This is a genomic window from Streptomyces sp. NPDC026246 (assembly GCF_055567995.1).
The window spans coordinates 396,858-438,137 of the sequence record NZ_JBVHPJ010000005.1; the positions used below are offsets into that span (position 1 = coordinate 396,858).

The following is a 41,280-nucleotide window of genomic DNA, read 5'->3' on the forward strand; positions in this document are numbered from 1 at the left end:
CCCCCGGACGGTCGGGGTGGCTCACGGTTCGATCAGGCCCGCGCGGATGGCGTAACGGGTCAGCTCCAGGCGGTCGCGCAGGCCGAGCTTGTGCAGCAGGTTGGCGCGGTGGCGCTGGACCGTCTTGATGCTGATGTAGAGCAGGTCGGCGATCGACTGCGAGGAGTGGCCCTCGGCCACCAGCTTCAGGACCTCCTCCTCGCGCGGGGTGAGGACCTGGTCGGGGGTCTCCTCGCCGTGCCGGGCCCGGTCGAGGTAGTTGCGGATCAGGGCGGTCACCGCGCCGGGGTACAGGAAGGGCTCGTCGCGCATCGCGGCGCGGCAGGCGGCGACCAGGTCCCGGTCGGCGACGGACTTCAGCACGTACCCGCTGGCGCCTGCCTTGAGGGCCTGGAAGAAGTACTGCTCGTTGTCGTGCATGGTGAGGATCAGGACGCGCAGCCCCGGCTTGAGGCCGGCGAGTTCACGGGCGGCCTGCAGGCCGGTCATGCGGGGCATGGCGATGTCCAGCACGGCCAGGTCGACGTCGTGGCGGCGGGCCTGCTCGACGGCGTCGGCCCCGTCGCCCGCCTCGGCGACCACCTGCAGCTCCGGTTCCTGGTCGAGGATGAGCCGGACGCCGCGGCGCACCAGCGCGTGGTCGTCGGCCAGCAGGATGCGGATGTTCTGCGTCATGAGGAGGGCTGCTTCCCGGGCACGGGCACGGTGAGTCTGACCTGGGTCCCGGCGCGCGGCGCGGGGGTGATGTCCAGGGCGGCGCCGACGAGCAGGGCGCGTTCGCGCATGCCGAGGATGCCGGCGCCTTCCCGCGGGGCCTTGATGCCGCAGCCGTCGTCGGTCACGGCCAGGACCACGCCCGCCCCGCTGGGGTGCAGCGACACGACGGCCCCCCGGGCGTCGGCGTGGCGGGCGACGTTGGTGAGGGACTCCTGGGCGACGCGGTAGAGGACCAGTTCCGTCTCCGGCTCCAGCGGGGGCAGATCGGTGGCGAAGCGGCGGGTGACCTGCAGCCCGGTGTGGGTGGCGAAGTCCTCGGTGAGCGAGGTCAGGGCGCTGACCAGGCCCAGGTCGTCGAGCACGCCGGGGCGCAGGCGGCGCACCAGACGGCGGACCTCGTCCAGGCTCCCCCGGGTGATCTCCTGCACCTCGTGCAGGTCCTTGCGCAGCGGGTCCGGCGCCTCGTCCGCGGCTCGCTTGAGCCCGAGCAGGATCGCGGTCATGCTCTGCCCGACCTCGTCGTGCAGTTCCTGGGCGATGCGGCGGCGTTCGGCCTCCTGAGCGAGCAGGACCCGGCCGCTGCTGGCGGCGCGCTCGTGCTCCAGCCGTTCCAGCATGGCGTTGAAGGTGCGGATCAGCTCGGCGACCTCGCCGCCGCGGTGTGCGGACAGCCGCTGCCCGGGACGCAGCAGGTCCACGGTGGTCATCAGGCCGGTCAGCCGGTCCAGCGGGGCCAGTCCCCAGCGCAGCAGCGCGGCGTTGGCGACCAGCATCACCGCCAGGCCGCCCAGCAGGATGACCGCCTCGGTGAGCAGCACCGGGACCGACACGGTCACCGGCGCCCAGAGCAGCAAGCCCGTGGCGGTGCCCAGGACGACGGCGTTCAGGGCGAAGATCCGCCAGAACAGCGACACCGGTCGTCAACCTCCTTCTGCGCTACGGCGTGCCTCGGCTGCCGGGCGCGCGCCGTACGTGCCGGACCGCTGCCGTGCCTGGCCGTCGGACGGCGTCGGCGTCGGCGTCGGCGTCGGCCAGGCCTCGGAGCCGGGCCCCTGGGTCAGGCCATGAGGCCAGGTCCCGGCCAGGCCGCTGGGTCAGGCCTGTGGGTCAGGCCTTGGGGCCAGCCTGCCCGCTCCCGCCCTCGGGGGGATATGGGGCCCGGCCCCCATTTCCTTGAGCGCGGCGTACCCAGGGCCCCGGGGTCTGCATCCCGCGCGCCGCCGCAAATGGGTTCCGCGCCCGATGGGCATGCGCGCTGCCCCGGACCAGGCTTGGGGCAGGACCGGGCCCCCGGTGCGGTGACCGCCGGACCGGGCACCGCTCGGTGACCGACCGCCCGTCCGCCGCCCGTCCGGGCGCACCGCCGCCCGGCCAACGGAAAGGGAAGAACCCAGTGACCGTCGACTCACCCGCCGCCGACCCCCGCCCCGAGCGCATGACCGCCCACGAGGTGCGCCGGCGCCTGGAACACGCCCGCAGCACCCGGCTGACGCAGTTGCGGGCGCTCGAGGAGACCGGGCACAGCGTGGACGACCATCTGACGTCGATGCAGCGGGACGCCATCCGGCGGGTGCTCGGAGAGATCGACGACGCTTTCGCCCGGGTCGAGGACGGCAGGTACGGCACCTGCCTGGGCTGCGCCGACCCCGTCCCGGCCGAGCGGCTGGAGATCCTCCCCTACACGCCCTACTGCGTCGCCTGCCAGCGCCGCGCCGCCCCCTGACCGGGCGACCGGTCCCCGCCGTTCTTCTCCATCGCTCTGCCCTAGGGGTGTGTGGTGAACCACCAGCTCATCGCCGACCGTACGACGCATCTGACGCCCGAGGAGCTCGCCGCCCTGCGGGAGAACCTCGTGGAGCAGCGCCTGTTCCGCCGGGAGCAGCTGGCGCAGCTCGCCGTCACGGCCCCGTCCCCCGGGGACGGGCCGCGGCCCGGTGCCGCCGCCTCCCAGGTCGAGGTCCACGTCAAGCTCGCCGCCTGCGCCCGCATGGTCCTCACCGACGTCGAGGCCGCCCTGCGGCGCATGGACGAGGGCCGCTACGGCGTCTGCGGGCTGTGCCGAGGCCCCGTCGCGGCCCAGCGGCTGGCGATCGTTCCGCAGGCCCGCTACTGCGGGCGCTGCCAGCAGGTGAGGGAGGCCGGCCGGTGACCGCGCTCCCGGAACGCTCCACCGCCGTGCACCGGTTCGGACGCCACACGGGCATCGCGCTGGAGATGGGCAGCGCCCGCACGCGCGTGTGGGTCCTCGGCCGCGGGCTGATCAGCGATGTCCCGACGGTGACGTTCGGCACCGACACGCGGTGTCCCGTCCAGCGCGGCACGATCATCGACCCCGCGGGCTGCGCGCGGATGCTGCAGCGGCTGCTCGGCCACCGCCTGCCCCGCTTCACCGTCCCGCACATCGTCGTGACCACCCCCGTGCTGGGCGGTCCGGCCTACCGCGACGCGGCCCGCGCCGCGGTGGAGGTGCTGCGGCCGCGCACGGTGCTGACCGTCCCCACCGCCCGGGCCATCGCCCTCGCGGCCGGGGCCGGGCGGACCCGGCCGCTGCTCGTCGTCGACGTCGGCGCCCATCTCAGCGAGGTGGTGCTGCTGGCCGACACGGGCGTCGTCGACGCGCGCCGCACCGCCCTGGGCACGAGCGACCTCGGCACCACCCCGCCGGAGCGGGTCGGCGACGCCGTCGCGGACATGGTGTCCGCGATCCTCCGCCAGGACCGCGGCTCCCTCACCACCGACGCCCTGAGCCGTGGCGTTCTCCTGGCGGGCGGCGGCGCCCTGCGGCCCGACATCACGTACCACCTCACGGCCCGGCTGCAGGCGGCCGTGCGCGTCGTTCCGGCGCCGCACACCGCCGCCGTGCGGGGCGCGGCCCAGCACCTCCTGGCCGCGCGCTCCCGGCAGGCCGCGGCCGACGCCGCCCCTCCCGGCCCCGGCTAGACCGGTCCCGGTCACCCCGGCCCGCCGACCGCCCGTCACCCGTGCCCCACGACGGAGGGACCCCATGGACCGCCCCATACCCCCCGCACAGCCTCCTCCGCGGGACCTGCCCCGGCTGGTGCTGTGGCGCCGGCGGCGCAACCCGCTGCGCCGCCGCACCGATCTGATCCAGGCGTGGATCGGCCTGGGCCTGCTGCTCGCCGTGCTCGCGGCCACCCCCGCGGTGGTGACGCTGGCGGGTGACCTCGCCCACCGCCACTACTCCCGTACCGCGCAGCAGCAGGCCGCCACCCGGCAGGAGACCACCGCGGTGCTCCTCCACGACGCCCCGCGCCATCCCGAGCCGGGCTCGCCCGAGGCGAGGAAGACCCTCTACCCGGTCACCGTCCGCTTCACCGACCCCCTCGGGCGCACCCGCACGGCCGAGACCGACGTCCAGCCGCAGTTGCCCGCGGGCACGGCCCTGCGCGTCTGGACCGGCACCGACGGCCGGATCACGGACCCGCCCCTGACCGCGGGGCAGATCCGCAGCCGCAGCGTCGGCAGCGCGGTCATCGCCACCCTGGCCTTCTACGCGACCGGCACCCTGGCCTACGGCGCGGCCCACCGCACCCTCCAGCGCCGCAACCTCGCCGCCTGGGACACGGCCTGGGCCCGCACCGCACCCCACTGGACGATCTCGCCCTAGCCGACGCGAGTACGGGGCGCTCCACCGCATGCCCGGGTGCGGCGGGCGACTGCCTCGAACACCCCCTCCCCCGGGCCGACTTCTCGGATACGATCACGTCGGCCGTCGACGCGACCGGAGAGGGACCCTCATGTGGCGCAGACTGGTCGGCACCGTGGCCGGTCTGCTCGTGCTGTTCGTCGGCAGTCTGGCCTTCAACGCGGCTTCGGGGCAGAGCCGTTGGCCCGGTCCGCTCGACTTCGTGCGCCTGCACCCCTGGATCGTGCTCCTGCTCCTGGTCCCCCTCGCCTGGGCCGGGCTGCGCCAGGAGCCGCGCGAACAGCCGCCCCCGCCCCGCGCCTCCGCACCCGTGACCTACCGGCTGCCGCCCCGCAACGCCCACTTCACCGGCAGGGACGACGCCCTGCGGGAACTTCGGCGGCGCCTCACCTCGGGGCAGGACGTGGCGACGCAGGTCGTGCACGGACTGGGCGGGGTGGGCAAGACACAGCTGGCGGTCGAGTACGCCTACCGCCACCTGTCGAAGTACCGGTTCGTCGCCTTCGTCGACGCGGAGGACCCTGATCTCATCGCCACCCAGTTCGCGTCACTGGCACGGGAGTTGGGGCTGCGGGAGGTGGGCTCCGAACAGGCCGTGTCCGGCGTGTGGTCCTCGTTGCGCGACCGTCGGCCCTGGCTGGTCGTCTTCGACAACGCCGAGAAGCCCGGCACGCTGCTGCACGCGCTGCCCTCGGGCGACCTGGCGCACAACGGCCACGTCCTCGTCACCACCAGGGTGAGCGGCTGGTCGGCCGCGGCCGGGGTGCTGGACCTGCCGGAGTTCAGCAGGCGGGAGTCCGTGGATCTCCTGGTCCGGCGGGTGCCCGGGACGAGCGCCGCGACCGCGGACCGGATCGCCGAGCAACTCGGCGACCTGCCGCTCGCGTTGGAGCAGGCCGCGGGATACATGGGCTACAACCACACCGCGCCGGAGGAGTACCTGGCCCTGCTCGGTACGCGGCTGGACGAGATGATCGCCCGGGGCGAGCTGGCCGACCGGCCGTCGGTGGTCGTCGCGACGCTGTGGCAGCTGGGCGTGGACCGGCTCCGGCGGGAACAGCCGCACGCCGTACGGCTGCTGGAGCTGTGCGCGCTGCTGGCCCCTGAGCCCATCGCGCTGGACCTGTTCACGGGCGCGCCGGAGCCGCTGGTGCCGTCGGCCGCCGATCCGCTGGCCTGGGACACGACCGTGGGCGCCCTGGCCGGCCTCGGTCTGGCCCGGCGTGAGGGCTCCTCCCTGGTGCTGCACCGGCTGGTCCAGGCGGCCGTCCGCGCCTCCATGACCGGTGACCACCGGGCGGCGTCACGGGCCCAGTTGTGCCGTGCGCTCGTTGCGGCCGTGCCGCACGACGTCCACGGCGATCCCGAGGCCCGGCCGCGCTGGCACCGGCTGCTCCCCCATGTGCTGGCCGTGACCCGCGGCGACCCGCCCGCCGGCGCGGCGGCGGAGACGGCGGTGCTGCTGCGGCTGGCCGCGGAGTTCCTCCTGGCGATCGGTGACCGCACGCTGGCGCTGCCCCTGTGCGAGCGTGCACTCGCGCTCGACGAAACGCTGCCGGGCCGGGACGCGGAGATCGGGTTCGACCTGATCACGCTGGCGCAGATCCACCGGGACCTGGGCGCGCCCCAGACGGCACGGCCCCTCGCCGAGCGGGCGCTGCGGCTGCACGAGGCCGCTCTGCCGGCCGGGGACCCCGCCGTCGCCACCGACCTGGCGACACTGGCGCGCACGCTGTGCATGCTCGGCGAGCACCGGGCGGCGCTGCCGCTGGCCGAGCGGGCGCTGCGCATCGACGAGGCCGCCCACGGACCGGACGACCCGTACGTCAGCTTCGACCTGATCGCCCTCGCGACGGTCCACTTCGACCTGGGCGACCCGGAGGCGGCCCTGCCGCGCATCGAGCGGGCCCTGCGGATCCGCGAGGCCCGCTATCCGTCCGACCACCTCTACATCGGCTACGCCCTGCTGTTCCGGGCGCGCGTGCTGGAGGCGCTGGGCGATCCGTCCTCGGCGGAGTACGCCCGCCGGGGCGCGCGGATCCTGCACTCCCAGCTCGGCGCCGATCACCCCAAGACGGAGGAGGCCCGGGCCCTGGCGGACCGGCTGGCGGCGTAGAGGGTGCCCCACCCGCCGCGCGGACGGGCCCGGAGCCGCCGTGGATGCCGAGCGGGTGAGCACCCCTGGCGGCCTGGTGGGTCGGGGAACCTCGAACCAGGTCGGGCGGCCAGGATTACGGGGCATCCGGGCAGGGAGCATCCGTGCGACAAGGAGAGTCCACACCATGGGAACCGCCGTGCACGTCCCGCAGACCCGGGACATGATCGGAGAAGAGCTCTCCGGTGACGAGGCTTTCGCCGCCCTGCGCCACTACGGCGGCTGGCGGTTCCTGATGGACTCCTTCGCCCGGTTCCGTTACGCGGACGGCTTCACCAACGCCCGGGCGCTGGCCTTCCAGGTGGTGGTCGGGCTGGTGCCGTGCACCGTGGCGCTGGTCGGACTGGCCACGTCGGTGCACACCGAGGCCGTGGGCCGGGTCATCGAGCTGACGCTGGGCCGGATCGTGCCGGGGGCGAGCGCGGAGATCGTGAAGGACGCCTTCGAGGGGACGCGGCGCACCGCCCACGGCGACGTCTGGAGCACGGTGGCCCTCTGGCTCGGTCTGGGCTTCGCGCTGCTGAACCTGTCGTCGGCGATGGGGCAGATCGAGCGCGGCGCCAACCGCATCTACGGGATCGAGCGGGACCGCCCCCTGCCGCGCAAGTACGCCCGGTCGTTCGTGCTCGCCCTGGCCGCCGGCCTGCCCCTGGTCCTGGGGTTCGTGGTCCTGGTGGCGGGCAGGGCGGTGGGGGACGCCGTGGCCGAGACCGCGGGCTGGGAGGGCGGCTTCGGACGGTGGTGGGGCGTGGTCGAGATCCCGCTGGGACTCGTCCTGGCCTGGGTGGCCTCCGCGGTGATCTTCCGCTGGTCCCCGCGGCGCGTGCAGCCCGGCTACACCTGGCTGGCCTTCGGGTCGGCGGTGCATCTGCTGCTGTGGGTGGCGGCCACCTGGCTGCTCGCGCTGTACGTCGAGGAGAGCGGTGCCTTCGGTGCCGTGTACGGACCGCTGACCGCGTTCATCGCCCTGCTGCTGTGGGCCAACCTGACGGCGGTCGCGCTGTTCCTCGGCATCGCGTTCGCCGCCCAGCTGGAAGCGGCCCGGGCCGGGATCGCCTCGGCCGTCGAGCCGGACCCCGGCCCGGGCGCGTGAGACCGGGCGGGCCGGGGGCGGCCGCGGGTCCGGCGGCCGCCCGCCGCGTCGTCAGCTGCTCGCCGCGGCGGTCACCGTGGCGGGGTCCACTCCGGTCAGTTCGACGATGCGGTGGGGTGCCACTCCGGCGGCCAGCGCGCGTCCGATCAGGCCGTCCCGCCCGCCGGAGCAGTCGCGGTAGGCGAGGAGTTCCTCTTCGAGACGGGCGAGGGACTCCGGCGTCATGGTGTGCCGCAGCCGGCTGAGTTCCTCGTCGCCGAGCGGGACCGGAACGCTCTCGGCGTCCGCCGGGATGGCCCCGGTCTCCTCCGGCGGCAGCAGCCGCAGGTACGGGGAGGTGGGCGTGGCGTCGTGGGCGTGCAGCCAGGCGCGTACCGCGGGCGTCTCCATGCAGGCGAGGTCGCCGACGGCGGCCGGGGGGACGCCGAGCGGCGCGGACGGGTCGTCCAGCAGGAACAGGTAGGCGTCGTCGGTCAAGACCGGCTCCTTCTCACAGTGGGGGGCTGTTGGACCTGCCTTTACCCCGCCGCGTCCGGATTAGCGCCACGGGACCACGCCGATGGACCCGTACGGCACAGAGGAGGGCCGTCGTCACCCCGCGGTGTGGGCCGATCGAGCGCCGGCCGGGAGCGCGGGACGTCATGCCGCCGTGACCGGGTGGCCCCCGAAAGGGGCTCCGGCCGGGCGACCGACGGTTCGTCACTCGTGCAGCGCCTGGAGGAAGCCGGTGTTGACCGCGGTGAGGCCGCCGTCGACGACCAGGGCCGTGCCGGTGATCCAGGACGCGTCGCGCGAGGCCAGGAAGGCCACGGCGGCGGCGATGTCCTCGGGCTCCCCCACCCGGCCCAGCGGGTACAGCCGCAGCACGGCTTCGAGGTCCGCGTCGCGGCCCTCCCACGCGCTGGTGCGCACGGTGCCCGGCACCACGAGGTTGACGCGTACGCCGCGCGCGGCCGTGTGCCCCGCGAGCGTGCGGGTCAGGGAGGCCAGACCGGCCTTGGCGGCGCTGTAGGCGTGGTTGCCGAAGTCCTGCAGGCCGTTGACCGAGCCGATGGACACGATCGCACCGCGACCGGAGTCCGCCAGGTGCGGCAGGGCGGCCCGGCAGCAGCGGTACGCGCCGGTCAGCGTGACGTCCAGGTCCCGCGCCCAGGACTCGTCCGGCTGCGCCTCGAAGCGGGGCAGGTCGGGCGAGCAGTGGGCGGCGCAGTTCACCAGGACGTCGAGGGAGCCGAAGGTGTCCGCGGCGTGGGCGACGGCGGCGTCCACCGCCTGCTGGTCGGTCACGTCGCAGGCGCACGCCTCGACCGTGAGCCCCTGCGCCGACAGTTCCCGCGCCGTCCGCTGCGCCGCGTCCGGGTCCTGGTCGGCGACCAGGACCCGGGCCCCCTCCCCTGCGAGCCGGCGGGCGGTGGCGGCGCCGATGCCGCGTCCCCCACCGGTGATGAGAACGCCGTGGCCCGCGAAGCGTGTCGTGTCCGTCATGAGCCGACCGTACTGCCTGTCATGGCCGCGGCGCTCAGCCGTGGACGGGGTGGTCCGCGCCCCTGCGCACCTCCCCGGAGGGAGACCTCCGGGCGGCTCGCCGAGCGGTGACGCGCCGGTCATCCGGGCGGTGGCGCGAGGGTGATGCCCGCCGCGCCGGCCTGGAGTTCCGAGCGGACGAGTTCCAGGAGGCGGCCGGTCCAGTTCCTGCCCGTCCCGCCGTTGTCGCCCCAGTGCCGGCCGAGGCCGACGTCGTCGTAGACGAGGGTGGCGTCCCCCGTGTCGAGGAGGGCCTCGGCGAGGTGCGGGTGCTGGGTGAACTTGGCCCGCAGCAGCATCGTCATCACGGCGGTCCTGGCCTGCTCCCAGCCCTGCCGCCGGGGAGCGGCCGCGGCGGCGGTCCGGGCGGCGAACGTGCCGGGGGCGTCCCTGACGGCGGCCCGGGACCCGGGGTCGGTGGTGGACAGCGCCCAGTACGCGTGAGTCACGGTCGGGTAGGTGACGCCGTCGATCCGGAGGGGTGCGGGGTACTCGTTCCGCAGACCCTTGACGCCGGGGGACGTCGACGGCACGAGGGGGCCGCTCTCGTAGAGGTGGATCGCGGGCGCCACCGGGGTGGCGGGGCCGTCCGGCGGGACACGTGACGGGCGGTCGGCGATCCACCGGGCCCGGTCCTCGAAGTAGGCGAGCGCCTCGGCGTACTCCTCCTGCGTCACCGATGCGCCGGGCGTGTCCTCGAACTCCCCGCCCGGCCCGGTGACCAGCACCTGGAGCGGGCCGTCCTTGCGGTCCATGTCGCCCAGGGCGTAGTGGCGCTGGGTGGCGGGGATGGCGTGGTACGCGTCGCGGGCCGCCGCCCGGTTCTCCTCCGTGCGGTCGGCGAGGAACACGTCGACGGCGGCCAGGCAACGGCCGGTGGAGTCGGGACGTCCGTTGAGCTGGTCGATGGTGTCGCGGATCTCCGCCAGCAGCACCTCCGGGGTGAGCCAGGTGTACGGCTCGCTGAACCTCCAGGAGGCGAGGTCGTGCGCCGAGACGCGGGCGCCCTCGGGGAGTTCGGTGGCGACCCGGCCCGAGCGCAGCTTCCGCTCGAACTCCTCCAAGGTGACCAGACCCCAGCAGTCGATCAGCCCGTCCGCGTAGACGAACAGGTCGGTGAGGTAGTGGTCGCCGTTGCGGATGAAGGCGTGCCGCCAGGTTCCCGGGACGCGTATGCCGTCCGCGGTGCGATAGGTGATTCGGTTGCCGATCATTCGGGCCATTGTGCGGCAACCCCGCGGACCCGCGAGCCGTTGCCGGCCGGCCGGGACGGCCGCGGGGCGTGAGGGCCGTGAGGGCCGCGGCAGGCCGGTTCCCCGCGCCTCGGCTCGGCGCGGGGAACCGGCCTGCCGCCGGCGCGGTGGATCAGGAGGACTGGGCGCTCTGGTACAGGTTCTGCGCGTCCGCGCCGAAGTACGGGCCGTACATGGCGTTGGGCAGGAAGTTGTACTTGAAGCTGTTCACCGACGACTGCAGCCCGGTTCCCGTGGCCTCGTCGAACTGCGTGAACCAGGGCCCGCCGCTGGAGCCCCCGGTCATGTTGCAGGTCAGCCCGTGGTCGCCGGAGAGCAGGAAGTCGCGGAAGGTGGTGCCGCTGCAGTAGATGAACTTCTCGCCGTCGTAGGGGGCAGCGGCCGGGAAGCCGAAGGAGTACATGGCCTTGCTGTAGCCGGTGTTGAAGGCCACGCCCTGGCCGCCGACGGCGTCGGTGAGCCGCGTGCCGTCCAGCGGGGCGACGACGGCGGCGCCGATGTCGTAGTTGATGTCCTCACTGGCCGTCCACTGCGGCGTCGACAGGAGCCTGGCCGCGGTCCAGGTGCCGTACGGGCGCTGACCGTCGTGGTAGCCGGGCACGAAGACCCAGTTGGTGTGCCAGGCGCCCTCCAGCTTCACGCAGTGCCCGGCCGTCAGCACCGTGGACTTGTTGGCGCTGGTGACGGCGTTGCCGGAGCAGGAGGCGGTGCGTCCCTGGTAGGTGAAGAAGACCCGGCCGGCGGTCTTGGTCACCGCTCCCCCGCCGGACCAGGGTCCGCCGCCGTGCGGGAACGCCAGGGGGCCGACGGCCGAGGCGGGCGCGCTGGGCGGCACGACGGCCGCCCTCCCCTTGCGCGGGGCCGCGCCGCGCACGTCGGAGGGGTCGACGCTCAGGACGTCGAGCGGGGTGGCTTCGCGCATCCGCTGCGCAGTCCAGAAGGACAGGGCGTCCTGCTGGGCCGAGGGCGTCCTGAGGCCGGGGTCCGGCGCGGCGCCGGCCGGGGCGGCGGTGACGCCGGCCGCCAGCAGGGCGGCGATGCCGGCGAGCGCGCCGAGCAGGGCGCGGCGGGCGGGAGCGCGGCGAACGGAGGTGCTGCCGCCGGCGGAGCGAGGGCTGCGGGGTCTGCCTATCACGCGGTCTCCTTCTGCTGTGGGGGCCGGGCGGCGGGGTGCCGGTCCGCCCGGTCAGGCAGGGGTCTCACTGCGGACAGTCAGAGGGCAGCGTGCCACCGGACGGCCATGATGGACAGGTGCATGTCATAACGATGGCCGAAACACCCCGCGGCAAGGGCAGCGCCGGTGCACGGCAGGGGTGCGGCAGGGGGGCACGGCAGGACGGCGGCGGCACAGGGAAGGGCCCGGCCTCCGTTGCGGAGACCGGGCCCTGTCGCAGCCGTGGGTGAGTGTCAGAAGGTGGAGCCGGAACCGCCCGTGCCACCCATGCCGCCGCCGGCGCCACCGGTGCCGCTCAGCGGGTCGGTGCCGCCCGTCGGTCCCGTACCGCCCGTCGGTCCGGTGCCGCCGGTGGGTCCGGTGCCGCCCGTGGGGCCGGTGCCGCCGCCCGGCTGGATCCGTCCGCGCCATGCGCCGGACTCGGCGCCGCGCTCCTCGATGTACTCCTTGAAGCGCTTCATGTCGCCCTTGACCCGGCGGTCGATCGTGCCCATCATGTCGGCGACCTTGTCCATCGCCCCGCTGGGCTCGACCTCCATCACCAGCTCCACCCGGGTGTGGGTGTCGTCCACGCGCTCGAAGCGCACGGAGCCCCTCTGGTTGGTGTCGCCGCTGGTCGTGCGCCAGGTGACGCGCTCGTCGGGCAGCTGGTCGACGATCTCCGTGTCGAACTCGCGGCGCACGCCGCCGATCTTCGTCGTCCAGTGGTTGTGGCGGTCGTCCACCTGCCTGACCTCTTCGACGCCCTCCATGAAGTGCGGGAACTCCTCGAACTGCGTCCACTGGTTGTAGGCGGTGTGTACGGGGACGCCGACTTCCACGGTTTCCTTGACGGTGCTCATGCTCATGCCTCCGTATTCACTGATCGACTGCGGGAGGCCCATCGGCCCACTCAGGTCCGGGCCCGTGGTCGTCGGGTACCCGTGCTGCGGCGATTGCCACCTCCCCGTCCACCGGGATCTTGCGCCCCCCTCACCCACAGGGGTGAACATGGATACGATCCCGGCGTGCGCCTTCCCCGATCCGCCCCGGGCTGGACCATGGCCGTCTTCGGCGTACTCGCCGCATCCCTCGGTGCCGTCGGGCTGGTCGCGCCCGGCGCCCAGTTGGCACTGCTGGGGCTGCCCTCCCCGGGCGACCGCGCCGCGGGGGACCTCACCCCCGCGTTCCTGACGGCGTCGTCCATGGCGGCACTGAACATGGGGGTGTACTACGTCCTCGCGGCGCTCGCCGACTGGCGCGCCTTCTTCCGTTGGACGGTGCCCTTCCGGCTGCTCACCTGCGCGGTCTTCACGTGCGCCGCGCTCACCGGTCGGGCACCCGGCGCCTTCGTCGGCGTCGGGCTGTGGGAGGGGGCCGGGGCCCTGGCCACGGCGGTGGCGCTGCGCTACGACCGCCGCGGGGCCGAGGCGGCGGCTCCCGGGACGCGCCCGGCGGGCTGACCGGCTCCCGCGGCACCAGGCGGGGGGCGGGCCACGGTCACGGAGCAGGAACCGGGACTGTGGAAGACAGAAGCCGCGTGGCGGGCGGGCGGCGTTCAGGCCGCGGGAGCGCCGGTCCTCGGCGTCTCCGAGCGGAAGCCATGGCCGAGTTCCGGAGCGAGGCCGTGATAGTGCCGGAAGTTGTACACCAGCGGGCTCCAGACGGCCGGGTCGACGTGGTTCGTGCCGGGGACGACGATGCGTTCGGCGGCGTGCACCCGCAGCACCTCGCACTCCACCGCGAGGAACAGGCCGGCCCCGCCCGGCGTCAGGGCACGGGCCCTCGCCTCCAACTGCAGGGCGCACTCGGCGACTCGCGGCGGCCGCACCAGGTGGGCGGGGGCCGGGGTGAGTCCGGCCGCGGCGAACTTGTCCCGCTCGTGCCGGTACACCGCCCGCTTCGCCTCCGGCACCGGGTCGGCCCCCGTCAGCGGCGCCAGCCGTTCCACGTGCTCCCACAGCTCCGGTCCCGGCACGTTGATCACGAGGTCCGGGCGCTGCTCCAGGTTGCGCACGGTGTGGCTGTCGCGGCCCAGGCCCAGCACCACGTACCGGCCGAGGGCCCATGCGGAGGAGACCGGGGCGAGGTTGGCCGTCCCGTCGGCGTTCTCGGTGCTCAGCAGGACCACGGGCGTGCCGAAGTAGAGGATGCCGGGCCTGATCACGAGATGGCTGTCGTTCGTCATGGCCTCGACGCTAGGAGCGGGACGCTTCGGCCGGCGCCGAAGTGCCACCCTGCGAGGATCAGAAGCGGTGCTGCTGCTGCGGCTGCCCGTACGCCTGGCCGCCGGGGCCGGACGCGTCCTGCGCCTGGAGCTGTTCGGCCTGCTCCCTGGTCAGTTTCTGTTCCGCGCCGCAGAAGGTGCACTGCGTCTGGTACTTCGTCGAGATCGGGAACAGCGGGACGAAGAACAGGGTGAACTTCGTGACGCGCTTGCGGAGCGTGTGCGCGGCGGGGTTGCCGCACCGGCCGCACACCAGCGTCAGTATCGCCAGCTGGTACAGGTAGCCCTTGGTGCCGAAGATGATCACGTGTGGTCCTTCCCGGGTCGGATCTTCCTCCAGTGTCCTGTATCCCGGGTTCGAGGTGCGCACCCCTCGATCGTGTGGAGAGCCCGGCGTCGACTGGTCCAGTCGGGTGACGGCGGGCCGGGCGGGGCCCGGTGCGCCGATACCGTGCCGCGGTGACCTCGATCTCACCCGAAACGCAGTCCGTACCCATCGACGACCTGGGTTCCCTCGTCGTCCAGTCCTGGCGGGGCACGACCCCCGACGGGGACGTCCCCTACCTTCTGGTCTGCTCCCTCGGAGACGGTCAGGGCGGCCCGGAGGCCACCTCGAAGGCCGTCGAGCAGCTGCTGACGAGCGCCGGGCTGCCCCCGGGCGAAGGTCTCGTGCACGCCACCCAGCGGCCCAGCCTGCCGGTGAGCCTGCTCGTCGTGCCCGGGTCGGCCGTCCTGACCGTGCAGCACCTCAAGTCGCAGGTCGTCCCGCCGGAGAGCTGGCTGGAGGCCGTGGCCGAACTCGGCTTCGCCTACCTCATCTTCGCCACCCGCCCCTGGCCGGCCGGTGCCGAGCCCGGTGACGTGGAGACCCTCGCGGCGTTCACCTCGGACGAGGAGGCCATGGCCGCGTCGGCGCACGTCGTCCTGCCCGCCCGCAGCCTGCGCACCTGAGCCACCACCCCGCCCGGACGCGCGGCGGCGGCCGCGCCCGGGACACCGCAGCCCGGGCCGCGTGGAGACGGCCCGGGCTGCGGTGTGCGGTCGCTCAGGCGGACAGGGCGGCCAGCACGACGGCCTTGGCCTCCTCCTGGACCTGTGCCAGGTGGTCGGGGCCGAGGAACGACTCGGCGTAGACCTTGTAGACGTCCTCGGTGCCCGAGGGGCGGGCCGCGAACCAGGCGTTGTCCGTGGTGACCTTGATGCCGCCGATCGCCGCACCGTTCCCGGGCGCCTCGGTCAGCACGGCCGTGACGGCGTCGCCGGCCAGGGTGTCCGCGGTGACCTGCGCCGGGGACAGCTTCGCGAGCAGGGCCTTCTCCTCGCGGGTCGCGGGTGCGTCGATGCGCGCGTAGGCCGGCTCGCCGAAGCGGGCGGTCAGCGCCGCGTAGTGCTCGGACGGGGTCCTGCCCGTGACGGCGGTGATCTCCGAGGCGAGCAGGGCCAGGAGGATGCCGTCCTTGTCGGTCGTCCACACGGAACCGTCCCGCCGCAGGAACGACGCACCGGCCGACTCCTCGCCACCGAAGCCGATGGTGCCGCCGATCAGCCCGTCGACGAACCACTTGAACCCGACCGGGACCTCGACCAGTTCACGGCCCAGGTCGGCGGCGACGCGGTCGATCATCGCGGAGGACACCAGGGTCTTGCCGACGCCGGTGGCGGCCGGCCAGCGGTCGCGGTGGGCGTAGAGGTAGGAGATCGCGACGGCCAGGTAGTGGTTGGGGTTCATCAGGCCCGCGTCCGGCGTGACGATGCCGTGCCGGTCGGCGTCGGCGTCGTTGCCGGTGGCGACCTGGAAGCGGTCCCGCTGCTCGATCAGCGAGGCCATCGCGTACGGGGACGAGCAGTCCATGCGGATCTTGCCGTCCCAGTCCAGCGTCATGAAACGCCAGGTGGGATCGGTGTGCGGATTGACCACGGTCAGGTCGAGGCCGTGCTGCTCGGCGATGCGGCCCCAGTACGCGACCGACGCCCCGCCGAGGGGGTCGGCGCCGATGCGCACTCCGGCCGAGCGGATCGCGTCCAGGTCGAGCACGCCGGGCAGGTCGGCGACGTACGCGTCGAGGAAGTCGTAGCGGCCGGTGCCCGGGGCGGCCAGGGCCCGGGCGTAGGGGATGCGGCGTACGTCCTTCAGGCCGCCGCGGATGATCTCGTTGGCGCGGTCCTGGATCCAGGACGTCGCGTCGGAGGCGGCCGGGCCGCCGCTGGGCGGGTTGTACTTGAAGCCCCCGTCGCCGGGCGGGTTGTGGGAGGGCGTGACGACGACGCCGTCCGCGAGGCCGGTGGTGCGGCCGCGGTTGTGGGTGAGGATGGCGAGCGAGACCGCCGGGGTCGGCGTGTAACCGTCCGCCTGGTCGATCAGCACGGTGACCTCGTTGGCGGCGAACACCTCCAGGGCCGTGACGCGCGCCGGCTCGGACAGGGCGTGGGTGTCGGCGCCCAGGAAGAGGGGGCCGTCGATGCCCTGCTCGGCGCGGTACTCGCAGATGGCCTGGCTCGTCGCGGCGATGTGGTCGTCGTTGAACGCGCTCGCCAGGGACGAGCCGCGGTGCCCGGAGGTTCCGAACGCGACGCGCTGCCCCGGGTCGTCGAGGTCCGGGTGGAGCGCGTAGTAGGCGGTGACCAGCCTGGCGACGTCGACGAGATCCTCGGGTCCGGCCGGACTGCCCGCTCGCTGGTGCTGCATGGCCCGCTCCTCCGCATGGTTGTTCGTTCGCTTGCGTCACATCCTTCCCCGTCGCGGCCACGCCGCGCGAGAGGGGCATCCCGGCGGCGGCCGGATGTGAGTGCCGCCCCGGGCCGGCCGCGGGACGTCGGCGGGTGGTCGCGCCTCGGGCCGTCAGCGCTTCCGGCGGCGTCCGCGCACACGAGAGGGCGGCGCTACGGGTCCCCGGATGGCCCGGTGACGCGCCGCGCCGCCTGTGTCCCTCGTGGCCGGCACGCCGTACGTGCCGGCCACGCTCAGATCCGCCCGCCGGTGAGCCGGGTGAGCGGCCCGTGCGCCCCGCGCTCCGCGCGGCGGCCCACGGCGTAGGAGGCCGCGCTCAGCACGGTGAGGCCGGCTCCGACACCCGCGGCGACGAGCTTGCGGTGGGCGATGACCGTCCAGGCCGTCTTCGCCGTGGCGGCGACATGACCGGAGGCCGTCACGACCGCCTGACGCCCGGCCTCGACGGACTTGGCCGCGGTCTGCGCCGCCGCCTTCGTCGTCTCGGCCGTGCGCTCGGCGCCCGCCTTGGCCGCTGACGTGGCGTCACCGGCCTTGCCAGCCGCACGCTTCGCGGCCTGGGACGCCGGCGCGGTCGCCTTGTCCGTCGCGCTTCGGGCCTTGGACTCGGCCGTCCGCGTCGTGGTCGCCTTCTGATTCGTGCGCTTGTCTTCAGTCATGTGACACCGCCTTGCCTCTGTCTCCCGGACCAAACCCGTTCGGTCGCGCGCCGGCCGGGCCAACGGGTGCCTGAGTTCCGCTGGACGGGGGTAGTCGGGCTACGGACTCACAACGGAACACCGCGACACCGGAACACCGGAACACCGGAACACCGGAACGTCCGTACACCCGAAGACCGAACACCGAGGAAGGTGCGTCATGGCCGGAATGCTCAACCGCATCAAGGACTTCGCCCGCAGCCCGCAGGGCCGCAGGGCCGTGGAGCAGGCGCGGCGGGCCGCCGCCGACCCCCGCAAGCGGGCGCAGGCCCAGCGTCTGCTCGGCAAGCTGCGGGGCCGCGGGCACTGACCCGGACGTCACGTTCGTCCCGACGAGCAACTCTTCGCACTCGTAGGTGTGTTGGCGCCCGGCTTGGGCACTTGGGTGGCGTCACACACCTGAGAGGAGCTGGTTCCATGGTCGGGGCAGGCAACGGCAGGAGGCTCTGCGCCTTAGGGATCGCCGGTGTCCTGGCGGGCACGGTGCTGGTCGGCTGCGGCAACGACGGCGACGCGAAGGACGAGGCGGGGGCCTCCTCGGCGAAGACGAGCGCCGGGGCCGAGGAGCAGGGCACGCAGGCGGTGCGCTCGGCCTACGACAGGACGGCCGAGGAGGACACCGCCAAGGTCAGGCTGCGCGTGCAGACCTCCGCGGAGGGCCGCTCGGAGACGGCGAACGGGCAGGGCGCCGTCGACCTGGAGGACGGCGACAGCGTCATGACCGTCACCGTGCAGGGTCAGCGGATCGAGCAGCGGGTGATCGACCGGATCCTGTACCAGAAGATGCCGAAGGGCCAGGCGCCCGGCGGCAAGCCCTGGGTCAAGATCGACATCGGTAAGGTCGCCGCGCAGCAGGGCGCCGGCGACGGCTCCGTGAGCGATCCCGCGCAGTCGGCGGCGTACGCCAAGGCGATCACCGACAAGGACGTGACCAGGAAGGGCACGGAGACGATCGACGGTGTGCGCACGACCCGCTACCGCGTCACCGTCGACGTCGCCGAGCTGCCCAACGGCGAGACGCTGCGCAAGCAGGTCGGCCCCACCCTGCCGATGGACGTGTGGCTCGACGACGAGGGCCGGATGCGGCGGCAGCAGATCGACATGACCGTCAAGGCGCCGGCGCAGTCGAAGGAGGGCTCGTCCTCGGAATCCTCGTCCGCTCCGCAGCGGTTCACCGTGCGCACGGTCATGGACTTCACCGACTTCGGCACGGAGGTGGAGGCGGACGCGCCGCCGGCCGGGCAGGTCACCGACATGACCGGCAAGATCCTGAAGCAGAGCGGGAAGCAGAGCGGGACGCAGGGCGGGAAGCAGAGCTGATCCAGGCCCCGCCCGCACGCCGTCCGGGGCGGGCCGAGGCGGACGTGAGCGCCTCCGTCGACTGCCGCGGGCGGCTCATGGGGCAGGATGGGGCCATGAGCGTAGTCAAGATCAACGTGCTGACCGTGCCGGCCGAGCAGCGGGAGACGCTGGAGAAGCGCTTCGCCTCCCGCGCGCACGCCGTGGAGAACTCCGACGGGTTCGAGTGGTTCGAGCTGCTCAGGCCCGTGGAGGGCACCGACACCTACCTCGTCTACACGCGCTGGCGGGACGAGGCGTCCTTCCAGGCGTGGATGGAGGGGCCCATGAAGACGGCGCACCAGGGCGGCGGTGAGGGTGGCGAGCGACCCAGGCCCGCGGCGAGCGGATCGACCCTGTGGTCCTTCGAGGTCGTGCAGCAGGCGGGCCCGAAGACCGCCTGAGCCGCGACGGCGGCCTGACGACGGCCCCCCGTCCCCCGAGGTCCCCCGTGCCGGACGGCACGGGGGACTTCGTGCGTGAGGGTGCGGGAGCGCTTGCGCGTGACGGCTCGGCAGCGCCCGGGCGGGACGGCGGGGCCTTCGCGACCGATGGCGCGGCGCCCTCGCGAGTGACCGGCGGGGCGTCCGTCGCCACGGGCGCGGGGGGTGGGGGCCAGTCCCGGCGGGCGCGGGGGCCACGCCCGACGGCCGCGGCGTCAGTCGCCACCGACACGGCGGGCACGGCATCAGGCGCCACCGGCACGGCATCTGGCACCACCGGCGCAGCGTCAGTCGCCACCGACACGGCGGGCGCGGCAGCAGGCGCCACCGGCGCGGGGGTCAGTCGCCACCGGCGCGGTGTCGGTCGCCGCCGTTACGGCGTCAGTCAGTCCCGGCGGGCCCGGCTGGGGGCCGCCGTGCGGCCCACGGCGGCGGCCAGTTTGCGCAGCCGTCGCCAGTCCAGGCGCGGCGGCGCCTCGGGCACCCCGGGCCGGTCGCGGGGCACGCGTACACGCAGGGCACGCCGGGCGATGCGGCAATGGACGGGCGAGGGCAGGGTGAGCGCCTCGCCGTCGAGGCCGACCTCCAGGTGCGGTTCGTCGGCCTCCACCACGACGTGCTGGGCGGTCAGCACCGTCAGCCCCTCCGGCCGCGGGGAGAGCAGCAGTTCGGCGGCCTCCACGGCGCTGTCCACGCGGACGGCGAGCACGCCGAGCCGACCGGAGTCGAGTCGTTCGCGGCGGCCGAAGCCGAAGGGATCGTCCATGCGGTAGGCGTTGTTGCTCACCAGGACGGCCTGCGGGTCGGCGATGGTCGTGCCGTCGGCCCGGGCGGTCAGGCGGGGGCCGCTCTGCCGGGTGAGCAGATCGGGCAGCCGCTCCAGGGCGGCGCCCACCTTGCCCTCGCGGTAGCCGGGGCTCTGCACGACGGCCCCGTACACGCCGAAGGACGCGTTGTTGACGAAGGGCCGGTCGTCGGCGAAGCCGAGGTCGACGCGGAGTTCCACGCCGTCGGTGAGGGCGTCCAGGCAGGTGGCGGGGTCGTCGCGGTCCAGGCCGAGGTCCATGGCGAAGTGGTTGCGGGTGCCGGCCGCGATGACGAGGAAGGGCAGGCCGTGCTCCACCGCCACGGCGGCGACCAGGGCCTGGGTGCCGTCACCACCCGCGACCCCCAGCAGGTCGGCTCCGTCGGCCACGGCGGCGCGGGCCAGGGCGGTGACGTCCTGCTGCTGGTCCGGGTCGAGCAGGACGACCCGGGCGCCCAGCGCCTCCGCCTTCTCCCTGAGCTGGAACCGCTCCACCTTGCCGCCGCCGGAACGCGGGTTGAGCAGCAGGAAGGGCCGCTTGGGCGGAGGTGTCCGGTACTCCTTGACGCGCACCGCCCGCAGACCGGTGCTGCGCAGCGCGTACCGCCCGCTCCACACCGCGCCGGACCACAGCAGCAGGGACACGAACACCACCCAGAGCAGGTTCGCCGCGGCGAAGAGGGTGAGCAGGGCGACCGGGGCGACGACGGCCAGCGCGCCGGCCGCCACGCGGAGCACACCGCGCCGGGACAGCACCCACCAGAGCGCGGCGGCGGTCAGGCCCAGCCCGGCCACGCCGGCCGCGAGCAGCAGCAGTCCGCCCAGCCCGCCCGCGACGAGGGGCAGCAGCACCGCGAGGGCGGCCGCGGCCAGGGCCGCCCTCGCGGCCCATCGCTGCCGGCGGTGCTGCCGCTCGCTCGTCGCCGTTCCCATCTCGTCCTCCGCTCGAAGGCCGGGCGCGGGCGGACCGGTGGATCGCGCCCGGCCGCGACCTCGGTGCCCGCCGACGCGCCGGCTCGGCCGCCGTCGTCGCTCACGACTCCCCCGCCGCTGGGCCGGTCGGCCGTGAAGATCCTCGGGAGCGGAGCCACCCGTAGCGTACGCGGCCCGCACGACATCGATCCGCGCGGCGGGACACGTCGGCCGGCATCGGAGCCCGCTGCCCGGACCCGCCCTCTCGACCCGTCAGTCTCATTACGCAACTCTGCAGCTCACAGATATCGATGGCGAGGAGGCCGCCGCGCGATGGAGTGGACGGGTGCGCGATACGCGGATCAGCCGACGGTGGAGGTGGCGACCTGGATCGACGCCCCGCCGGGCCGGGTGTGGGAGGTGGTGTCGGACGTGACGCTGATGCCGGAGATGAGCGCGGAGCTGCTGTCGGCGCGCTGGGCCGACGGGGCCACCGGCCCTGCCGTGGGGGCCCGGTTCGTCGGCCGCAGCAGGCACGAGCGGTTCGGCGAGTGGGAGACCACCTCCACCGTCGTCGCGTGCGATGCCGGGCGGGAGTTCGCCTGGGCGGTCGGGGAGCCCGCCGAACCCAGCGCACTGTGGCGGTTCTGCCTGCGGCCCGGCAACGGCGGCACGGATCTGTCCCAGTGGATGCGGATGGGGCCCGGCCGCTCCGGGCTCTCCTTCGCCATCGACGCGATGCCCGACAAAGAGCAGAAGATCGTCTTCGTGCGGCTGCGGGAGTTCGAGCGGGGCATGACCGCCACGCTGGAGCACATCAAGCGACGGGCGGAGGCGTGATGCGCACGGCGACGACCGTGGAGGCGTCCGGGTTCGGCTCCTGGTCACGGCAGGCCGACTTCGTCGTCGAGGCCGAGAAGCTCGGCCTCGACATCTGCTGGGTGGCCGAGGCCTGGGGTTCGGACGCCCCCTCCGCACTGGGCTACTACGCCGCGCACACCCGGCGGATGCTGCTCGGCTCGGGCGTGATGCAGGTCGGCACGCGCACACCGGTCGCGTTGGCGCAGACCGCCGTCACCCTCTCCAACCTCTCCGGCGGGCGCTTCCTGCTGGGGCTCGGGCCGTCCGGGCCGCAGGTCATGGAGGGGCTGCACGGGGTGCCGTTCGCCCGGCCCGTGGCCCGGGTGCGCGAGACGGTGGAGATCGTCCGGCAGGTGGTCGCGGGCGGCAAAGTCGCGCACAGCGGCTCGGAGTTCACGATCCCGCTGCCCGGTGGGGAGGCGGTGCCGATGCGGCTGTCCCTGCGGGCCGAGCACCCCGTGCCCGTGTACCTGGCCGCGCTCTCGCCCGCCATGCTGCGGCTGACCGGGCAGGTCGCGGACGGCTGGCTCGGCACCAGTTTCGTGCCCGAGGGAGCCGCGGAGGCCTACTTCACGCCGCTGGAGGAGGGGTTGTCCGCCGCGGGGCGGGACCGGGCCGGGTTCGACGTGTGCCAGGGCGCCGAGGTGGCGTTCGCCCCGGACGAGGAGGCCCTGGCCGCCATGGTCGCCGGCCGGAAGAGGGAACTCGCCTTCAGCCTCGGCGGCATGGGCTCGGCGTCCACCAACTTCTACAACCGCGCCTACAGTCGCCAGGGCTGGGCCGAGGTCGCCGCGGAGGTCCGTGCGCGCTGGCAGGCGGGCGACCGGGACGGGGCCTCGGCGCTCGTGACGGACGAGATGGTGCTGGCCACCACGCTCATCGGCACCGAGGAGATGGTCCGGCGCCGGCTGCGCGTGTGGCGCGACGCCGGTGTGGACACGGTCCGCCTCTATCCCGCCGGCGAGACGCTCGACGCCCGGCTCGCCACGCTCGGCAGGGCGATCGAACTGGTCCGGGAGGTCGACGGCACGGGCTGACCCGGGCCCCCTGCCTCGTGGCAGGTGCCGGACCGGCTCGTCGTCCGCCGCTGTGGTCCGCCGCCGTCGTCCGCCGCCGTGGTCCGCTCGCGGTGGCGGCAGGCGGAGAAGGGCGAACAGCCGGCCGGGGCTTGACGGGGCGGGCCGGGCTCGGACCTACTGGAAGCCGCGGCCGGCCGTGTCCGGGGGGCCGGTCCGGCGCAGGTGCTCAAGGACGGGCCCGCTGGTCTTCCTCCCCCGGCGCGCAGGGCAGGGGGGCGACGTGCGGGGACGACGGGCGGCGGTGCTGTGCCTGATGGCGTGCCTGCTCCTGCTGCCTCTGCTCGCACCCGGGCCGGCGGACGACGGGTCCGCGGCCGTCACGGTCTCCGCACCCGTCACGGCCTCCGCGGTCGCGGAAACGGCGGTGACCGGTCCGGTTTCCGACTCCGGGGCCGAGGCGGCGGGGGAGTCGTGCCCGTGCGACGGGGACCCCTCGCTGCGGCGCCTCCTCGCGCGCACGCCGCGTACCGCGGGCGCGGCCGGCGCGCAGGCTCCGGCGGCCGCGGCCGCCGGAGCGGTCCGGGACGGCGCGGATGTCCGCGCCACGGGACCGGCACGGGCTCCGGGGACGGCCGCGACGCCTCCTCGCGCCGTCGAACTGCGGGCGTTCCGCTGCTGAGAGCGGCGGTACCGACAGGCGCCTGCGCCGTGCGGCCCGAGTACTGCCCCGGTACCCGATCGCGGTGATGTGCAGGCCTTCGTGTGTCCCCACGCCGATGACACAGGAGGCAGTGATGCCCGGAAAGCGCGTTGTCGTTCTGCGGCCGGACGAACTCGGCCCGGACGACGTGAAGATGTGGCGGGAGATCCGTACCGAGTCGGGTGCCCCGGCCAACCCCTTCCTCGACCCGGTGTTCACGCTGGCGGTGGGACGGGTCAGGCCCGGGGCCAGAGTGGCGGTCCTGCTGGAGGACGGCTCGCCGGTGGGCTACTTCCCGTACGAGAGGGGGCCGTTGGGCCGGGGACGGGCCATCGGGCTGGGGGTGTCGGACAGTCAGGGCGCGGTGGTGCGGCCCGGTGTCCGGCCGGACGCCCGTCGGCTGCTGCGGGTGTGCGGGCTGTCCTCGTGGGAGTTCGACAACCTCGAAGCCGGTCAGGGCTGGTTCGAGCCGTACGCGGCCGAGGAGCTCGCCTCGCCCGTCGTCGACCTCGGCGAGGGCTACGAGCGGTACGCAGAGGGGCTCCGGGCGAGGTCTCCGGGGTTCCTCAAACAGACCCTGGCCAAGGAGCGCAGGCTGGACCGGCGGGTCGGCGAGGTGCGGTTCGTCCACGACTCCCGGGATCCGCGGGCGCTGCGGGCGCTGATGGCGTGGAAGTCGGCGCAGTACCGGCGCACGGGCCGGCGGGACCGCTTCGCGCAGGAGTGGATCACCCGGCTGGTGGGCCTGCTCGGCGAGAGCGAGGACCGGGAGTGCCGGGGCGTGCTGTCCGTGCTGTACGCGGGGGGCCGGCCCGTGGCCGCGCACTTCGGTCTGCGCTCGCGCACGGTGCTGTCGTGGTGGTTCCCGGCCTACGACCGCGCCTACGCGCGGTACTCCCCCGGTCTGGTGCTGCAGCTGCGCATGGTGCGGGCCGCGGCGGCCGACGGTGTGGAGACGGTCGACCTGGGCAGCGGCCCGGCCCGCTACAAGGAGTCGCTCAAGACCCGCGATCTGCGGGTGTACGAGGGAGCGGTGGTGCGTCCGGTGCCGGGCGGGGCCGTGCACTGGCTGGGCCGGGAACCGGCCCGGGCGGCCCGCCGCTTCGTGCGCAACCGGCCGCGGCTGGCCGGCGCGGCCGCCCGGACCCTGGAGGAACTGGGCCGGCTGCGCGACCGCTGAGCGCGGGCGCCCGGACGTGGCCGGTCCGGGCGCCCCCGTCCTCAGCGCGTGGCGGTCCAGCTGTGGGCGACGTCCACGACGATGCGGCCGTCCAGCTGCAGCACCCGGAACGGCAGCCGGGCGCGGACGCCGAGGCCGATCTGGGTCTCCCCCTCGAAGCTGCCCGCGTACCGCGTGTCACGGAAGGTGCGGTAGCCGGTGAGGTCCACGCCCGGCAGCGGACGCGCCACCCGCCCGGGGTAGGTGGCGGCGCCCGTCTCGGGGTCGTAGGCCGGGGCGCCGACGCGCACCTCCAGGACCGCACCGCCGGCCACGGGGATGTGGCGGCCGGATCCGTCCTGGTAGAGGGCGTCGACGTACTGGACCGTGTAGCCGACGCCGCTGCCCGCGCCGGGCACGTCGACGACCATCCGGTCGTAGCAGTCGTGCCGGCCGGTGCGGATGTCCCTGACCGGTGCCACCTCGGTGGTGGCCGCGGACTTGGCGAGGCTGCCCCAGCCGGTCGGGCAGGACGCGGTCGTGGCGGTGCGGGCCGCCACCGGTGCGGCAGCGGCGGGAACCGCCGCCACACCCACCGTGGCCCCCACGATCGCGAGAGTCGCACATGCTGTTCTGATACGTACCATTGCCGCCCCCCGGGCTTGCGTGCTGGTGATACCGATGAGACGGCCCACCCGGCCGAAAGGTTGTACTTGCCGCGCCGGAGCGCCGAGGATGGCACATCCTGGGGGAAGCGATGGATGTCCCGGGCGTCCGTACCGGGAGGACGCGACATGGATGAGGCAGCCGCTCCGGACGGGCCGTGGTCACCCCCTGGCCGAAGCCCCGACGAGGCCGGCGGCCGGGCCGGGCCCGCCGGCACGAACCCGTTCGAGGACGCCTTGACGAGCCCGCTGACCGAGGCGGTACGGGACCTCGGGGGCTACGGCGGGCTGGTCTACCTGCGCTCGTGCGACCGGCGCTCGCTGGTACTGGCGATGGTCGCCGGTGTGCCGCGCTCGCTGCTCAGGAGCTGGTGGCGGGTGCCGGTGGGCGGCGCGCTGCCGATGGCGGAGGCCTACCGGCGCGACGAGGTCCTGTGGCTGCCCGACGAGCGGGCCACCATGGTGCGCTTCCCGCACTTCACCGCGGGCCTGCCCTACTCCTTCGGATCCGCCTACCAGCCCGTCCACGCGGGGGGCGAGACGGTGGGCGTGCTGGTCGTGCTGCGGTCGGCGGCCCGCGCGCCCCTGGACCCGGAGTCGGTGGCCGCGGCACTGGAACCCGCCCGCCGGGCCGTGGAGGACAACCTCGGCCGCCCGGTGAGCACCCGCGGCGCACCGGCAGCGCCCGGCGTCGAGTACGACGGCGAGCCGCTCGGAGTGCGACTGCCCACCTCCTCCCTCCACCCCGTCCGTGTCGGGCTGCTGGACTGGCACCTGGACAGCGGCCGGTGCACGGCGGACGAGGAGGCGCTGGCCCTGCTCGGCATCCCCAGGTCGGGCTTCGGCGAGACCATCGCGGAGGTCGAGGCCCGGATCAGCCCGGACGACGTGCGCGAACTGCGGGCCTGCCGGACGGACGCGCTGACGACGGGACGGGTCAGGAACCGGCGTTTCCGGGTGCGGGAGTCTTCCCCCGGCCGGGAGACGGCCGGCTACCGGCCCGTCGAGCTGTGGGGCCATGTCGTCGAGGGGGGTTCGGCCGGGATGCTGGTGGGGGCCCTGGTGGACGCCGTGGGCGGGCTGACGGCCGCCGAGGCCGCCGAACGGCTGCCCGACGGGCTGTTCTCCCTGGACCAGGAGGGCCGGCTCACCTACGCCAACCGCCGCTGCGAGGAACTGCTCGGCTGCGGCCGGGAGGAACTGCTGGGCCGCCACCCCTGGGGCGTCATCACCTGGCTGCGGGACCCCGCCTACGAGGACCGCTACCGCGCGGCGATGTTCTCCCAGGAGCAGGTGTCCTTCCTGGTGCGGCCCCCCGACGGCACCTGGCTGAGTTTCGTGCTGTACCCCGACGTGCACGGCCTGACCGGCCGGATCCACCCCACGGACGCTCCGGTCGGGGCCGGCCCGTCCGGAGCGCCGGCCGGGGCGGACCGCGCGGCCGGCTCGGCGCCGCCCCCGGAGCCCGCCGTCGGAGCCCGCGCCGGAGCGCTCTACCACGTGGTGCAGATGGCCAGCGTCCTCACCGAGGCGGTCACCGTGCGGGACGTGTGCCGGGCGGTGGCCGAGCAGCTGCTGCCCGCCTTCGGGGCACGCGAACTGGCCCTGTACACGATGCACGAGGGCCGCATGTACCTGCTGTGGGAGTCCGGTTATCCGGAAGGCTTCCTCACCCCCTTCGAGGGCGTCACCCTCGACACGCAACTCCCCGGCGTCCACGCCCTGACCACCCGGCTCCCGCTGTTCTTCGAGTCACCGCAGGACCTGTCGCTGGCCTACCCGGGCATCGTCCTGGACCGGATGCACGCCTGGTCGTTCCTGCCGCTGATCGCCTCCGGGCACCCCGTCGGCTCCTGCATCCTCGGCTGGGACACCCCGCACCGCTTCACCCCCGACGAACGGTCCGCCCTCACCGCCCTCAGCGGACTCACCGCCCAGGCGATGGAGCGGGCGCGGCTGTACGACGCCGAGTCCGCCGTCGCCCGCGGCCTCCAGGAGGGGTTGCTGCCGCACCGGCTGCCCACGGTGGAGGGGCTGCGCACCGCCGGCCGCTACCTGCCCGGCACCCAGGGCATGGCCATCGGCGGCGACTGGTACGACGTGATCACCACCGAACGGGGGGTGGCGCTGGTCATCGGGGACGTCGAGGGGCACAGCGTCGGCGCCGCCGCGGTGATGGGCCAGCTGCGCAGCGCCGTGCACGCCTTCGCGGCCAGCGGACGCCCCCCGCAGGAGGTCATCACCCACACCAACCGGCTGCTGGCCGAGCTGGAGGCGGACGCCTTCGCCACCTGCTGCTACGTCGAACTGGACCCGCGCACCGGACGCGCCCTGGCCGTACGGGCCGGGCACCCGCCGCCGCTGCTGCGCCACGGTGACGGCCGGAGCGAGACGCTGCACCTCGCGGGGGGCGTCATGCTCGGCGTGGAGCCCGCCGCGGTGTACCCGGTCACCGAGCTGACCCTCGCCCCGGGCAGTGTGCTGGCCCTGTACACCGACGGGCTCGTGGAGCGGCCCGGGAGCGACATCGAGACGGGCATCGACACCGTCCGCCGCTGCCTGTCCGACACCCCGGCGGACTCGGTCGAGCACCTGGCCGACCGGCTGATGAGCACGTCCCGGCGCGCCCGGGAGCGGCCCGACGACGTGGCGCTGCTCCTGACGGCCTACCGCTGATCAGCGCCGGCCCTCGCCGGTGTGCGTGGCGCGCAGCAGGAGCACGGTGACGTCGTCGGTGTACGGCCCGGTGCCCGCCGTGCGGTGGACGAGCCGGTCGGCCGTGCCCTCGAGGTTCCGGGTGTCCCCGGCGTGCAGACGCCCGGCCAGGTCGGCGGTGGCCCGGGTGGTGTCGGTTCCGGGGAGTTCGACGAGGCCGTCGGTGTACAGCACGAGGGTGGTGCCGGGATGCAGCGGCGCCCTGGTGACCGGGTAGCGGACGCCGGTGTCGATGCCCAGCAGCGGCCCGGGCTCGACGTCGAGGACGGCGGCGGGGCCGTCGGCGGGGCGCAGCAGCGGGGGTACGTGCCCCGCGCTGGCGAAGGCCACCTGGTGGCGGGCCAGGTCGAGATGGGCGTAGAGGCAGGAGACGAGCAGTTCCGAGTCCAGGTCGGCCAGGAGGCGGTTGGTGCGGGCGAGGACCTCGTCGGGGGCGGCGCCGGCCGTGGCGTGGGCGTGGATGGCGATACGGACCTGGCCCATCAGGGCGGCGGCGGCCACGCTGTGGCCCTCCACGTCGCCGATGACGGCGGCGGCGGTCGTCTCGTTCAGGCGCAGCACGTCGAAGAAGTCGCCGCCGACCTCGATGCCGTGCCCGGCGGGCAGGTAGCGGGCGGCCACGTCCAGGTGGGCGAGCCGGGGCAGGGCCCGGGGCAGCAGGGCGCGCTGGAGTTCGCCGACGAGACGGTGTTTGGCGTCGTAGAGGCGGGCCCGGTCGAGCGCCTGGGCGATGAGGCCGGAGAGGGAGGTGAGGACGGCGCGTTCCTCGGCGGTGAAGTGGTGCGGCTGCTCGTAGGACAGGATGCAGCAGCCCACCGGGCGGCCGGAGATGACCAGCGGGAGGAACGCCCAGGCCTGTTTGCCGCTGATCTGCGGTGCTCCGGGATAACTGGCGGCCATCTCGGACGGGTGCGCGAAGAAGGCGGGTGTGCCGCTGGCGAGGACCTGCCCGGCGGGGGTGAGGTCGGTGTCCAGGGCCAGGGCGTCGAGCCGCTCCACGGCCTCGGCCGGGTAGCCGTGGTAGCCGGTGATCTTCAGCCGTCCCGCGTCGGCGGCGGACAGGACCAGGCCCTGGGCTCCGAAGGCGGGCAGGATCTGGTGGGTGATCAGCGCGACCACGTCGCGCACGGTGACGGCCTCGGTGAGCGCGGCGGCCAGGTGCACCAGCTGGTGCAGGCGTCCCGCGGAGGCCTGCGTCGAGGGCCGGGCCGCGGGGGGCTGCGCGGCGCCGGCCGGCTCGCCGCCCGGGACGACCCGCACGCTGATGCCGCTGTTGTCGGGGTAGAGCTGGAAGGTCAGCGGCTGGTCGGGCGGGCGCAGCGCGGTGAACGTGACGGGCATGCGGCTGACCATCGCCGTGCGGTAGTGGTCCTCGTGGAGCGGTTCGTCCAGCCAGGGAAGCGAGTGCCAGGGCCGCGTGCCCAGCAGCCGGTCGACGGGGCGGCCGAGCAGGCGGGCGGCGGAGCCGGTGGCGAAGGTGATGCGGCCCTCCAGGTCGAGGGAGAGGCCGCCCTCGGGGAGGCGTTCGAGGTAGTCGGCCGCGGCCAGGCCGGTCTGCACGGGATGGTGGGCGGCGTCCACCGGCACGACACGCGGCCGGTCGGGCAGGCCGGGCGGCTCGGTGGCGTCGTCCAGCAGGCGGGCCGTGCGGCGGGCGCTGGAGACGATGTGGCCGTGTTCGCGGGGGGTGACCCGGCGCGGCCGTCCGGCGGGCCACATGAGCACGATGCCGCCCCAGCGTCGCCGCACGCCGGACAGCGGTGCCGCGGCCAGGGCGAACGGGTAGGGCAGTGCGGCGGCGGCCCGGGGGTAGCGGCGGGCCATGTCGGCCTGGCTCTCGATCCACACGAGCCGGTCGTCGTGGATCGCGTCGGCGACCGGGACGGGCGCGGACAGCGGCAGCCGCTGCCAGGGGGCGCTGAACTCCAGCGGGAGGCCGCACAACGCCACCAGGCGCAGCACGGGTTCGCCGTCCTCGACCAGGTAGAGACCGCCGATCGACGCACCCGTGCCGCGCACGGTGTCGGCCAGGGCCGCCCCGAGGGCGTCGTCCAGCGACCCGGCGCCTGTGGGCGGCTCGTTGCTCCCGGGCATGGTGTCCTCCCGCTCCTACCCGGACGCTACGCCTCACGGGCCTCATGAGCACGTCCGAGGCAGAAGCGGCACGGGCGGCACGGGCGGAAGCGGGCCGCCCGCCGGGTCACTTCACAGGCAGTAGCGCACGAGCCATTCGTCCTGGTTGTACGCGGTGCGATCGGGGTCCGGCGCGGTCGCCGCCCGCTCCTCGACCAGGTCCTCCCTGCGCACCGGGTCCGGCAGAGCCCCGAACCGGGCCTTGCGCGCGGCGGCCTCCGCCTCGCTCCCCTGCTGCGACGTCGCCTCGTCCACGGCGATTCCCCTCTCCCGCGATGCTCCCGCGATCGGCCCTCTCCGGGCACAGAGTTGACGTGCGGGAGGGGCGGATGGTTCCGCGGGGCGAGGAGCCATGGGGAGGGCGGGCCGCGGTGTGCGTCGGGCGCCGACTCCCGGGCCGCGCGCGGTTGTTCGACCGTACGAATTTTCGTCCCGGGCGTTCCGCCGACGACCCTCGCAATGATAGGAAACCTTCCTATCAGTCTGCACGGCCCGCTCTCCCCACCCCCCACTCTGCTTGGAGGCCCCGTGACACACGCCTCGACCCCGGCGACGCGCCGGACCGTGCTGGCCCTGTTCGGGGCGGCCCTCGCGGCCGCCCCGTTCCTGAGGCCGGACCACGCCTCGGCGTCCGTGAGCGCCATCGGACTCGACGACCCGGCGAAGAAGGAGATCGCCATGCGGCTCGTGTCGAGCGCGGAGAACTCCTCGCTCGACTGGCGGGCGCAGTACCGCTACATCGAGGACATCGGGGACGGCCGCGGCTACACCGCCGGCATCATCGGCTTCTGCTCCGGCACCGGCGACATGCTCGACCTCGTCGAGCTCTACACCGCCCGCACGCCCGTCAACGTCCTCGCCCGCTACCTGCCCGCGCTGCGCGCGGTCGACGGCTCCGACTCGCACGACGGACTCGACCCGGGCTTCCCCGGCGACTGGCGCCGCGCGGCCGGGGACACCGCCTTCCAGCGGGCGCAGGACGACGAACGCGACCGGGTGTACTTCGGCCCCGCGGTCCGCCAGGGCAAGACCGACGGACTGCGGGTGCTCGGCCAGTTCGCCTACTACGACGCCATCGTCATGCACGGCGACGGGGGCGACCCCACGAGCTTCCGCAACATCCGCAAGCGGGCCCTGCGGACGGCGAAGCCGCCGGCGCAGGGCGGTGACGAGGTGACCTACCTCCACGCGTTCCTGGACGCACGCGTGTGGGCCATGAAGCAGGAGGAGGCGCACAGCGACACGAGCCGCGTCGACACGGCCCAGCGGGTCTTCCTGAACCGGCGCAACCTCGATCTGAACACGCCGCTGGACTGGAAGGTGTACGGCGACAGCTATCACATCGGCTGACGCGCCCGGCCCGGGAGGCGGTCCACCGAGCAGGCGCGGAGGTGGACTTCTTCCCGGGCGGGCACCACCCGTGCACCGGTGGCCGGTGCCTGCGCCACGGCCGTCTGACCGGTGCCGTCCTCGGGGGCCGTGGGCTCGCGGGGCGCGCCTGCACGGGCGCGGGCCTTTCGGGGGAACGGGCACCCGGGGTCCAGCGGCGTCCGCGTGCCGGAAAGGCCGGAGTGTTCCCGCCCCCATCTAATGGACGCACCGACCTCCCGGCGACACAGGAGACGACGTCCATGCCGCACAGCCGTACCGGTGGAGGGGACCAGAAGGCCGCGCGGGGCGGTGTGCTGCGACGGCTGGGCGAGTGGTGCGCACGCCACTTCGTGATCGTCATCATCGCCTGGCTGGTGGCACTGGTGGCGCTCCAGGTCGCCAGCCGTGCAGTGGGGGGACAGTACTCCGACGACTTCAGCCTGCCCCAGGCGCAGGCCCAGAAGGGTCTGGACGTGCTGAAGGCGCACGATCCCCAGGCCGGGGGCTACAGCAGCCAGATCGTGCTGCGCGACGACCGGCAGCCGCTGACCGCGCTGAGCTCCCCGATGTCGACGACGATCGCCGATCTGGAGAAGCTCCCGCACGTGCTGTCCGCGCAGAACCCGCTGTCCGCACCGGCCACGCCGAGCGGTCAGCAGAACGTGGGGCCGCTGTCGGACGACAAGAAGACGGCCTACGTCACCGTCCGCTTCGACGTGCAGCCCTCCACACTCGGCGACGACTACCTGAACGGTGTCGACACCGCCGTGCAGCCGTTGCGGTCGGCCGGCGCGGAGGTCGAGTACGGCGGACCGCTCGGCGAGCTCGCCCGGCCCTCCGCCGACGACCGGGTGAGCGAGCTGATCGGTTTCGGCGTCGCGGTCATCGTGCTGCTGGTCGGGTTCGGCAGTGTCATCGCCGCCGTCGTCCCGCTGCTGAGCGCGCTGATCAGCGTCGTCGGCGGGCTCGCCATCCTGGGGCTGCTGGCGGCCGCCTTCACCTTCGCGACGGTCTCACCGACTCTGGCCACGATGATCGGCCTCGGTGTCGGCATCGACTACGCCCTGTTCATGCTCACCCGGCACCGGCAGAACCTCATCGACGGCATGGACCCGGTGCGGGCGGCCGGCCAGGCCGCGAGCACCAGCGGCCACGCCGTCCTCGTCTCCGGCTGCACGGTGATCATCGCGCTGGCGGGCCTGTCGGCGTCCGGGGTCTCCTTCATCTCCCTGCTCGGTGTCGCCGCCGCCGTCACCGTCGTCTCGGCCGTCGTCGGCGCGCTCACCCTGGTGCCGGCCCTGCTCGGCCTCATCGGCCGGCACATCGACCGCTGGCACGTGCGGCCGCCCGTCGCCGAGACCGAGGCCGGGGCCGGTGACACGCCACAGGGCACCTGGCACCGGTACGCGCAGCGGGTGGAGCGCAGGCCGCTGTCGTTCCTGTCGGCGGGTGTCGCCGTGGTCGTGATCCTCGCGATCCCGGTGCTCTCCCTCCAGCTCGGGCACATCGGTGACGGCGCCGACCCGACCTCCTTCACGGACCGACGCGCCTACGACCTGATGTCCGACGCCTTCGGGCCCGGCTCGAACGGCCCGCTCACGGTCGTCGTCGACCAGACGAACGTGCCCCAGTCACAACGCTCCGGCCTGGCCTCGAAGGCCCAGCAGTCGCTCGACCAGGTCCAGGGCGCGGCCGTCGTCACCCCGCTGACGCCCACCCAGGACGGCGACCTCCTGATCGGCACGGTCTACTCGACCGTCTCCCCGCAGAACGCCAGGACCACCGACCTGACCAACCGTCTCGTCGACGACACCCTGCCGGACGTCGTCCAGGGCACGGACGCCAAGGGGTACGTCACCGGTACGACGGCGACCCAGGTCGACTTCCGTGACATCGTCGCCTCCCAACTGCCCGTGATCATCGCGGTCGTGGTGGGTCTGGCGTTCCTGATCATCCTGGCCGTGTTCCGTGGACTGCTCGTCGCCGTCAAGGCGGCCGTCCTGAACGTGCTGTCGATCGCCGCGTCGTACGGGGTGGTCGTCGCGGTCTTCCAGTGGGGCTGGGGAGGTTCCGCGCTCGGGGTCCACGGCAAGGTGCCCATCGAGAGCTATGTGCCGATGATGATGTTCGCCATCGTCTTCGGTCTCAGCATGGACTACGAGATCTTCCTGCTGTCGCGCGTCCACGAGGCCTGGCTGCGCACCGGGGACGCCAAGGGCTCGGTGGCGCACGCCCTGGAGATCACGGCCAGGGTCATCACCTGCGCCGCGCTGATCATGGCGAGCGTGTTCGCCGCGTTCCTCCTCAGCGACAACATCGTGGTCAAGATGCTCGGGCTGGGCCTCGCCGTCAGCGTCCTCATCGACGCGACCGTCGTGCGCCTGCTGATGGTCCCGGCCGTCATGACCCTGCTGGGCCGCCACGCCTGGTGGATCCCGCGTTGGCTGGACCGGGTCCTGCCGCACATCGACGCCGAGGGAGGCGGGGCGCGTACGGCGCGGTGAGAGTCAGTGCAGCAACAGATGGGCCAGGGCCAGCGTGCCGACCGACACGATCAGCGTGCGCAGGACCGCCGGGCTGAAGTGGCGGCCCGCCCTGGCCCCGATGAGGCCCCCGAGGGCCGAGCCGACGGCGATGAGGCAGACGGCCGTCCAGTCGAAGTCCGCGAAGAAGAGGAAGAGCAGGGCGGCGACGGTGCTGACGACGGCCGCCAGGACGTTCTTCACCGCGTTGAGGCGCTGGAGGGTGTCGTCGAGCAGGATGCCCATCAGCGCGACGTAGACGATGCCCTGCGCGGCGGAGAAGTAGCCGCCGTAGACACTGGCGAGGGTCAGACCGCAGAACAGCAGCGGTCCGCCGTCCCGGCGGGCCGGGCCTCCCGCCCGGCGACGGCGGCGGACCCGTTCGGCGATCCAGGGCTGGCAGGCGACCAGGACCAGGGCGAGCCCCACCAGGACCGGGACGATCCGCTCGAACGCCGATGCCGGGAGGGTCAGCAGCAGCACCGCTCCGGTGAGCCCGCCCAGCGCGGCGCCGACGGCGAGCAGCAGGGCTCGGCGGCCCTGGCCGCGCAGTTCCTCGCGGTAGCCGATCACCGCGCTGAGCGAACCGGGGACCAGGCCCAGGCCGTTGGAGACCGTGGCGGTGACCGGCGGCAGTCCCACCGCGAGCAGGACCGGGAAGGTGATCAGCGTGCCCGACCCGACGACGGCGTTGACGGCGCCGGCGCCCGTCCCGGCGGCGAACACGGCCACCATCTCCCAGGGGCTCACGCCGCAGCTCCGCCGCACGGGCCGATCCAGGTGAGGTTCATGGGGCCACGCTAGACGGCGGGTGGTTCGGCGGCCGTCGAAGGGTGCCCGCCTCGTCCGCCCCCCGGCACGAGGAACGGCGGTGGGATCCGTCCTGGGGAAGGACCCACCGCCGTCTCCGTCCGATGAGGGACAGTCCCTAGGCCCGCCGCCCCCGTCGCAGGACGACGAAGCCCGCGATGACCAGGACGGCGCCGGCCGCGGCCGGCCACAGCTGGGCGCCGGTGTCGGCCAGGCCGCCTCCGCCGGCCGCCTGCGGCTCGGTCTGCGACGCAGCCGCCGGGGTCGGCGGGGCACTCGTGGCCGTGCCGACGGCCTGGCCGTCGCCGAGGCCCTCGGTGTCCTCGTCCTTGCCCGCGCCGCCGTCCTGCTCGCCGGCGTCGGTCGCCTTCACCTCGGGCTCGGCCTTGCCGGGGGCCGTCGTGGCGTCATCGGGCTCCTGTCCGGGAGCCGGCTCGTCCGCCGGGGGCTCCGACGCGTCGCCGTCGCCACCGTCGTCACCGCCCTTGCCGCCGTCTTCACCGCCCTTGCCGCCGTCGGCGTCGCCCTTGCCGCCCTTGCCGTCGTCGCCCTGGTCACCGCCGGGCTCGTCGGCCGGCTTGCCGCCGTCGTCGCCGCCCTGCGGAGCGTCCGGGGTCCCGGTCGGCTGGTCCTGCGGGGCCTCGGGCGTCTTGGTCGGCTCCTGCGGCGCCTGAGGTTCCTTCGTCGGCTCCTTCGTCGGCTCCTCGCTCGGTGCCGGTTCCTGTCCGCCGCCCGCGCCGGCGCCGCACGTGCGGCCCTCGTTGATGCAGTCGACCATCTCCCCCATCAGCTTCTCGTCGAAGATGTTGATGAAGTCGCCGTGGTCGGTGACCGGCTTGTGCAGCTGCTCCGGGAAGGAGTCCACCGCGAACAGCGGGGTCGTGCGGCCGCCGTCCTGCAGGCTGGGCGCGTCGACGTCGTAGACGATGCGCTGGACGAGCTGCGGGATCGCGCGGAAGCCGGACGGGCAGGCGCCCGCGGCGTCCGCGAACGCCACGTGGGTGCGGTGGTTGGCGCTGTCGATGTTGCGGCCGTCCCAGCAGCTCTGGAACTTGAACGTGCGCACCACGTCACTGCCCTGCGGGCACAGCGGGTACTTGTCCTTCAGCTGCCGGTCCTCGAAGCCCGTGCAGCTCCAGGACGCGTTGGCGTTCGCGGGGCCGTTGACGAACGACTTGGCGTCGCCCGTGATGATGCGCAGCAGGCGCGGCATGGCCGTCACCTTCTCGCGCGGGTTGCCCACGAAGTTCAGCGTGACCTGCTTCGGCGTCACGATCTCGCCGGCGTTGCCCTCGATGCCGCCGCCCGGCTTCTGCGCGTCCTGTTCCTGGGTGCCGTTCTGCAGGCGCAGCACGGGCCAGTAGTAGGAGGACTTGTCGCCCTGGTCGTCGCAGGTGGTCCCGGCGGCGGCGAGGTCCTGGTCGCTGGCGAAGGCGTTGTTGGCCTGGTTGCCCACGTAGTCGTGGAAGTGGTGGGCGCCGTTCGTGACGCCCGGCGCGGCGATGATGTTGTCCGAGTTGAACAGGCCGTTCTCGTTCACGCCGCAGCTGGTCGCGAAGGAGCCGCGGGAGGCGTTGCCCTCCGGGCGCGGGTCGTTCACGTTCGGCTGGACCTTCTTGATGTCGGCGAAGTCGGCCGCGACGGGGCCGTTGCCGGCCTGACCGCCGTTGGCGCCCTGCCCGTCGCCCTGCTCCTGGCCGCCCTGGTTCTGCTCCTGGCCGTCTTGCCGGTCGCCGCCGTCCTGGCCCTCGCCCTGTGCCGGGGCCTGGTTGCCGGACTCGCGTACGGTGCAGGCGGCCAGGTCCGCGAGGCCTTCGGGGCGGTCCCCGACGCGGTCGATGGCGACGGCGATGCGCTCGAGCGTCGCGCCCCGCTTCTCCTTGAGCGGGTTCATGATCGCGTTGTCGGCGAACCCGGCGTCCTGCTGCAACTGCCGGGCCGATTCGCTCAACTGCTGGTAGGCCTTGGCGATCTGCTGGTCCAGCGCCGCCAGTTCCTTGTCGACCTCCTCCCGGGCCTGCTCGGGGACCGAGGTCAGCTTGGTGCCGACGTCCGGGCAGTCGATCGTGGCGCCCCCGTTGATCCCCGCGGCGGACCGCGTCCGGGCGGGGTCATCGCCCGTGAAGCCGTCCGTGGCGGAGGCGTAGACGTTCGCGGCCATCAGACCGCCTCCGCCCAGGATCAGTGCGAATGCGGCGAAGGTCGCGCGTCGTGGGCCGGTAGGGCGTCTTCGCGTGTTGCGTCCCAAGGGTGCTCTCCTGCGCTTGTGGCTGCCGGACATGAATATCCCCTCGCCCCATACGTACGGGGGCGCGCGTGTGTTCAGCCGCCTCGGGGATTTTCGCCGAACTCTCAGGAAGCACCGGGCACTCGGGCCCCGCCCGGCACCTCGCCGGGCGAGGGATGCGCAGGTGGGGCGGGCCGGGCCGGGCGCGGTTCCTCTTCGTCAGAACCGGTCGGGTTCCCGGGTGCCGCGGCCGAGGAAGGTGGCCGCACCGGGGTCGGCCACGTCCAGTTCATGGAAGCCCATCCGGTCGTAGAAGGGCCGGGCCCGGACGTTGGCGGTCGCCATGGCCAGGTGGACGGCGGGCACCCCCCTGTCGCGCAGGGCCGAGAGGAGGGTGCGCATCAGGCGGCGGCCATGACCGCGGCCCTGCCACTCGGGCAGCAGGTCGATGTGCAGGTGGGCGGGGTATTCCGCGAGTTCGGGCAGGACCATCCGTTCGGGATCGTGCAGCAGCCCCGCGATCACCTCGTCCGGGGTGCGGGGCGGCTGCGGTGGTTCCGGGTGGCGGTCCGCGACCAGGGGCAGCCACTCGGTGCGGAACCTCTCGGCGAAGCGCGGGGTGTCGGCGGCGCCGAGGATGTATCCCACCGCCTGCCCCCGGCCGTCGTCCAGGACGAAGGCGAGCTCCGGCTCCAGATGGACGTAGGGGGCCGCGAACGCGGCCGGGAAGACGGCGGGGTCCGTGTAGTGCGGGCGGCTGTCCTGGCCGTTGTGGGCGGTGCGCACGCAGATGTCGTCGAGGGCCGCCCGGTCCTCGGAGCGGTACGGGCGGATGGCGGGGGGCGGGGTCATGGCGGCATCGTGCCCGCTGTGGGAGCGCTCCCTCAACCCCGGATCGGCGAGGGGCACGGCTCGCCGGGCCGACCCGTCCGGGTCTCGCGGCGCCCGACCCGGCTTAAGGAGACGGGCCGGGGTTACCCGCATCACATGGTGAAGCTGCATATACCGGGCCGGAAAGAACGCCAGGACAGCCAGGACCCGCCGTCCGAGGACCCGCGCCCGGGGTCCGTGGCGGAGGGGAACCGGCCGTCCACCCAGGAGGCGCAGCCGCGTCCGGAGGCCGGGCCCGGGCACCGGGACGCCCTCTCCGCCACCCGGGAGGACGCACGTCCGGCCTTCGGGGCCGAGCGCGGGGACGCCGCCGCGAAGGAGCCCGGCGCCGAGCGCCGGGACGACTCCGCCGAGCCGCGGGACGAGCCCGGACCCGGGCCCGAGGTGGAGCGCGCCGCGCCCGACACGCTCAGTGAGCTGCCCCGCAAGTCGTGGGTGGCGGTGCTGAAGGGCAGCCTGCGCGAGTTCAAGGACGACGAGCTGACCGACCGCGCGGCGGCGCTGACGTACTACGGCGTGCTGGCCTTGTTCCCGGCGCTGCTGGTGCTGGTGTCGGCGCTGGGGCTCACCGGGAAGTCGACCACCGACAAGGTGATGGACAACGTCCAGCAGCTCGCCCCGGGCTCGGTGCGCGACATCATCACCCGGGCCGTCGAGCAGTTGCAGGGCAACGCCGGCGTCGGCTCCGTGATGGCGATCGTCGGTCTGGTCCTGGCCGTGTGGTCGGCGTCCGGCTACGTGGCCGCGTTCATCCGTTCGGCCAACGCCGTCTACGACATGCCCGAGGGCCGCCCGGTGTGGAAGCTGCTGCCGGTGCGGGTGGGCGTGACGGTGGTGCTGATGGTGATGGCCGTGATCAGCGCGCTGATCGTGGTGTTCACGGGCGGGGTGGCGCGGCAGGCCGGCACGGCACTGGGCATCGGTGACACCGCCCTGACGGTGTGGTCGATCGCGAAGTGGCCCGTGCTCGTGCTGCTGGTCACGGCGATGATCGCGCTCCTGTACTGGGCGACGCCGAACGCCAAGGTCAAGGGGTTCCGCTGGATCACGCCGGGCAGCCTCATCGCCCTGTTCATCTGGCTGGTCGCGTCCGCCGGGTTCGCCGTCTACGTGGCCAACTTCGCCTCGTACAACAAGACCTACGGCACGATGGCCGGTGTCATCGTCTTCCTGGTGTGGCTGTGGATCACGAACCTCGCGATCCTCCTGGGGCTGGAGTTCGACGCGGAGACGATGCGGCAGCGGGCCATCGCGGGCGGGCATCCGCCGGAGGCCGAGCCGTACACGCAGCCGCGCGACACCCGGGCCTGGGACGAGCAGGACCGGCGGCGGGTGGATGAGACCTGAGCGGGATCAGCCCGTGAGCCCGGCAGCCACCGTCGCGCCCAGTTCCCAGCACCTCTCCACATCCGCCCTGTCCGGTTCGCCGGTCACCGTCACGGCCTCGGCGGCACGGCGCCAGCCGAGGCCGGTGGTGATCGACTCGACGCCGCGGACGGCTCCGGTGACGTCGTTGCCGCCGTGCACCCAGTAGCCGAACGGCCGGCCGCGGGTCGCGTCCAGGCACGGGTAGTACACCTGGTCGAAGAAGTGCTTGAGAGCGCCGGACATGTACCCCAGGTTCGCGGGGGTGCCCAGCAGGCAGCCGTCCGCGGCGAGGACGTCCGAGGCGGTGGCGGACAGCGCGGGCACGCGCACCACCCGGACGTTCTCGATCTCGGGGGCCGTCGCCCCGGAGACGACGGCCTCGAACAGCGCCTGGCAGTTGGGGGACGGCGTGTGATGGACGATCAGCAGTGTGGCCACGGCAGACGACCCTGCCGCGCGGGACCCCGCCACCGCAAGCGGTGACGGGGTCCCGTGTCGTGTGCACCCGGGCGGGAAGGCCCGCAGTGCCGCCGGTCAGCCGTGGCTGCGGCGGCGGAGCAGCAGGCAGGCGACGAGCACGGCACCGGCGCCGGCCAGCAGGGCGGCCTTGCGGTCACGCAGCTGCTGCGGAGCCTTGTCCTGCCAGACCTGCTCGGCCTGCGCGGCCTTCTCCCGGGCGCCCTGGGCGGCCGCGGCGCCCTTCTGCTTCACCGGTTCGGGCAGCTTCTCCTCCACCGTGTGGGCGACCTGCTGGGCCTTGGCCATCGCCTGCCCGCGCCATTCCTGCGCCTTGGTCCCGGCCTGCTCCTTGACCTCCACGGCCTTCTCGCGGGCACGGGTCTTCACGTCGGTCCGGTCCGCCAGTGCCTGGACGGTGTCACCCAGTTCGTGCCGGGTGCGCTCCACCTGCTCGCGCAGCTCCTCCGGGCTCTTGGCGGTGGGCTCGTCGTGCGGAGGCTGGGTCATCGCTGTGCACTCTCCTTGATCTCGGCCACATCGGCCTTGACGCTGTCGATGGTCTGCTGCGGGGTGGCCGGGGTGGCCTTCTGCACCTGCTTGCGCCCGGCCAGGGCCGTCAGGCCTGTGGCGACGGCCAGGACGGCGGTGACGATGAGCGCGGCCGCCCACACCGGCAGCGGTACCGCCAGGGCGGCGATCACCGTGGCGACCAGGGCCTGCAAGGTGACGAAACCGAGCACGCCGGCTCCGCCGAACAGGCCGCCGCCCTTGCCGAAGCGCTTGCCCTTCTCGGTCATCTCCGCCTGGGCCAGGCGCATCTCTCCGCGCACCAGTTCCGTCAGCTGTTGCGTGGCGCGCTGCACCAGCTCGCCGACGGGCTCGTCGGCGGCCGTGGGGGCGTGTCCCGCGCGGGGAGCGGCAGCGGCCCTGTGGTCCGTGTCCGCCATGGCTTTCACCTCCCGGTCTGTGGTTTGGTCCCCGGGTACCCCGACTGAGGCGGAACGGACACCTCGACGACAAAAGTCGCCATGTGCATGAGTGACCGGCGCGATTTCCGGTACCCGGCGGTGGCATGCCCGAACGAGAAGGGAAGGTTTTCGCCTTGTCGCAGGTAGAGGAATCCATCGAGGTCCGCGTTCCGGTCCGCACCGCGTACAACCAGTGGACCCAGTTCGAGTCGTTCCCCCAGTTCATGGACGGGGTCGAGCGCATCGAGCAGCGCAGCGACACGCTCACGCGCTGGGTGACGAAGGTCGGCGGGCAGGAGCGGGTGTTCGACGCGGAGATCACGGAGCAGGTCCCCGACGAGCGCGTCGCCTGGACCACCGTCGACGGTGAGGCCAGGCAGGCCGGTGTGGTGACCTTCCACCGGATCCAGGACGACACGACGAAGGTCATGCTGCAGATGGACTTCGACCCCAACGGCCTGGCCGAGACGGTCGGGGACAAGCTCGGCTTCGTGCAGCGGCAGGTCTCCGGGGACCTGCGCCGCTTCAAGGAGTTCATGGAGTCCCGCGGGACGGAGACCGGCGCCTGGCGCGGCGAGGTCTGAACCGAGGACGCCCGGCACGCCGAAGCGGCCGCCGCCCCCGTCGACGGGGGCGGCGGCCGCGTCGGCGTGCCGCCACCGGCCCCCGGGGCGCCGCGCCCCAGCCCATCAACAACCC

Annotated in this window: 41 protein-coding genes and 1 pseudogene (1 of these 42 cut by a window edge); 20 read left to right on the forward strand and 22 right to left on the reverse strand. The window is 73.9% G+C overall.

What is annotated here, in order from left to right; translation table 11 throughout:
* The 3 genes in view from ACZ4M5_RS16225 to ACZ4M5_RS16235 are tightly spaced (each overlapping or abutting the next) and all read right to left on the reverse strand, a layout consistent with a single transcriptional unit that may run on beyond the window.
* Positions 1 to 25, reverse strand: the beginning of a protein-coding gene (locus ACZ4M5_RS16225; protein ID WP_467737170.1) for a hypothetical protein. The gene continues 494 nt to the left of window position 1, outside the view; only the first 25 of its 519 coding nucleotides appear in the window; its start codon is at positions 23 to 25; the stop codon falls past the left edge of the window.
* Positions 22 to 675: a response regulator gene (locus ACZ4M5_RS16230; RefSeq protein ID WP_467737172.1), complete on the reverse strand. Its 654-nt coding sequence runs from the start codon at positions 673 to 675 to the stop codon at positions 22 to 24. Before ACZ4M5_RS16230 ends, ACZ4M5_RS16225 begins: the two co-directional genes overlap by 4 nt.
* Positions 672 to 1,631 (reverse strand): HAMP domain-containing sensor histidine kinase, encoded by a 960-nt coding sequence (locus ACZ4M5_RS16235; RefSeq protein ID WP_467737174.1) that lies wholly within the window; start codon positions 1,629 to 1,631, stop codon positions 672 to 674. Before ACZ4M5_RS16235 ends, ACZ4M5_RS16230 begins: the two co-directional genes overlap by 4 nt.
* Positions 1,632 to 2,152: 521 nt before the next feature.
* On the opposite strand from ACZ4M5_RS16235, the gene ACZ4M5_RS16240 reads away from it, so the two are divergent.
* The 6 genes from ACZ4M5_RS16240 to ACZ4M5_RS16265 all read left to right on the forward strand — a co-directional run bounded on the left by ACZ4M5_RS16240 (position 2,153) and on the right by ACZ4M5_RS16265 (position 7,632).
* Positions 2,153 to 2,440, forward strand: coding sequence for a TraR/DksA family transcriptional regulator (locus tag ACZ4M5_RS16240; protein WP_467737381.1), 288 nt, complete (start codon positions 2,153 to 2,155; stop codon positions 2,438 to 2,440).
* 54 nt (positions 2,441 to 2,494) lie between these two features.
* Positions 2,495 to 2,866: a TraR/DksA family transcriptional regulator gene (locus tag ACZ4M5_RS16245; protein WP_467737175.1), complete on the forward strand. Its 372-nt coding sequence runs from the start codon at positions 2,495 to 2,497 to the stop codon at positions 2,864 to 2,866.
* Complete coding sequence (locus ACZ4M5_RS16250) at positions 2,863 to 3,657, forward strand: rod shape-determining protein (protein ID WP_467737176.1); 795 nt, start codon at positions 2,863 to 2,865, stop codon at positions 3,655 to 3,657. Before ACZ4M5_RS16245 ends, ACZ4M5_RS16250 begins: the two co-directional genes overlap by 4 nt.
* Positions 3,658 to 3,721: 64 nt before the next feature.
* Positions 3,722 to 4,345, forward strand: a complete 624-nt coding sequence (locus ACZ4M5_RS16255; RefSeq protein WP_467737178.1) for an Rv1733c family protein — start codon at positions 3,722 to 3,724, stop codon at positions 4,343 to 4,345.
* A 130-nt stretch (positions 4,346 to 4,475) separates the two neighbouring features.
* Complete coding sequence (gene fxsT / locus ACZ4M5_RS16260; protein ID WP_467737179.1) at positions 4,476 to 6,500, forward strand: FxSxx-COOH system tetratricopeptide repeat protein; 2,025 nt, start codon at positions 4,476 to 4,478, stop codon at positions 6,498 to 6,500.
* Positions 6,501 to 6,666: 166 nt separating this feature from the next.
* A complete protein-coding gene (locus ACZ4M5_RS16265; RefSeq protein ID WP_467737181.1) occupies positions 6,667 to 7,632 on the forward strand; it encodes a YihY/virulence factor BrkB family protein in 966 nt (321 codons plus the stop codon).
* A gap of 51 nt (positions 7,633 to 7,683) precedes the next feature.
* On the opposite strand, the gene ACZ4M5_RS16270 is transcribed toward ACZ4M5_RS16265, so the two are convergent.
* From ACZ4M5_RS16270 to ACZ4M5_RS16290, 5 genes and pseudogenes are all read right to left on the reverse strand, one after another.
* Complete coding sequence (locus ACZ4M5_RS16270; RefSeq protein WP_467737183.1) at positions 7,684 to 8,109, reverse strand: DUF6003 family protein; 426 nt, start codon at positions 8,107 to 8,109, stop codon at positions 7,684 to 7,686.
* A gap of 222 nt (positions 8,110 to 8,331) precedes the next feature.
* Positions 8,332 to 9,117 (reverse strand): SDR family NAD(P)-dependent oxidoreductase, encoded by a 786-nt coding sequence (locus tag ACZ4M5_RS16275; protein ID WP_467737185.1) that lies wholly within the window; start codon positions 9,115 to 9,117, stop codon positions 8,332 to 8,334.
* A 119-nt stretch (positions 9,118 to 9,236) separates the two neighbouring features.
* Positions 9,237 to 10,370 (reverse strand): NADAR family protein, encoded by a 1,134-nt coding sequence (locus tag ACZ4M5_RS16280; protein WP_467737187.1) that lies wholly within the window; start codon positions 10,368 to 10,370, stop codon positions 9,237 to 9,239.
* A gap of 151 nt (positions 10,371 to 10,521) precedes the next feature.
* On the reverse strand, positions 10,522 to 11,544 hold the full coding sequence (locus ACZ4M5_RS16285) for a trypsin-like serine peptidase (RefSeq protein ID WP_467737189.1): 1,023 nt from the start codon (positions 11,542 to 11,544) through the stop codon (positions 10,522 to 10,524).
* 425 nt (positions 11,545 to 11,969) lie between these two features.
* Positions 11,970 to 12,425 (reverse strand): annotated as a pseudogene (locus ACZ4M5_RS16290) (SRPBCC family protein); the annotation flags it as partial.
* A gap of 198 nt (positions 12,426 to 12,623) precedes the next feature.
* Between ACZ4M5_RS16290 and ACZ4M5_RS16295 the strand changes: the two are divergent.
* On the forward strand, positions 12,624 to 13,025 hold the full coding sequence (locus ACZ4M5_RS16295; RefSeq protein WP_467737383.1) for a hypothetical protein: 402 nt from the start codon (positions 12,624 to 12,626) through the stop codon (positions 13,023 to 13,025).
* Between the two features lie 95 nt (positions 13,026 to 13,120).
* Here ACZ4M5_RS16295 and ACZ4M5_RS16300 read toward each other — a convergent pair whose 3' ends face one another.
* On the reverse strand, positions 13,121 to 13,750 hold the full coding sequence (locus ACZ4M5_RS16300) for a flavin reductase family protein (RefSeq protein ID WP_467737191.1): 630 nt from the start codon (positions 13,748 to 13,750) through the stop codon (positions 13,121 to 13,123).
* A gap of 58 nt (positions 13,751 to 13,808) precedes the next feature.
* The gene (locus tag ACZ4M5_RS16305; protein ID WP_467737193.1) at positions 13,809 to 14,096 is read right to left on the reverse strand and encodes a zinc-ribbon domain-containing protein; all 288 of its coding nucleotides are present in this window, start codon (positions 14,094 to 14,096) and stop codon (positions 13,809 to 13,811) included.
* Positions 14,097 to 14,248: 152 nt separating this feature from the next.
* Here ACZ4M5_RS16305 and ACZ4M5_RS16310 point away from each other — a divergent pair, with 152 nt between their 5' ends.
* The gene (locus ACZ4M5_RS16310; protein WP_467737195.1) at positions 14,249 to 14,740 is read left to right on the forward strand and encodes a DUF5949 family protein; all 492 of its coding nucleotides are present in this window, start codon (positions 14,249 to 14,251) and stop codon (positions 14,738 to 14,740) included.
* A 94-nt stretch (positions 14,741 to 14,834) separates the two neighbouring features.
* Here ACZ4M5_RS16310 and pgm read toward each other — a convergent pair whose 3' ends face one another.
* Together pgm and ACZ4M5_RS16320 are read right to left on the reverse strand one after the other, a co-directional pair.
* Positions 14,835 to 16,475 (reverse strand): phosphoglucomutase (alpha-D-glucose-1,6-bisphosphate-dependent), encoded by a 1,641-nt coding sequence (gene pgm / locus ACZ4M5_RS16315; RefSeq protein ID WP_467737197.1) that lies wholly within the window; start codon positions 16,473 to 16,475, stop codon positions 14,835 to 14,837.
* 275 nt (positions 16,476 to 16,750) lie between these two features.
* Entirely contained in the window at positions 16,751 to 17,176 is a 426-nt protein-coding gene (locus ACZ4M5_RS16320; RefSeq protein WP_467737199.1) for a hypothetical protein, read from the reverse strand.
* Between the two features lie 199 nt (positions 17,177 to 17,375).
* Here ACZ4M5_RS16320 and ACZ4M5_RS16325 point away from each other — a divergent pair, with 199 nt between their 5' ends.
* The 3 genes from ACZ4M5_RS16325 to ACZ4M5_RS16335 all read left to right on the forward strand — a co-directional run bounded on the left by ACZ4M5_RS16325 (position 17,376) and on the right by ACZ4M5_RS16335 (position 18,957).
* Complete coding sequence (locus ACZ4M5_RS16325; protein ID WP_369194282.1) at positions 17,376 to 17,525, forward strand: hypothetical protein; 150 nt, start codon at positions 17,376 to 17,378, stop codon at positions 17,523 to 17,525.
* A 107-nt stretch (positions 17,526 to 17,632) separates the two neighbouring features.
* Positions 17,633 to 18,535: an SCO4651 family lipoprotein gene (locus ACZ4M5_RS16330; RefSeq protein ID WP_467737202.1), complete on the forward strand. Its 903-nt coding sequence runs from the start codon at positions 17,633 to 17,635 to the stop codon at positions 18,533 to 18,535.
* Positions 18,536 to 18,630: 95 nt separating this feature from the next.
* Positions 18,631 to 18,957, forward strand: a complete 327-nt coding sequence (locus ACZ4M5_RS16335; RefSeq protein ID WP_467737204.1) for an antibiotic biosynthesis monooxygenase family protein — start codon at positions 18,631 to 18,633, stop codon at positions 18,955 to 18,957.
* Positions 18,958 to 19,381: 424 nt separating this feature from the next.
* On the opposite strand, the gene ACZ4M5_RS16340 is transcribed toward ACZ4M5_RS16335, so the two are convergent.
* Positions 19,382 to 20,734: a diacylglycerol/lipid kinase family protein gene (locus tag ACZ4M5_RS16340; protein WP_467737206.1), complete on the reverse strand. Its 1,353-nt coding sequence runs from the start codon at positions 20,732 to 20,734 to the stop codon at positions 19,382 to 19,384.
* A gap of 312 nt (positions 20,735 to 21,046) precedes the next feature.
* Between ACZ4M5_RS16340 and ACZ4M5_RS16345 the strand changes: the two genes are divergently transcribed.
* The 4 genes from ACZ4M5_RS16345 to ACZ4M5_RS16360 all read left to right on the forward strand — a co-directional run bounded on the left by ACZ4M5_RS16345 (position 21,047) and on the right by ACZ4M5_RS16360 (position 24,473).
* Positions 21,047 to 21,553: an SRPBCC family protein gene (locus tag ACZ4M5_RS16345; RefSeq protein WP_467737208.1), complete on the forward strand. Its 507-nt coding sequence runs from the start codon at positions 21,047 to 21,049 to the stop codon at positions 21,551 to 21,553.
* Entirely contained in the window at positions 21,553 to 22,611 is a 1,059-nt protein-coding gene (locus tag ACZ4M5_RS16350; protein WP_467737210.1) for an LLM class flavin-dependent oxidoreductase, read from the forward strand. Before ACZ4M5_RS16345 ends, ACZ4M5_RS16350 begins: the two co-directional genes overlap by 1 nt.
* A 262-nt stretch (positions 22,612 to 22,873) precedes the next feature.
* A complete protein-coding gene (locus ACZ4M5_RS16355) occupies positions 22,874 to 23,272 on the forward strand; it encodes a hypothetical protein (RefSeq protein WP_467737212.1) in 399 nt (132 codons plus the stop codon).
* 115 nt (positions 23,273 to 23,387) lie between these two features.
* Positions 23,388 to 24,473, forward strand: coding sequence for a GNAT family N-acetyltransferase (locus ACZ4M5_RS16360; RefSeq protein WP_467737213.1), 1,086 nt, complete (start codon positions 23,388 to 23,390; stop codon positions 24,471 to 24,473).
* Positions 24,474 to 24,514: 41 nt separating this feature from the next.
* Here the strand turns inward: ACZ4M5_RS16360 and ACZ4M5_RS16365 are convergent, their stop codons facing one another.
* Positions 24,515 to 25,099 carry an AMIN-like domain-containing (lipo)protein gene (locus ACZ4M5_RS16365; protein ID WP_467737215.1) on the reverse strand — a complete coding sequence of 195 codons (585 nt, stop codon included), beginning with the start codon at positions 25,097 to 25,099 and terminating at the stop codon, positions 24,515 to 24,517.
* Between the two features lie 147 nt (positions 25,100 to 25,246).
* Between ACZ4M5_RS16365 and ACZ4M5_RS16370 the strand changes: the two genes are divergently transcribed.
* Positions 25,247 to 27,793, forward strand: coding sequence for a SpoIIE family protein phosphatase (locus tag ACZ4M5_RS16370; protein ID WP_467737217.1), 2,547 nt, complete (start codon positions 25,247 to 25,249; stop codon positions 27,791 to 27,793).
* Here ACZ4M5_RS16370 and ACZ4M5_RS16375 read toward each other — a convergent pair whose 3' ends face one another.
* Entirely contained in the window at positions 27,794 to 29,926 is a 2,133-nt protein-coding gene (locus ACZ4M5_RS16375; RefSeq protein ID WP_467737219.1) for a SpoIIE family protein phosphatase, read from the reverse strand.
* A gap of 111 nt (positions 29,927 to 30,037) precedes the next feature.
* Positions 30,038 to 30,220: a hypothetical protein gene (locus tag ACZ4M5_RS16380; RefSeq protein WP_467737221.1), complete on the reverse strand. Its 183-nt coding sequence runs from the start codon at positions 30,218 to 30,220 to the stop codon at positions 30,038 to 30,040.
* Between the two features lie 273 nt (positions 30,221 to 30,493).
* Here ACZ4M5_RS16380 and ACZ4M5_RS16385 point away from each other — a divergent pair, with 273 nt between their 5' ends.
* Positions 30,494 to 31,315: a chitosanase gene (locus ACZ4M5_RS16385; protein WP_467737223.1), complete on the forward strand. Its 822-nt coding sequence runs from the start codon at positions 30,494 to 30,496 to the stop codon at positions 31,313 to 31,315.
* Positions 31,316 to 31,596: 281 nt separating this feature from the next.
* Positions 31,597 to 33,840 carry an MMPL family transporter gene (locus ACZ4M5_RS16390; RefSeq protein ID WP_467737225.1) on the forward strand — a complete coding sequence of 748 codons (2,244 nt, stop codon included), beginning with the start codon at positions 31,597 to 31,599 and terminating at the stop codon, positions 33,838 to 33,840.
* Between the two features lie 3 nt (positions 33,841 to 33,843).
* On the opposite strand, the gene ACZ4M5_RS16395 is transcribed toward ACZ4M5_RS16390, so the two are convergent.
* The 3 genes from ACZ4M5_RS16395 to ACZ4M5_RS16405 form a co-directional block, all read right to left on the reverse strand.
* Positions 33,844 to 34,608: a sulfite exporter TauE/SafE family protein gene (locus ACZ4M5_RS16395; protein WP_467737227.1), complete on the reverse strand. Its 765-nt coding sequence runs from the start codon at positions 34,606 to 34,608 to the stop codon at positions 33,844 to 33,846.
* 178 nt (positions 34,609 to 34,786) lie between these two features.
* On the reverse strand, positions 34,787 to 36,829 hold the full coding sequence (locus tag ACZ4M5_RS16400; RefSeq protein ID WP_467737229.1) for a DUF1996 domain-containing protein: 2,043 nt from the start codon (positions 36,827 to 36,829) through the stop codon (positions 34,787 to 34,789).
* Between the two features lie 285 nt (positions 36,830 to 37,114).
* Positions 37,115 to 37,747: a GNAT family N-acetyltransferase gene (locus tag ACZ4M5_RS16405; RefSeq protein WP_467737231.1), complete on the reverse strand. Its 633-nt coding sequence runs from the start codon at positions 37,745 to 37,747 to the stop codon at positions 37,115 to 37,117.
* Between the two features lie 135 nt (positions 37,748 to 37,882).
* On the opposite strand from ACZ4M5_RS16405, the gene ACZ4M5_RS16410 reads away from it, so the two are divergent.
* The gene (locus ACZ4M5_RS16410) at positions 37,883 to 39,133 is read left to right on the forward strand and encodes a YihY/virulence factor BrkB family protein (RefSeq protein WP_467737233.1); all 1,251 of its coding nucleotides are present in this window, start codon (positions 37,883 to 37,885) and stop codon (positions 39,131 to 39,133) included.
* Between the two features lie 6 nt (positions 39,134 to 39,139).
* Here the strand turns inward: ACZ4M5_RS16410 and ACZ4M5_RS16415 are convergent, their stop codons facing one another.
* From ACZ4M5_RS16415 to ACZ4M5_RS16425, 3 genes are all read right to left on the reverse strand, one after another.
* Positions 39,140 to 39,592, reverse strand: a complete 453-nt coding sequence (locus ACZ4M5_RS16415) for a flavodoxin family protein (RefSeq protein WP_467737234.1) — start codon at positions 39,590 to 39,592, stop codon at positions 39,140 to 39,142.
* Between the two features lie 96 nt (positions 39,593 to 39,688).
* Positions 39,689 to 40,120 (reverse strand): DUF3618 domain-containing protein, encoded by a 432-nt coding sequence (locus ACZ4M5_RS16420; protein ID WP_467737236.1) that lies wholly within the window; start codon positions 40,118 to 40,120, stop codon positions 39,689 to 39,691.
* Entirely contained in the window at positions 40,117 to 40,560 is a 444-nt protein-coding gene (locus ACZ4M5_RS16425) for a phage holin family protein (protein ID WP_467737238.1), read from the reverse strand. The genes ACZ4M5_RS16420 and ACZ4M5_RS16425 overlap by 4 nt, the downstream gene beginning before the upstream one ends.
* 155 nt (positions 40,561 to 40,715) lie before the next feature.
* Here ACZ4M5_RS16425 and ACZ4M5_RS16430 point away from each other — a divergent pair, with 155 nt between their 5' ends.
* Complete coding sequence (locus ACZ4M5_RS16430; protein ID WP_467737240.1) at positions 40,716 to 41,165, forward strand: SRPBCC family protein; 450 nt, start codon at positions 40,716 to 40,718, stop codon at positions 41,163 to 41,165.
* The last annotated feature ends 115 nt before the right edge of the window (positions 41,166 to 41,280 follow it).

Coding starts and splice junctions, on each gene's coding strand:
- ACZ4M5_RS16330 (WP_467737202.1), top strand. CDS start 17,633: ATGGTCGGGGCAGGCAACGGCAGGAGGCTCTGCGCCTTAGGGATCGCC.
- ACZ4M5_RS16390 (WP_467737225.1), top strand. CDS start 31,597: ATGCCGCACAGCCGTACCGGTGGAGGGGACCAGAAGGCCGCGCGGGGC.
- ACZ4M5_RS16365 (WP_467737215.1), bottom strand. CDS start 25,099: ATGGTACGTATCAGAACAGCATGTGCGACTCTCGCGATCGTGGGGGCC.
- ACZ4M5_RS16230 (WP_467737172.1), bottom strand. CDS start 675: ATGACGCAGAACATCCGCATCCTGCTGGCCGACGACCACGCGCTGGTG.
- ACZ4M5_RS16410 (WP_467737233.1), top strand. CDS start 37,883: ATGGTGAAGCTGCATATACCGGGCCGGAAAGAACGCCAGGACAGCCAG.
- ACZ4M5_RS16340 (WP_467737206.1), bottom strand. CDS start 20,734: ATGGGAACGGCGACGAGCGAGCGGCAGCACCGCCGGCAGCGATGGGCC.
- ACZ4M5_RS16280 (WP_467737187.1), bottom strand. CDS start 10,370: ATGATCGGCAACCGAATCACCTATCGCACCGCGGACGGCATACGCGTC.
- ACZ4M5_RS16360 (WP_467737213.1), top strand. CDS start 23,388: ATGCCCGGAAAGCGCGTTGTCGTTCTGCGGCCGGACGAACTCGGCCCG.
- ACZ4M5_RS16400 (WP_467737229.1), bottom strand. CDS start 36,829: ATGGCCGCGAACGTCTACGCCTCCGCCACGGACGGCTTCACGGGCGAT.
- ACZ4M5_RS16425 (WP_467737238.1), bottom strand. CDS start 40,560: ATGGCGGACACGGACCACAGGGCCGCTGCCGCTCCCCGCGCGGGACAC.
- ACZ4M5_RS16325 (WP_369194282.1), top strand. CDS start 17,376: ATGGCCGGAATGCTCAACCGCATCAAGGACTTCGCCCGCAGCCCGCAG.
- ACZ4M5_RS16265 (WP_467737181.1), top strand. CDS start 6,667: ATGGGAACCGCCGTGCACGTCCCGCAGACCCGGGACATGATCGGAGAA.
- ACZ4M5_RS16375 (WP_467737219.1), bottom strand. CDS start 29,926: ATGCCCGGGAGCAACGAGCCGCCCACAGGCGCCGGGTCGCTGGACGAC.
- ACZ4M5_RS16240 (WP_467737381.1), top strand. CDS start 2,153: ATGACCGCCCACGAGGTGCGCCGGCGCCTGGAACACGCCCGCAGCACC.
- ACZ4M5_RS16320 (WP_467737199.1), bottom strand. CDS start 17,176: ATGACTGAAGACAAGCGCACGAATCAGAAGGCGACCACGACGCGGACG.
- fxsT (WP_467737179.1), top strand. CDS start 4,476: ATGTGGCGCAGACTGGTCGGCACCGTGGCCGGTCTGCTCGTGCTGTTC.
- ACZ4M5_RS16275 (WP_467737185.1), bottom strand. CDS start 9,117: ATGACGGACACGACACGCTTCGCGGGCCACGGCGTTCTCATCACCGGT.
- ACZ4M5_RS16295 (WP_467737383.1), top strand. CDS start 12,624: ATGGCCGTCTTCGGCGTACTCGCCGCATCCCTCGGTGCCGTCGGGCTG.
- ACZ4M5_RS16370 (WP_467737217.1), top strand. CDS start 25,247: ATGGATGAGGCAGCCGCTCCGGACGGGCCGTGGTCACCCCCTGGCCGA.
- ACZ4M5_RS16350 (WP_467737210.1), top strand. CDS start 21,553: ATGCGCACGGCGACGACCGTGGAGGCGTCCGGGTTCGGCTCCTGGTCA.
- ACZ4M5_RS16255 (WP_467737178.1), top strand. CDS start 3,722: ATGGACCGCCCCATACCCCCCGCACAGCCTCCTCCGCGGGACCTGCCC.
- ACZ4M5_RS16335 (WP_467737204.1), top strand. CDS start 18,631: ATGAGCGTAGTCAAGATCAACGTGCTGACCGTGCCGGCCGAGCAGCGG.
- ACZ4M5_RS16405 (WP_467737231.1), bottom strand. CDS start 37,747: ATGACCCCGCCCCCCGCCATCCGCCCGTACCGCTCCGAGGACCGGGCG.
- pgm (WP_467737197.1), bottom strand. CDS start 16,475: ATGCAGCACCAGCGAGCGGGCAGTCCGGCCGGACCCGAGGATCTCGTC.
- ACZ4M5_RS16300 (WP_467737191.1), bottom strand. CDS start 13,750: ATGACGAACGACAGCCATCTCGTGATCAGGCCCGGCATCCTCTACTTC.
- ACZ4M5_RS16420 (WP_467737236.1), bottom strand. CDS start 40,120: ATGACCCAGCCTCCGCACGACGAGCCCACCGCCAAGAGCCCGGAGGAG.
- ACZ4M5_RS16345 (WP_467737208.1), top strand. CDS start 21,047: ATGGAGTGGACGGGTGCGCGATACGCGGATCAGCCGACGGTGGAGGTG.